Source organism: Bacterioplanoides sp. SCSIO 12839 (assembly GCF_024397975.1).
GTDB lineage: Bacteria > Pseudomonadota > Gammaproteobacteria > Pseudomonadales > Oceanobacteraceae > Bacterioplanoides.
The window spans coordinates 1,005,514-1,063,184 of sequence record NZ_CP073745.1 but is presented as its reverse complement, the minus strand read 5'-3'; the positions used below and the strand labels follow the sequence as shown (position 1 = coordinate 1,063,184).

At 48.0% G+C, this 57,671-nt stretch carries 56 protein-coding genes, 1 tRNA gene and 1 other RNA gene (2 of these 58 only partly in view); 23 read left to right on the top strand and 35 right to left on the bottom strand.

The window, feature by feature from the left end; all coding sequences use genetic code 11:
• A protein-coding gene (locus KFF03_RS04945) for an NADH:flavin oxidoreductase (protein WP_255859324.1) crosses the window boundary here: on the top strand, positions 1 to 934 show its 3' portion. It extends 182 nt beyond the left edge of the window; the window shows 934 of its 1,116 coding nt (coding positions 183-1,116); its start codon lies beyond the left edge, outside the window; the stop codon is at positions 932 to 934.
• Between the two features lie 90 nt (positions 935 to 1,024).
• Here KFF03_RS04945 and KFF03_RS04940 read toward each other — a convergent pair whose 3' ends face one another.
• Together KFF03_RS04940 and KFF03_RS04935 are read right to left on the bottom strand one after the other, a co-directional pair.
• Positions 1,025 to 1,615, bottom strand: coding sequence for a glutathione S-transferase family protein (locus KFF03_RS04940; protein ID WP_255859322.1), 591 nt, complete (start codon positions 1,613 to 1,615; stop codon positions 1,025 to 1,027).
• 25 nt (positions 1,616 to 1,640) lie between these two features.
• Positions 1,641 to 2,876, bottom strand: a complete 1,236-nt coding sequence (locus tag KFF03_RS04935) for a YbfB/YjiJ family MFS transporter (protein WP_255859320.1) — start codon at positions 2,874 to 2,876, stop codon at positions 1,641 to 1,643.
• Between the two features lie 127 nt (positions 2,877 to 3,003).
• Here KFF03_RS04935 and KFF03_RS04930 point away from each other — a divergent pair, with 127 nt between their 5' ends.
• Complete coding sequence (locus KFF03_RS04930; protein WP_255859318.1) at positions 3,004 to 4,506, top strand: FMN-binding glutamate synthase family protein; 1,503 nt, start codon at positions 3,004 to 3,006, stop codon at positions 4,504 to 4,506.
• Between the two features lie 48 nt (positions 4,507 to 4,554).
• On the opposite strand, the gene KFF03_RS04925 is transcribed toward KFF03_RS04930, so the two are convergent.
• The 9 genes from KFF03_RS04925 to KFF03_RS04885 all read right to left on the bottom strand — a co-directional run bounded on the left by KFF03_RS04925 (position 4,555) and on the right by KFF03_RS04885 (position 12,906).
• Positions 4,555 to 4,974, bottom strand: a complete 420-nt coding sequence (locus KFF03_RS04925) for a secondary thiamine-phosphate synthase enzyme YjbQ (protein WP_255859316.1) — start codon at positions 4,972 to 4,974, stop codon at positions 4,555 to 4,557.
• A 120-nt stretch (positions 4,975 to 5,094) separates the two neighbouring features.
• Complete coding sequence (locus tag KFF03_RS04920; RefSeq protein ID WP_255859314.1) at positions 5,095 to 5,520, bottom strand: globin family protein; 426 nt, start codon at positions 5,518 to 5,520, stop codon at positions 5,095 to 5,097.
• A 66-nt stretch (positions 5,521 to 5,586) separates the two neighbouring features.
• Positions 5,587 to 5,889: a cytochrome c5 family protein gene (locus tag KFF03_RS04915; protein ID WP_255859312.1), complete on the bottom strand. Its 303-nt coding sequence runs from the start codon at positions 5,887 to 5,889 to the stop codon at positions 5,587 to 5,589.
• 24 nt (positions 5,890 to 5,913) lie between these two features.
• A complete protein-coding gene (locus tag KFF03_RS04910) occupies positions 5,914 to 6,501 on the bottom strand; it encodes a DUF3365 domain-containing protein (protein ID WP_255859310.1) in 588 nt (195 codons plus the stop codon).
• Between the two features lie 21 nt (positions 6,502 to 6,522).
• Entirely contained in the window at positions 6,523 to 7,860 is a 1,338-nt protein-coding gene (locus KFF03_RS04905; RefSeq protein ID WP_255859308.1) for a cytochrome c3 family protein, read from the bottom strand.
• 18 nt (positions 7,861 to 7,878) lie between these two features.
• Positions 7,879 to 9,981, bottom strand: coding sequence for an FAD-dependent oxidoreductase (locus KFF03_RS04900; RefSeq protein WP_255859306.1), 2,103 nt, complete (start codon positions 9,979 to 9,981; stop codon positions 7,879 to 7,881).
• Positions 9,982 to 10,308: 327 nt separating this feature from the next.
• Complete coding sequence (locus KFF03_RS04895; protein ID WP_255859304.1) at positions 10,309 to 11,397, bottom strand: rhomboid family intramembrane serine protease; 1,089 nt, start codon at positions 11,395 to 11,397, stop codon at positions 10,309 to 10,311.
• Positions 11,394 to 11,990 carry a hypothetical protein gene (locus KFF03_RS04890; RefSeq protein WP_255859302.1) on the bottom strand — a complete coding sequence of 199 codons (597 nt, stop codon included), beginning with the start codon at positions 11,988 to 11,990 and terminating at the stop codon, positions 11,394 to 11,396. Before KFF03_RS04890 ends, KFF03_RS04895 begins: the two co-directional genes overlap by 4 nt.
• Before the next feature lie 100 nt (positions 11,991 to 12,090).
• Entirely contained in the window at positions 12,091 to 12,906 is an 816-nt protein-coding gene (locus KFF03_RS04885; protein ID WP_255859300.1) for a crotonase/enoyl-CoA hydratase family protein, read from the bottom strand.
• Between the two features lie 234 nt (positions 12,907 to 13,140).
• On the opposite strand from KFF03_RS04885, the gene KFF03_RS04880 reads away from it, so the two are divergent.
• Positions 13,141 to 13,590 (top strand): acyl-CoA thioesterase, encoded by a 450-nt coding sequence (locus tag KFF03_RS04880; RefSeq protein ID WP_255859298.1) that lies wholly within the window; start codon positions 13,141 to 13,143, stop codon positions 13,588 to 13,590.
• Between the two features lie 54 nt (positions 13,591 to 13,644).
• On the opposite strand, the gene hemH is transcribed toward KFF03_RS04880, so the two are convergent.
• From hemH to rsmI, 4 genes are all read right to left on the bottom strand, one after another.
• Positions 13,645 to 14,640 (bottom strand): ferrochelatase, encoded by a 996-nt coding sequence (gene hemH / locus KFF03_RS04875; RefSeq protein ID WP_255859296.1) that lies wholly within the window; start codon positions 14,638 to 14,640, stop codon positions 13,645 to 13,647.
• A gap of 122 nt (positions 14,641 to 14,762) precedes the next feature.
• Positions 14,763 to 15,209: a hypothetical protein gene (locus tag KFF03_RS04870; protein ID WP_255859294.1), complete on the bottom strand. Its 447-nt coding sequence runs from the start codon at positions 15,207 to 15,209 to the stop codon at positions 14,763 to 14,765.
• 129 nt (positions 15,210 to 15,338) lie between these two features.
• Positions 15,339 to 15,717, bottom strand: an RNA gene (gene rnpB / locus KFF03_RS04865) — RNase P RNA component class A.
• Between the two features lie 60 nt (positions 15,718 to 15,777).
• Entirely contained in the window at positions 15,778 to 16,638 is an 861-nt protein-coding gene (rsmI, locus tag KFF03_RS04860; RefSeq protein WP_255859292.1) for a 16S rRNA (cytidine(1402)-2'-O)-methyltransferase, read from the bottom strand.
• On the opposite strand from rsmI, the gene KFF03_RS04855 reads away from it, so the two are divergent.
• From KFF03_RS04855 to KFF03_RS04845, 3 genes are all read left to right on the top strand, one after another.
• On the top strand, positions 16,637 to 18,448 hold the full coding sequence (locus KFF03_RS04855) for a penicillin-binding protein activator (protein ID WP_255859290.1): 1,812 nt from the start codon (positions 16,637 to 16,639) through the stop codon (positions 18,446 to 18,448). The two genes, rsmI and KFF03_RS04855, sit on opposite strands and share 2 nt — an antisense overlap.
• A gap of 40 nt (positions 18,449 to 18,488) precedes the next feature.
• Positions 18,489 to 18,896 carry a YraN family protein gene (locus tag KFF03_RS04850; protein ID WP_255859289.1) on the top strand — a complete coding sequence of 136 codons (408 nt, stop codon included), beginning with the start codon at positions 18,489 to 18,491 and terminating at the stop codon, positions 18,894 to 18,896.
• A gap of 105 nt (positions 18,897 to 19,001) precedes the next feature.
• Positions 19,002 to 19,586: a phosphoheptose isomerase gene (locus tag KFF03_RS04845; protein WP_255859287.1), complete on the top strand. Its 585-nt coding sequence runs from the start codon at positions 19,002 to 19,004 to the stop codon at positions 19,584 to 19,586.
• Positions 19,587 to 19,613: 27 nt separating this feature from the next.
• Here the strand turns inward: KFF03_RS04845 and KFF03_RS04840 are convergent, their stop codons facing one another.
• From KFF03_RS04840 to hemA, 4 genes are all read right to left on the bottom strand, one after another.
• Positions 19,614 to 20,378 carry a molybdopterin-synthase adenylyltransferase MoeB gene (locus KFF03_RS04840; protein ID WP_255859285.1) on the bottom strand — a complete coding sequence of 255 codons (765 nt, stop codon included), beginning with the start codon at positions 20,376 to 20,378 and terminating at the stop codon, positions 19,614 to 19,616.
• A gap of 11 nt (positions 20,379 to 20,389) precedes the next feature.
• Positions 20,390 to 21,274 carry a peptide chain release factor N(5)-glutamine methyltransferase gene (prmC, locus tag KFF03_RS04835; protein ID WP_255859283.1) on the bottom strand — a complete coding sequence of 295 codons (885 nt, stop codon included), beginning with the start codon at positions 21,272 to 21,274 and terminating at the stop codon, positions 20,390 to 20,392.
• Between the two features lie 13 nt (positions 21,275 to 21,287).
• Positions 21,288 to 22,373: a peptide chain release factor 1 gene (gene prfA / locus KFF03_RS04830; RefSeq protein ID WP_255859281.1), complete on the bottom strand. Its 1,086-nt coding sequence runs from the start codon at positions 22,371 to 22,373 to the stop codon at positions 21,288 to 21,290.
• Between the two features lie 94 nt (positions 22,374 to 22,467).
• Complete coding sequence (hemA, locus tag KFF03_RS04825; RefSeq protein WP_255859279.1) at positions 22,468 to 23,778, bottom strand: glutamyl-tRNA reductase; 1,311 nt, start codon at positions 23,776 to 23,778, stop codon at positions 22,468 to 22,470.
• A gap of 185 nt (positions 23,779 to 23,963) precedes the next feature.
• On the opposite strand from hemA, the gene KFF03_RS04820 reads away from it, so the two are divergent.
• The 10 genes from KFF03_RS04820 (at position 23,964) to KFF03_RS04775 (ending at position 31,930) form a co-directional block, all read left to right on the top strand.
• Positions 23,964 to 25,757, top strand: coding sequence for a tetratricopeptide repeat protein (locus KFF03_RS04820; RefSeq protein ID WP_255859277.1), 1,794 nt, complete (start codon positions 23,964 to 23,966; stop codon positions 25,755 to 25,757).
• Entirely contained in the window at positions 25,757 to 26,335 is a 579-nt protein-coding gene (gene lolB, locus KFF03_RS04815; protein ID WP_255859275.1) for a lipoprotein insertase outer membrane protein LolB, read from the top strand. The genes KFF03_RS04820 and lolB overlap by 1 nt, the downstream gene beginning before the upstream one ends.
• Positions 26,328 to 27,194, top strand: a complete 867-nt coding sequence (gene ispE / locus KFF03_RS04810; protein ID WP_255859273.1) for a 4-(cytidine 5'-diphospho)-2-C-methyl-D-erythritol kinase — start codon at positions 26,328 to 26,330, stop codon at positions 27,192 to 27,194. Before lolB ends, ispE begins: the two co-directional genes overlap by 8 nt.
• A gap of 4 nt (positions 27,195 to 27,198) precedes the next feature.
• Positions 27,199 to 27,273: transfer RNA gene (locus KFF03_RS04805), tRNA-Gln, on the top strand.
• Positions 27,274 to 27,328: 55 nt separating this feature from the next.
• Positions 27,329 to 28,270 (top strand): ribose-phosphate pyrophosphokinase, encoded by a 942-nt coding sequence (locus KFF03_RS04800; RefSeq protein ID WP_255859271.1) that lies wholly within the window; start codon positions 27,329 to 27,331, stop codon positions 28,268 to 28,270.
• A gap of 107 nt (positions 28,271 to 28,377) precedes the next feature.
• Entirely contained in the window at positions 28,378 to 29,013 is a 636-nt protein-coding gene (locus tag KFF03_RS04795; RefSeq protein WP_255859269.1) for a 50S ribosomal protein L25/general stress protein Ctc, read from the top strand.
• A 109-nt stretch (positions 29,014 to 29,122) separates the two neighbouring features.
• Complete coding sequence (gene pth, locus KFF03_RS04790; protein WP_370647473.1) at positions 29,123 to 29,707, top strand: aminoacyl-tRNA hydrolase; 585 nt, start codon at positions 29,123 to 29,125, stop codon at positions 29,705 to 29,707.
• A gap of 53 nt (positions 29,708 to 29,760) precedes the next feature.
• Complete coding sequence (gene ychF / locus KFF03_RS04785; protein ID WP_255859265.1) at positions 29,761 to 30,855, top strand: redox-regulated ATPase YchF; 1,095 nt, start codon at positions 29,761 to 29,763, stop codon at positions 30,853 to 30,855.
• 119 nt (positions 30,856 to 30,974) lie between these two features.
• On the top strand, positions 30,975 to 31,607 hold the full coding sequence (locus KFF03_RS04780) for a TetR/AcrR family transcriptional regulator (RefSeq protein ID WP_255859263.1): 633 nt from the start codon (positions 30,975 to 30,977) through the stop codon (positions 31,605 to 31,607).
• Positions 31,608 to 31,783: 176 nt separating this feature from the next.
• Entirely contained in the window at positions 31,784 to 31,930 is a 147-nt protein-coding gene (locus KFF03_RS04775; RefSeq protein ID WP_255859261.1) for a hypothetical protein, read from the top strand.
• A 71-nt stretch (positions 31,931 to 32,001) separates the two neighbouring features.
• On the opposite strand, the gene KFF03_RS04770 is transcribed toward KFF03_RS04775, so the two are convergent.
• Positions 32,002 to 32,583: a hypothetical protein gene (locus KFF03_RS04770; RefSeq protein WP_255859259.1), complete on the bottom strand. Its 582-nt coding sequence runs from the start codon at positions 32,581 to 32,583 to the stop codon at positions 32,002 to 32,004.
• A gap of 262 nt (positions 32,584 to 32,845) precedes the next feature.
• Here KFF03_RS04770 and KFF03_RS04765 point away from each other — a divergent pair, with 262 nt between their 5' ends.
• The 6 genes from KFF03_RS04765 to lnt all read left to right on the top strand — a co-directional run bounded on the left by KFF03_RS04765 (position 32,846) and on the right by lnt (position 39,446).
• On the top strand, positions 32,846 to 33,787 hold the full coding sequence (locus KFF03_RS04765) for a hypothetical protein (protein WP_255859257.1): 942 nt from the start codon (positions 32,846 to 32,848) through the stop codon (positions 33,785 to 33,787).
• A gap of 199 nt (positions 33,788 to 33,986) precedes the next feature.
• Positions 33,987 to 35,336: a tRNA (N6-isopentenyl adenosine(37)-C2)-methylthiotransferase MiaB gene (miaB, locus tag KFF03_RS04760; RefSeq protein ID WP_255859255.1), complete on the top strand. Its 1,350-nt coding sequence runs from the start codon at positions 33,987 to 33,989 to the stop codon at positions 35,334 to 35,336.
• The gene (locus tag KFF03_RS04755) at positions 35,336 to 36,406 is read left to right on the top strand and encodes a PhoH family protein (protein ID WP_255859253.1); all 1,071 of its coding nucleotides are present in this window, start codon (positions 35,336 to 35,338) and stop codon (positions 36,404 to 36,406) included. Before miaB ends, KFF03_RS04755 begins: the two co-directional genes overlap by 1 nt.
• 22 nt (positions 36,407 to 36,428) lie before the next feature.
• Positions 36,429 to 36,902, top strand: a complete 474-nt coding sequence (ybeY, locus tag KFF03_RS04750; RefSeq protein ID WP_255860840.1) for an rRNA maturation RNase YbeY — start codon at positions 36,429 to 36,431, stop codon at positions 36,900 to 36,902.
• A gap of 27 nt (positions 36,903 to 36,929) precedes the next feature.
• Entirely contained in the window at positions 36,930 to 37,775 is an 846-nt protein-coding gene (locus tag KFF03_RS04745) for an HlyC/CorC family transporter (RefSeq protein ID WP_255859251.1), read from the top strand.
• A gap of 96 nt (positions 37,776 to 37,871) precedes the next feature.
• Entirely contained in the window at positions 37,872 to 39,446 is a 1,575-nt protein-coding gene (lnt, locus tag KFF03_RS04740; RefSeq protein WP_255859249.1) for an apolipoprotein N-acyltransferase, read from the top strand.
• On the opposite strand, the gene KFF03_RS04735 is transcribed toward lnt, so the two are convergent.
• A complete protein-coding gene (locus KFF03_RS04735) occupies positions 39,370 to 40,230 on the bottom strand; it encodes a FadR/GntR family transcriptional regulator (protein WP_255859247.1) in 861 nt (286 codons plus the stop codon). The two genes, lnt and KFF03_RS04735, sit on opposite strands and share 77 nt — an antisense overlap.
• A 143-nt stretch (positions 40,231 to 40,373) precedes the next feature.
• Here KFF03_RS04735 and KFF03_RS04730 point away from each other — a divergent pair, with 143 nt between their 5' ends.
• On the top strand, positions 40,374 to 40,739 hold the full coding sequence (locus KFF03_RS04730; protein ID WP_255859245.1) for a DUF6164 family protein: 366 nt from the start codon (positions 40,374 to 40,376) through the stop codon (positions 40,737 to 40,739).
• A gap of 22 nt (positions 40,740 to 40,761) precedes the next feature.
• On the opposite strand, the gene mutT is transcribed toward KFF03_RS04730, so the two are convergent.
• From mutT to mraY, 14 genes are all read right to left on the bottom strand, one after another.
• Positions 40,762 to 41,172 (bottom strand): 8-oxo-dGTP diphosphatase MutT, encoded by a 411-nt coding sequence (gene mutT / locus KFF03_RS04725; protein WP_255859243.1) that lies wholly within the window; start codon positions 41,170 to 41,172, stop codon positions 40,762 to 40,764.
• Between the two features lie 317 nt (positions 41,173 to 41,489).
• A complete protein-coding gene (argJ, locus tag KFF03_RS04720) occupies positions 41,490 to 42,707 on the bottom strand; it encodes a bifunctional glutamate N-acetyltransferase/amino-acid acetyltransferase ArgJ (protein ID WP_255859241.1) in 1,218 nt (405 codons plus the stop codon).
• Between the two features lie 240 nt (positions 42,708 to 42,947).
• Positions 42,948 to 45,689, bottom strand: a complete 2,742-nt coding sequence (secA, locus tag KFF03_RS04715) for a preprotein translocase subunit SecA (RefSeq protein WP_255859239.1) — start codon at positions 45,687 to 45,689, stop codon at positions 42,948 to 42,950.
• A 115-nt stretch (positions 45,690 to 45,804) separates the two neighbouring features.
• Positions 45,805 to 46,755: a M23 family metallopeptidase gene (locus KFF03_RS04710; protein ID WP_255859237.1), complete on the bottom strand. Its 951-nt coding sequence runs from the start codon at positions 46,753 to 46,755 to the stop codon at positions 45,805 to 45,807.
• A gap of 138 nt (positions 46,756 to 46,893) precedes the next feature.
• The gene (lpxC, locus tag KFF03_RS04705; protein WP_255859235.1) at positions 46,894 to 47,802 is read right to left on the bottom strand and encodes a UDP-3-O-acyl-N-acetylglucosamine deacetylase; all 909 of its coding nucleotides are present in this window, start codon (positions 47,800 to 47,802) and stop codon (positions 46,894 to 46,896) included.
• Between the two features lie 112 nt (positions 47,803 to 47,914).
• Positions 47,915 to 49,066, bottom strand: a complete 1,152-nt coding sequence (ftsZ, locus tag KFF03_RS04700; RefSeq protein WP_255859233.1) for a cell division protein FtsZ — start codon at positions 49,064 to 49,066, stop codon at positions 47,915 to 47,917.
• Positions 49,067 to 49,127: 61 nt separating this feature from the next.
• Positions 49,128 to 50,363 (bottom strand): cell division protein FtsA, encoded by a 1,236-nt coding sequence (gene ftsA, locus KFF03_RS04695; RefSeq protein WP_255859231.1) that lies wholly within the window; start codon positions 50,361 to 50,363, stop codon positions 49,128 to 49,130.
• On the bottom strand, positions 50,360 to 51,115 hold the full coding sequence (locus tag KFF03_RS04690; protein ID WP_255859229.1) for a cell division protein FtsQ/DivIB: 756 nt from the start codon (positions 51,113 to 51,115) through the stop codon (positions 50,360 to 50,362). Before KFF03_RS04690 ends, ftsA begins: the two co-directional genes overlap by 4 nt.
• Positions 51,115 to 52,047 (bottom strand): D-alanine--D-alanine ligase, encoded by a 933-nt coding sequence (locus KFF03_RS04685; RefSeq protein WP_255859227.1) that lies wholly within the window; start codon positions 52,045 to 52,047, stop codon positions 51,115 to 51,117. Before KFF03_RS04685 ends, KFF03_RS04690 begins: the two co-directional genes overlap by 1 nt.
• A complete protein-coding gene (gene murC / locus KFF03_RS04680; RefSeq protein ID WP_255860833.1) occupies positions 52,047 to 53,459 on the bottom strand; it encodes a UDP-N-acetylmuramate--L-alanine ligase in 1,413 nt (470 codons plus the stop codon). Before murC ends, KFF03_RS04685 begins: the two co-directional genes overlap by 1 nt.
• Positions 53,460 to 53,504: 45 nt before the next feature.
• On the bottom strand, positions 53,505 to 54,566 hold the full coding sequence (murG, locus tag KFF03_RS04675; RefSeq protein ID WP_255859225.1) for an undecaprenyldiphospho-muramoylpentapeptide beta-N-acetylglucosaminyltransferase: 1,062 nt from the start codon (positions 54,564 to 54,566) through the stop codon (positions 53,505 to 53,507).
• Positions 54,559 to 55,821, bottom strand: a complete 1,263-nt coding sequence (gene ftsW, locus KFF03_RS04670) for a putative lipid II flippase FtsW (protein ID WP_255859223.1) — start codon at positions 55,819 to 55,821, stop codon at positions 54,559 to 54,561. The genes murG and ftsW overlap by 8 nt, the downstream gene beginning before the upstream one ends.
• Positions 55,814 to 57,229: a UDP-N-acetylmuramoyl-L-alanine--D-glutamate ligase gene (murD, locus tag KFF03_RS04665; RefSeq protein WP_255859221.1), complete on the bottom strand. Its 1,416-nt coding sequence runs from the start codon at positions 57,227 to 57,229 to the stop codon at positions 55,814 to 55,816. The genes ftsW and murD overlap by 8 nt, the downstream gene beginning before the upstream one ends.
• Before the next feature lie 20 nt (positions 57,230 to 57,249).
• A protein-coding gene (gene mraY, locus KFF03_RS04660; protein ID WP_255859219.1) for a phospho-N-acetylmuramoyl-pentapeptide-transferase crosses the window boundary here: on the bottom strand, positions 57,250 to 57,671 show its end. 661 nt of this gene lie beyond the right edge of the window; only the last 422 of its 1,083 coding nucleotides appear in the window; its start codon lies beyond the right edge, outside the window — the gene reads right to left on this strand; the stop codon is at positions 57,250 to 57,252.

Sequence of the window (57,671 nt, the reverse complement as noted above, 5' to 3'; positions counted from 1 at the left end):
TTGCGTTGGCCATAAAGCAGCAAACGGTTACCCTAGAGTACCGTTTATTTATGGTGAAGAAGCCCTGGCCGGCTGGAAAAAAGTGGTTGATGCCGTGCATGCCAAAGGCGGCAAAATTGCTCCTCAACTGTGGCACGTTGGCGCTATTCGAAAAGAAGGGGTTGAGCCGGATGTATCCGTTCCGGGTTACAGTCCATCAGGCTTAGTAAAACCTGGCAAAGAAAATGGCATTGCCATGAGCCAGGAAGACATTAATGACGTCATCGAGGCCTTCGCTCAGGCAGCGGAAGATTCCAAAAACATCGGCTTCGATGCCGTTGAAGTACACGGTGCCCACGGTTATTTAATCGATCAGTTCTTCTGGGAAGGAACCAACCAGCGTGAAGATCAATACGGTGGTGATCTGGTGGCACGTACTCGTTTTGCCTGTGAAATTGTTGCCGCCATTCGTGAACGTGTGGGTGAGGACTATCCGATTATTTTCCGTTTCTCCCAATGGAAGCAGCAAGACTATGATGCTCGCTTAGCAGAAACGCCGGAAGAATTAGAAGCCTTCCTGAAACCTTTGGTTGAGGCTGGTGTGGATATTTTCCATTGTTCGACTCGCCGCTTCTGGGAAAAAGAATTCGAAGGCTCCGATATGAACCTGGCTGGATGGACCAAAAAACTCACCGGCAAACCAGCGATTACCGTTGGCAGCGTTGGCTTAAATGCATCCTTTATTGACGAAGAAAAACGCGACATGATTGATGCATCGGGTGTGCAAACTGCCTCCTTTGAGGAGTTAAATCAACGCGTGGATGATAACGAATTTGAGTTGGTTGCCGTTGGCCGGGCGTTATTACAAGACCCTGAATGGGTATTAAAAATTAAAGACGGTCGTTATGACGAGCTGGAAGATTATTCCAAACAATCACTGATGCAGCTGGTGTAATCCAATTTAAACCGTTAGACCTGTGGAGACTGCCGATGAATCAGTCTCCCTTTGCCCTGCTCTCTGAGCAGGGCTTTTTTATTCTTTAAATCAGGCAAATGCCGTCGCTATAAAACTCTGCCGCGATTCAGTCCATTGACGCCACTGTGCTAATTGTTCAAAACGATCATTAACCGCCAATTCAGGCAAGCGAAAATCCAGATAGTCTAGCGCCACTGCAATGGCAATGTCTGCCAGGCTCAGTACTTCCACTGGTTGTGTCAGATTCTCATTAAACACCGCTAATGTCTGCTTGATAGCCGCCCAACGACGTTTCCCTAAGGCACTTTCGCGCACATCAGTGCCATCAAACTTTTCATGAATTACGGTATTAAAAGAACGATCCATCAGTCCAATCGCTAATCCAAACAGTTGCCAGTCAACATCTGTAGCGACAGATAAATCGGGGGTTGCTGTCAGTTGATTCAGATATTGTGCAATCAGAATGGATTCTGAAATGGCGACACCACTGTCGGTGATTAATGCCGGAACACGCCCCACAGGGTTCGCAGACAACAGCTCTGGATCATCATTCCAGACATCCACCAGCTGCTCCTCAACGCGTGATGCCAAACCTTTCTCCCGGCAAACAATACGAACCAGACGCGCATAAGGTGACGTTGAGGTGAACAATAGTTTCATACGTATATTCCCTTTCGATGAATTGTCACACTATAGACTGCAAACTCCGACGAAAATTCCCGGCAATCCATATCAGAATAAAACCAACGGCCATGATAATAGCCGCCGCAAAAAATAGCGGGTAATAGCTGCCCAATGAAACATACATTGCCGACATCACGTAACCCGAAATTGCCTGGCACAATGCAAACACAGCCGTTGCCATTCCCCAGAGAGCTTTGTGCCGTGCGGCACCCAGCCAGTGTGCTAACAATGCCGATGTCAGACCAACAACACCCGGAACCATCGCACCAACTAAAAAGGAGGATAAAGAACGACTGAAGACCTCTGTTGAAAATAACATCACCGCAATACCCAGCGCTTTGGCCAGATAGGCAATGGCAAGTGCATTTTTTATCCCCAGTCGCTGGGATAACCAGGCAGTCATGATAGGCCCACAGCAGGCTCCCACACCAAAAATTAACCACTGAGTTGATGCGATATTGACGCCAAGCTCCTGCTCCCGGGCAAGGTAATCGACCCAGAATAAGGAGTGAGGAACATAAGCAATGGCATCCAGGCCATACGCAAAAATCACCAGAATAACGGCGGCGCCAATGGCTTTAATTCCATTTGGTGGTGTTTGAGACTGGCTTGTTACAGAAGGAGTCGTTATAGAAGAAGTGGTTACAGAAGCAGAAGCGACAAAACCACCTTGCTGAATAATCTTTTGTAAACCTGCATGTCCAACCCAGGCAACCAGCAAACTCGCCAACGCCAGCACAGCCCAGGTGAATGATAAATCCTGATTAATTAACAAGGGTACTGCTAACGAAGAAATAACAGCACCAAGACCAATACCAGTAAAAACTAACGCCCCAACATTGCCGCGTCGTTCAACCGGAGCCAATGACAATGCCGCCGAGGGGGCAAGTACCATCAGCCAGGCGCCGGTAGCACCGGCGACAAAACGCCAGAGAAAAAACCAGCTGAACCAGCCGGGTAAAATACATAAGGCAAAGCTCAGCACGACCCCAGCAAAGCTCAATCGTAATAATACCGGACTACCAAATCGCTGAGACAATGGATGTGCAGAGACTGCACCCAGTAAATATCCTAATAAATTAGCCGCTCCCAGGTACACCGCCTGACTATCATTAAACCAGCCCTGCACCACCAGCTCAGGTAACAACGGAGTGTAAGCAAAACGGGCAATACCAACACCTAACAAGGTGGCAGCAATACCTAACTGAATAATAGCCAGATCGGCCCGGTGAATCATAAAACACTCCCATTTCTTCTGCGGCGAATCTTAAATGCCCGGGGTTACAGGATAAAGCCAACTAACAGGAACCTTTTGTTGCATTACAGATCCTAAAAACCATAACAAACAAGAGAAAAGCATCATCATGAGTCACGTTACCGATACCTGGTTGTTTACGCTACTGGAAATCATGTCTGTTGTGCTGATCACCCTGATCGGATTTTCATTGCTGGCAGTGATTGTGATGTATATCCGTGATGTGACTCAAACGGAACAAACCATTCGTCGTAACTACCCGGTGGTTGGTCGTTTTCGGTATGCTTTCGAACATATGGGCGAGTTTTTCCGCCAATACTTTTTTGCCATGGATCGGGAAGAACTGCCTTTTAATCGGGCGGAACGTTCCTGGGTATATCGTGCCGCCAAAAATGTCGACAGTACTATCGCCTTTGGTTCAACACGTGACCTGCGCCCGGCCGGGTCAGTATATTTTGTCAATTGCCCGTACCCAACACTGGGCCAGGATGCGGTTGCCACATCAACCGTGACGATTGGTGAATATTGTCGCACTCCCTATCAAACCAACTCACTGATTAATATCTCTGGCATGAGCTACGGCGCTCTTTCTATACCGGCAGTAAGAGCGTTATCAAAAGGCGCAAAAGCCTCTGGCTGTTGGATGAATACCGGCGAAGGTGGGTTATCGCCCTATCACCTGGAAGGTGGTGCCGATATCGTCTTTCAGATTGGCACGGCTAAATTTGGCGTTCGTGACAATGACGGTCATCTCAGCGATGACAAACTGAAAGAAGTTGCCGCGCATGAGCAGGTCAGAATGTTTGAGATTAAACTCAGCCAGGGAGCCAAACCCGGGAAAGGCGGTATTTTACCCGGTGCCAAAGTCACCGAAGAAATTGCCCGTATTCGGGCCATCAATGTTGGCGAAGATGCCATCAGCCCAAACCGCCACCCGGATATTAACAACAGCGGCGAATTACTCGATATGATTGCCCGTGTGCGTGAAGTAACCGGCAAGCCGGTTGGTTTTAAAGCCGTGATTGGCGCTTATGGCTGGCTCGATACCTTATTTGAAGCCATCAAAGAGCGTGGTATTGAATCAGCGCCGGATTTTATCACCATCGACGGCGCTGATGGCGGCACCGGTGCAGCGCCACAAAGCCTGATGGACTATCTCGGTATGCCGCTACAGGAAAGCCTGCCGATGGTGATTGATATGCTCAACCGTCATGGTCTGAAACAACGCATTAAAGTCGTTGCCTCTGGCAAGTTAATTACTCCTTCGGGTGTCGCCTGGGCCTTAGCGGTAGGTGCGGATTTTGTCACCAGTGCCCGCGGTTTTATGTTTTCATTGGGCTGCATTCAGGCACTCCAGTGTAATAAAAATACCTGCCCAACAGGCATCACCACACACAATAAAAAATTACAGCGTGGCTTAAACCCGCAGGATAAGTCCGTGCGGGTTGCCAATTATGTGAATAATATGAAATACGAAGTAGGCATCATTGCGCACTCTTGTGGCGTTAAAGAACCACGCCAGCTGAAGCGTTACCACGCTCGGGTCAGGCAGGATAATGGCAAAAGCATTCCGCTGGATGAACTGTATCCGGATCAATCGCCATCCACCTGATGTTTCTGTCGTTGTTAATTCTGCGGTTGATGCTGACGGTGCTGTTGTTTATTCGCCCTGAATAGTGACGACCAGATGACGCGAGGTCGCATGATTGCGGTGCTCTCCCAAATAAATACCCTGCCAGGTTCCGAGATTCAGGCGACCATTGGTAATTGGAATGGTCAACGTATTACCTAAAATACTCGCTTTTAAATGGGCAGGCAGGTCATCCGCACCTTCGTAAATGTGGGTGTAATAAGGCTCGTTTTCCGGCACATGATGACTGAAGAAGGATTCAAAATCATCACGAACAGAAGGATCTGCATTTTCGTTAATCGTCAATGACGCAGACGTATGCTGAATAAATATATTGATCAGACCAATACTGATTTCCTTCAATTCAGGCAACTGAAACAACAGTTCATCGGTAATTAAATGAAATCCCCGCAAGTGTGGTTTGAGCGTTATTTCTTTCTGAATCCACATCGGCCATATTCTCCATACAACATAACGTATGAAGAATATGATACGCCGCTCGTAGCATGGATGCACGACATCGGTAGCAAGTTTGAGAGCTAACCGACCGGCTCCTTAGCCAAAACAGGTTTAAGCCATTTCCGCTTCGGCTTCTTTTTGTGCGGCAATCATGACATCAGCCAGCAAAGTATAAACTTCTGTCCATGCGCCTTTTACTTCGTCGGTAAACGCATCACCTAAGCCTTGCTCTAACGTCCATAACAGCGCCGAGCCAACCGTAGCATAATGTGCTTCTTTAACTCCGTAACCCACATGGCGGGCACCAAGGTTTTTAACCGCCGGAACAATACTGTCGAGATCGGTTAAACCTCGTACCGCAATACCAATCATTTTCATCAGTTTGGCACCCTGCTCAGTCATATCCCCTTTAAATAAAGGTTTTAATGCCGGATCCAGTTCAAACAAACGGCCATAAAATAATTCTGCGGCTTTATCTGCAATGGGTTCAACCATGGCAAAGGTATCCTGAACCGCGGTAATTTTGCTTGCTTCCATCGTCTTATCCTCTCATCAGTATGATGTGGTTTTTTGTTACTGCACTTTTATTAACTGCGCTGTCGTTTATTTGACCTTAGAAACCATATAGTCGACAGCCAGGCGTACTTCATCGTCACTTAATGCAGGGTTTCCGCCACGGGCCGGCATATCACCCCAGCCTTCCAGTGCGTGTTGATATAAGCTGTCTTTGCCACGTACCAACCGTTTATTCCAGGCCGCCTGATTACCAATCACAGGTGCCCCGGCCAACCCGGTTGAGTGGCAGACTTTACAGGTATCTTCCCAAATAGCCTGACCAGGATGTGGTGCCTGAGAACAGGCACTACATGCGAGAATCAAAGGCAACATAAACCGATGTTTTGTCATTGTGATTCTCCTGATTAATCTGGCTTACAGTGGTACACGCACCACAACGCCACCCATCACCTCACCAATTTTGAAATCCGTTTTCGGCGAATCTTTGTGTTCGTTATGGCATTTAGTACACGCCGGAGATACGGCAACATCGGCATACACCGCAGTGAAATATTTTTTATCACCTAATTCTTCCGTACCGTAGAAGTTTTGTCCCGGATTTGCGGCAACGTATTCCAAACCTTCTTTTTCCATCGGTGTTTTTGGCGCATTTTGTTTGTTGATCGGCCATACCGATTGCAGCGAATAGGTGAAATCATTGGTCATATCGGCCACACCTTCAGCCCCTAAACGGAACATCTGCGCGGGTAATGGAGCACCATCGTCCATATCTTCCCAATGTTCATTTGGCTTAATAAAGTCACCTTTATTGGGCCCTAAACGCTGAATAATCAGTTTGGTGTAGTTGGTTCGATCCGATTTCATTACGGCAAATAAAGAGTCAGTAAAAATTTTCGGGTCAATACCAACCGCTTTTTCTTCTTCTCCACAACCTGTCAGCAACATAGCTGAAGTCAGCGCAGTTAACGCGGTGGCGGCAATACGTTTTTTAAAATTCATCATGCTTTCTCTCCATCGGTTTATTTAATGATCGCGCTGGGTGGCCATCTCAATGCCGGGCACGTGATGTGTTGGCAGGCCATTAAAATTATTATTAATGAGATCTGGGTCGGCTAAGGCATCAATGCTGAATTCCAATGAATGACATTGCATGCAGGTTGGACGAATCATTTTTTCATTCGGCCGTAATGTGGCGTTTTGATTATGCTGAGTCAGCCATTGTTCACTGCCAAAAATCTCTTGTTCCATAACTGGCATATGACAGGTAGCACAGCTAACCCCTTGTTCGCTGGCAATCACACCGTCACGGACCTGTTGCCATAACTGACCGTGTGGGCTTTGCTCAAATGCCTGGCTGTGATCATCGGCGTGGCAGGTTAAACAAGCTTCCGCCGCAGCATATTGGGTATTGTCGGTATGAGCGGCATGACAGCTGTTACAGCCTAATTCGACATGGCTGTTTTCTGGCTTCATCGGCAAGCGTGCCTGGCCCGGTGTCATCGGGCTCAGCCCAGCTTTTAAGCGCATGCCATGTTTACCACTCAGGAAGCCAGCCACCTGAGGTTCATGACAGGCTGAACATTGTTGATGGCCCGGTTTTTCGATCCAGTTCTGTTGTGCATCGACATGACAGCTGTTACAGCCAACAGCAGCGTTACCATGAGCACTGTGCTGCCAGTCGAGTAAAATATCCGCTTTAATATGAGCAGCGCTTATTTCATTCTCAAACACACTTGCAGCTGATTCCGGTTGCCATTGAGCACCGATCGTTTGCAGATAATTGCTCAGTGTTGCTGGTAAGGTTTTATGAGCAATCTCACCGGGTGTTTGATGTTTTAATAAGAAGTCTTCGTAGAGCGCACGATTATCATGATAATTATGGCAGCCAGCGCTGGCGCAGGTTTCAAACCCCATGCCTTCATGGCTGGGACGCTCCTGGGCAATATTTTCATGGCATTGCACACAAAAATCATCCGGCAACGTCACTCCCATCGGGTGCATAATGTCTTCGTTATGTTCACTGTGGCAGCTGACACAATTACGAGCATCCAGTATCGCAACTAAATCGGCATTACGCGGGTCGGTAAATTTTTTCTTAGGATGTGAATCCAGCGCTGTTTTTAATTCGTCTTCATGGCAAGTTAAACAAGCATTCTGAAGAATTTCTTCACCACCCAGTTCACTGGTATGGCAGGCATCACATTGCAACTCGATCTGATAATGACCGTGACTGGTTTCACCAATTAAGAAGTCTGGCTTCTGTTCTTCCAGTACCAGCTGGTTGCCTAAATACCCAGCCAGCGCTAACGATGAAATCAACCAGCTTAGCCATACTATTTTTTTGATTGTTGAATTATTCATTATTAATACCGCCGCCGATTAAAACCAATACACAGACAAAATATGAAATGACAACAAAATAGGCAGCGGCCAGATCGCCAGAATATGGGTGAATAACGACCAGCGCTTAAAACGCTTAACAGCAACAGAAGGTCTGGCATGTTCCAATGCCGTTAGCCAGGTTAATAAACAACCCAATATCGAAGCGCTGAAAAAGCTGTAGAACAACCAGGCATTAATGCCCTGAATAGAGGAATTACCGGTATGTGCCAGCAAAATAATCAGACATAGACTGGTTAATAGCAAATGTAGCCAGCGCCAATCAGAAAAAGACCCTAAGGTCATTTTCTTCAGTCGTTTTCGGGCTGATAACAGCAATCCAAATGCCGTTAAGCCAAGCATGGTAAAGCCACTGATCTGGCGGTAATCCGAGTCACTCCACCATTGGCTGACCGACTGAAAAGCGTATTCCTGAGCAATGGGTAATGCCGGCATAAACAGATGTAATGCCGTAATAATAAGTGCCAGTATTCCCATAATTACTAACCCCAGCCAGGAGTCAGATCGGGTATCTTCATTCGCCGCTTGTTGCAGTGCCGGCTCGGCCAGGCTGAGATTAAATGACTCTTTAGGTATAACCTGAGTAAATAATGGCTGGCAACTGCCACATACGGTACCGGCCCCGGTACTGCTCAAAGGTAACTTCTGCTGGGCACAGGCGCGCAACTGACCTGCACTGACCTGGCGGCAATTACAAATAATGTGATGATCAGCAATGGCATCGGAGTCTGACCATAAACGCCCGGTCAGACGGAAGCGCAAACTGCGCCACCAGGGCAAAGATTCATTATTTAATAATAATTCCTGCAAACGCTCCTGATCCGGCCAGAAGCCAACCGCAGCCGCGCCTTTTAGCTGGCCTCTTTCAAAGTGTAATACCCGATGAGTCCCCTCACGATCATGCTCCAGATAACGGCTTTCCGGGCCTTCGTGTAATAAGCCAATTTCTCCTAAGCTGGTAACCGGTTGATCCAGTACTTTTAATCGCGTCGCCAGGCTTTTCTGCTGATAAGGCGAGCTATCCTGGCCAGCAAAACGGCGAGCTAATAAGCTCGCTTGCTCCAACCCCGGAGCAACCAGGCCATACACCTCGCCATTAAATTCAACACATTCTCCCACAGCATAAATAGACGAATCTGAAGTCGTTAAGGCATCATCAACAATAATTCCGTAATGTGTTTTCAGGCCTGCTTCTTGCGCTAACTGAATATTCGGACGGATACCCGTTGCCAGAATTAAGGTGTCGCATTCCAGGTAGCTGCCATCGCGTAAAATAATTCCGTCCATTTTACGTGAGCCGTCCACGGCCTGAATACCGGAAGCCGTGAGTACATTAATCCCTTCCTGTTCTAATGTTGCCTGTAATTTTGCCGCTGAATTTTCGGTCAGCTGTCGATTCATCAACCAGGCGGAATGATGAATTAACGTCACTTGAGTTGATAACCGACGCATGGCCCGAGCGGCTTCGATACCTAATAAACCACCGCCTAAAATCACAGTATGACGACTACTGACGCGGCGGGAAATTAATGCCTGGACATCGGTCATATTGCGGAAGCAATAAACTCCCGTCATATGTACACCCGGCAAGTTGGGGATATGAGCACTGGAGCCCGTTGCCAGGACCAGTTTGTCATAACAAAAGGTTTCACCTTTATCGGTCATAACAGACTGCTGAGCAGGATCAACAGCGATGATCCGGGTATGCCAATGAGTATGTATATTGCTGTTATTCGGTATGTTGAGGTCGAGATCTTCCAGCGATTTTTCACCGTACAAGAGTTGTGACAGTGCAACGCGGTTATAGGGCTGCCAGGGTTCATCACCAAAAATATCGATTTGGAAATCCACAGCAGAGTCTGCAACACAGGCCATTAACTCGTTACACAAATGCATGCCGACCGGGCCATTGCCAACAATCACAATGCGTTTGCTGCCATCCATAACCGCAACCGTATTGTCGGTATGGGTTTCAGATTCTTTTAGCGGAACATCACAATCCATATTTTTCCCATAAAAAAAGCCCGGTCCACACCCCGGGTGCAGAACCATGGGTGCAGACTGAGCTTCTTTGCTGATCATCGGTTATTTTGTCTTTTTTCATCGCTGCCGACGTTGGCTTAATAAACGATGAAATCATTGTTCTCACACTCTATTGGTGGATTATTAATTAAGAACAACGAACGAAATCTTATTTCTCTCGGGAGGGATAACAGCAGAACCTGTGCCATTTTTATTTTTTATAGATTTTTCATTTACTTAGAAAAATTGTCAGCAATGACGATAGCGGCGAATGCCTGCAGATGGTGCGGAATAAATTGATAGAGAATCAATAATGCCTAATTTTAGGGCCTGGTTACAGGGTTTGGTTTTAGGGCCTGTCAGAGAATACGGCCAGGCCCTGAAAAGTCAGCGTTGAATTCGAACACTTTCTTCGGATAATAAGCGGACAATGGGGTTTTCCCGGTATACTTTTTGTTTCAGAATGGCACCAATGCCTAAGCCGATGACAAAGCCGCCGATATGGGCCGCAAAGCCAATTCCCTGGACTCCCTGAATAATCCCAACAATATTGCTGAACACCAACCAGATGGCAAAATACCAGACAGGTGATATTTTTTTCTGATAGACCCAGAACATATAGCTCAGACTGGCATAACGAAACCACATCAGATACATACCAAACAGTGCCGAAATAGCGCCACTGGCACCCAGGTTAGGAATATCCGACCCCAGATTAAAAACGACACTGATCAAGCTGGCGCCCACGCCGCTGACTAAATAAATCAATAAATACCGGGTTTTTCCTAATACATCTTCCAGGTTGTCGCCAATGATATACAGGAAGTACATATTACCCACTAGGTGCATTAGGCTACCGTGCAGAAATACCGAAGTGATCAACGCCCAGAGTTCTTCACCTCGGGTGATTTCCGCCGGTGTATAAGCGAAGTGGCTATACATCCAGTTTTCCAGCTCCAGGTTACCGCTGTAACTGAAAAAAATAACCGTATTAAGAATAACCAATAGCCAGGTAATCAGTGGCTTTTTATGCGGCTTAATGTTGTATTCAACCGGCATTTTGGCCAAGAATTGAAATAACCAACTTTTTACCGTGATCTTTTTATTCAGCTCGTCAAGAGATTGCCGGATACGTGGTGAATGTTCGACTTTCTCAAGTTGATCATGCTCGACCCAAACACCATCACACTCCATACAAATATCCACCTGCACATCATAATCTTTCAATAACTGGAAGTTATGCAAATGTGATGGGCAGCTTGGACACTGTCCTTCGGTGCGCTTATTTCTATCGCCTAATAATGTTTCGTATTGAGAGTTATCTTCTCCATTATCAATTGCCGATAACAAGCTGTTTAATTCACCGTGCTCAAACCAGACACCACCACACTTTCGGCAGACATCTAACTCTTCACCGTGATAATGCGTAATATCCAATGCGTCTTTGCGGCAGTGTGGGCAATATTTCACATTCATAACGTTGCCTTACCGTCGACACCTTTGATGTCATCAACATAGACGTCAAACGCCTCAAGATAAGTCGCCAGGTATTGAGTGTTCGCCTTTAACTTTGGCAGTACATTATTTTCCATATTCTCCAGCTGTGCCTGCATCAGCTTGCTGGCATGCTGCGGCCCATAAGTAAACGATTCACGCTTGGCAATAATATCATTCACCTGAGCATAAAAGCGGCGGGTTTCTCCCAGAAAGTAGCTTGGAGTCTCTAATGTGGTTTGTGAATACTTCATGGTTTCCCAAACATAACGACTGATTTTTGGGGAGTTTGCCTTGATTTGATTGGCTGAAATACCGCGGCTGAGATAGCTCTGGTCATATTCTTTAAGAATCGCAACATTATCCTGCAGCTCTTCGTATAACGACTGACGCAAAAAGTAGTTATTCTGACGGGCAATGACATCATCAAATAATATCGCCTGCTGAAGTCCGGCCTGAGCAGCAAGGTACACACCGGCAATCGTGGCAATAATCATGAGAATATGGCCAACCCAAAAACCTGAGCTGGTCAATTCGGAGTGATTCATTTTCTTTTTAGGCAGAGAAGTTCGCATAACAATCCGTTCCTTATTATCAGATCGGACATGCTAACAAAGTGCTGTATCAGGAAGAAGTGCCAGGGCCTGCTAACCAGCCCCGGCTTATTCATAACGCTTAGCGGAAGGACTTACGATCCACAAACGGCTTTGGCTCTTTTCCTTTCGCCAGGCCATTTTTAATCGCAATCATATTATTTTTGCGACCTAACAGGCGTGCCTGAACCCAGCGCTCCCAGCGCAATGCCTTCCAGGTATCCGCTTTCCAGGTTTTCTTAAACAGATATTTGGTCGCAGCAATCGCATCCGGTGATTTTGAGGCAATGGTTTTTGCCAACGCTTCGGCATCAGCCATCGGATCTTCAGAAAGCTTCGAAATTAAACCGTATTCATGCCCTTCTGTAGCGCTGAATTCACGGCCAGTCATGGTCAGTTCCTGGGCAATATCGATGCGAGTGAGTTGTGATAAGGTCACCATGCCACTCATATCAGGAATCAGGCCCCATTTCATTTCCATGATCGACAGGTTGGCATCGGGTTTAGCAATACGATAATCCGTGGCCAGAATAATCTGCATACCACCGCCAAAGCAGTTGCCATGTACCACTGAAATCACCGGAATCGGTAGATCCCGCCAGCAATGTGCAATTTCCTGAGCGACATTCTGCTTGGTCCACGGAAACTTCAGGAACACTTTTGCCACCATACTGGGTTCTTTATTCAAAGCACCAAAGTCCAGACCGGCACAAAATGAAGGTCCATTCGCCGACAGAATCACACAACGAATACTGCGATCTTTACGGATTTTTTTCGCCGTTGCGATCATCTGCCGAAACATCGGCATATCCAGGCCGTTCAGTTTCTCTTCGCGATTCAGAGTCACGTAAGCAATTCGGTCTTTTACTTCAAGCAATACACGGGGTTTATCAGTCATGAGCGTCTCATTCAAATGAGTAATCAATTTACTTTTGGGACCATAATTCCATAGCAAAGAAAGGCTTTCCATGATCATTCAGAACATTTCAATGTCTGATCCTGAAGTTTCAATCATCACATATGAGTAAAAGTTACGGATTCCACCATAACGCGCATTAGTTTTGATGATATTTTTATAATCTCGTAGAATCCCACACCAAGACTAAAGTCGTAACACGGTATTGAGATCACTATGAGTCCGCAACAATTGCGCCTGCGCGATGAACTAATTGCCAAACGTATTGCTGCCGCTAAAACCAGCGTTGTTAAAGCAGTTTTCCCATTTACCACCAATCATCACGAAACGCTGTTTGGTGGCCAGGCATTAAGCTGGATGGATGAAACGGCCTTTATTGCCGCAACCCGTTTCAGCCGCAAGCGATTGGTCACGGTGTCGTCAGATAAAGTGGACTTCACACATCCGATTCCAGAAGGATCAATGGTGGAGCTGGTTGCCGACATTATTCATGTGGGCAGAACGTCACTGAAAGTTGAAGTGAATATTTTTGTTGAAGACATGTACCGCGACGGCGTGAAAAAAGCCATTACCGGTGTGTTTAGCTTTGTTGCCATTGATGAACACAAAAAGCCTGTTCCTGTGCTTGATGGCTTTGATCAGGAAACCGGATTAAGCGCTGCCTGATCTGCGCTTTTTAGATTATGGCTCATGCTTAGGCAGGAGCCATGGTAAAGGCGATCACCAGCCTTGAGTGTGCTGTTGCACCAGATCAACCATCATCTGAATATGATCATCACGATCATTTAAGCAAGGAATATAGTGGTATTCTTTACCACCTGCTTCGATAAAGTTCTCGCGGTTTTCTTCTTCAAGTTCTTCTAAGGTTTCCAGGCAATCGGCGGCAAAAGCCGGGCTGATCACATCAACACGTCCAATGCCCTGCTCTCCCCATTCTTTCAAGGTGAAGTCGGTATAAGGTTTCACCCATTCTTCACGACCGAAACGTGATTGAAACGCACAGAACCACTGATCATCCTGCAGGTTCAACGCATCCGCCAGCGCTTTGGCTGTTGCACGACACTGTGATGGATAAGGATCACCCCGATCTTCATAACGCTGCGGAATACCATGGAACGACATTAACAATTTATCGCCCTGGCCATGCTCGGCCCAATATTCTTTCACCGAATTGGCCAGCGCCTGAATATACAGCGGGTGTTGGTGGTATTCATTAACCCAGCGTGTTTCCGGCAAGTGCGGGCAGCCCTTTAAACCGGATGCCAGACGATCATAAACCGCCGCCGTAGTTGATGAGGAAAACTGAGGGTACAGTGGCAAGACCAGCATTTTGTCTACGCCTGCCTGGCGTAACTCGCGACCCGCCTGCTCCATCGTAGGCTGACCATACGTCATCGCCAGAGCAACCGGGATGTCCTGACCAAATGTCTCGGAGAGCTGTTGTTTTAAGGCTCGCTGTTGCTGTTTAGAAATTGCCATTAAGGGCGAACCTTCATCCGTCCAGATACTGGCGTACCCTTTAGCCACCATACGCGGTCGAAAGCGCAGAATAATGCCGTTAAGAATCAGCCACCAAATCGGGCGTGGCACATCGACAACTCGCTTATCCCATAAAAACTCAGCCAGATATTCACGCACGGCCTTCGCCGTCGGCGCTTCAGGGGTACCCAGATTTACTAATAACACACCAAATGGAGGACGAGATTCAGAACTCACGCGAAAACCTTGCTAACTGTCGGAAAAATTAATCAACGTATAAATTTTGCATAAGTTTATAGCAACTCTGATCCCGTGTTAACGGTACAGATCATGGAAATAACAGTCCGATGGCAATAACGCTATTCCAAAGACGCCAGTAGCTCCAAAGTAGCCTGGCGAACCGCTTCGGTTGAACGAAGAATCGCGTCAGCGCTTTGCTGGCTGCTACCCATCGTTTCCCAATGAGTTTGCCAGGTTTGCAATAATTCGGCGGACGTTGCCGCCATATTTTCAGCCAGAGGTGGTTTCATTAATGACGACAAATCCCGTATCAGCAGTACATGACTCCACCCCGTGCGTGGATTACCCAGATTCGTGTGGTCCATGTCATAGCGATGGTGGAACACCACATTCTGTAAGTCGCCCAACTTGAATAAAATCTCAAAAGCAGCCATGCGCTGGTTCTGATTATCTTCTGTTTGTTCATAACGCCAGGAGTTGTAGCTCAGACTACTCACCGCGACGAACAAACTGATGATGGCTACAGCATTCTGGCGTAACTGTTGGAAAATACTGAATGATGTCATAACAGGCCTTGGGGGTGATGCATCTCTTTTAACTATAGACATAACCCAGTGTTTGCAGTTCCTGGCAAAGTACAATCGATGAAGCATAAAAAAACCGCTGAAGCTTTCGCACCAGCGGTTTTTTGGAATGATTCGAGATGCCCGATAAGCCGGGTTCTGTCTCCTTTACCAAAGTAAAGGTGGCAATCATTCGTCTAGGCCTGCAATCGCTCACAGGCTCAAGCGACCTACCCGTTCCCAGCGCGGGCCACGCCTGTAGGGAACCTATTTGGTCTTGCTCCGGGTGGAGTTTACCTTGCAACCAACTGTTACCAGTGGCCCGGTGCGCTCTTACCGCACCCTTTCACCCTTACCAGCTCCCGAAGAAACTGGCGGTCTCCTCTCTGCTGCACTTGTCGTCGGCTCACGCCGCCCAGCCGTTAGCTGGCACCCTGCCCATTGGAGCCCGGACTTTCCTCCCCCTACTTCAACAAAAGCCAAAGTAAGCGACGATTGCCTGGGCATCTCGGCGGCGGATTCTAACAGAGCACCCTGGCAGATGCAGCCAAAAAGTGAGGTGGGGACCGTTTTAAACCTTGCCCTGAATCTCCAACGCCTTCTGATACAGTTCCTTTTTATTTTCACCACTAACCTCGGCAACGATGGCAGCGGCTTTTTTCGGCGGCAACTCTGCCAGCAACAAGCGGAAGAGTTTGTCGATATTAATCGCCGAGTTTGATTGTGGGTTTTTATTACCCGCAACCATTACCACAAATTCGCCTTTTTGCTGGTCAGCATCGACTTGCAGCTGCTCCAGGATGTCAGGCAGTGTGCCGTGATAAAAACTCTCAAAGGTTTTGGTTAATTCACGCGCCACACACGCTTCACGCTCTTCTCCGAAAACCTCGGCCATCACGCTCAGAGTATCCAGAATGCGGTGTTTAGATTCATAAAAAACCAACGTTGCCGACTCTTGAGCCACGTTTTCAAGCCGCTCTTTTTTGGCGCCGCTTTTGTGCGGTAAAAAGCCCTCAAATGCAAAACGATCGGTTGGCAGCCCAGCAGCAGATAACGCGGTAATAAGTGCACTCACGCCGGGAATTGGTGTAACCGTTAGTTGCTTTTGACGCAGCCCCTGTACCAGCGGATAACCCGGGTCGGAAATCAAAGGCGTTCCGGCATCGGATACCAGTGCCATGGTACGGCCATTGGTCAGGTGCTCAGCCACCTGTTCGATGCGATCTCTTTCATTGTGATCGTGTACCGATAATAACGGCTTTTTCAGCCCTAGGTGCTGAAGTAATTTTTGGGTATGTCTGGTATCCTCGCAGGCAATCAGATCAACCGCCGCCAGCACCTGACGCGCCCGTTCGCTTAAATCTGCGAGATTACCAATCGGGGTAGCAACCACATATAAGGTGCCGGGCTGCAACAGTGGAACAGATGTCATGCGGGGAAACTCTTTACAGTACGGTTCTAAGGCCGGTTTATTAAAAACAGGTGGCTTATTGCTGTTGAGCGCGTGTTTGGGGTTGGCAGGTTGTTCCAGCACTCCGAAACAAGCTGATTCGTTAACCACCGAACAAGCCGTTAACCTGACGGATCAGGAACAATTGAAGCAGGCAGCCACCAGCATCAAAGACGGCGAGTTTCGCAATGCTGCGCTGCAATTGCAACTACTGGGTGAACGATCACTCAGCAACCATGATCAAGTGGAATACTGGTTGCTTCAGGCTGAACTGAACCTGGCTACTGCTAACGTCGACAATGCCGGACAGGCGTTGCAACAGGTACAAAACATTCAGCAATTTGCCACACCACAGCAAGAACGCCACTACAGCCTGCTACGGGCACAATTGCTGGAAGCACAACAGCAATATCTGGCGGCCGCACGGGAACGTGATTTCTTAGCGGGTATCCTGACTGAAGACGAATGGCCACAGAATCATGAGCAAATCTGGCATAACCTGATGCAACTGCCCGAGCTGGAGCTATTGGCTTGGGCTGAAAAATCCCCGGACACTCAGTTTGGTGACTGGTTACAGTTGGCCGCAATTGGTAAAAACGCCCGCCTGACTCTGGATGAACATCTGGCCGAAGTCGAACGCTGGCGCCAGCAAAACCCAGCTCACCCGGCAGCCATTCATTTGCCCGGCAGTCTGGCCATTCTGGCGGATATTGCAGCATCCCGCCCCAAACAAGTGGCTCTGTTATTGCCATTATCCGGACCACTAGCCAAAACCGGGCAAGCCGTGCGTGATGGATTTATGGCCGCGTATTTTGCTTCACTGAATAAAGGTTCTGAAACACCACAAGTGACCGTATACGACACACAAACCTTTGACTCGATTGATTCTGCCTACCGTGCCGCACAGTTTGAAGGCAATGAATGGGTGATTGGCCCATTTAATAAAAAAACCGTGCAATCCTTACAACAGCGTGAGCAATTACCGCTGCCAACGCTGGCGTTAAATTATGGCGAACGCGACAACATGCAACCTGCCAACAACCTGTATCAGTTTGGTTTGGCCGCCGAAGATGAGGCGGTGCAAATCGCCAATCAGGCCTGGCAGGATGGCCATCGTCGTGCTCTGGTGATGATGCCCAAAGGCAATTGGGGGCAGCGGGTTTACGCCGCTTTTGAACAACGCTGGACTGAACTCGGCGGCGAAGTTGGTGAGCAGCGCTATTACAGCAATCGCAAAGATTACAACCCGGAAATCAAAGCCCTGCTGAATGTTGATGACAGCCAACAACGGTTTAACACCATGCGTAAAATTTTGCGTGAAAGTACCGAATTTGAACCTCGCCGTCGTCAGGACGTAGATTGGGTGTTTATGGTCGCCTTGCCAAAACAGGCGCGCCAGATCAAGCCAACACTGGAGTTTAACTTTGCCGGAGATCTGCCGATTTATGCCACCTCGCATATTTATTCCGGGGTAGTGAATCAACGCAAAGACCGCGACCTGAACGGCATCCGTTTTTGTGATGCTCCTTGGCTGCTGGAGAAAAGTGACCTGCACCAAACCATTGAATCGACATTAGAAAATGGTCAGGGTGGTTATACCCGCTTGTATGCCATGGGCGTTGACGCCTTTCGGTTATTGCCACGGCTAAAACAGCTAGAAGCCTTTCCGAACAGCCAGGTATTTGGCAGTACCGGAGCCTTATCGTTAGATCAACAACGTCGTATACACCGCCAGACACAGTGCACGCGCTTCCGCAGTGGTAAGCCTGCACAACTGGCTGCCAGCGACTGATTCATTTGTAATGCCCAATAACTCAACACAAGGACGTGTTATGTGGTTTAAATCCTCTTCCGATTCATCGGCCAACCCAAGCCTGGATGCTCGCAACCCACAACAAAAACGTCACTACGGCGAAGATATTGAACAACTGGCTCAACAGTGGCTGATTCAACAAGGATTACAGCCACTGGAAAGCAATTACGGCATCAAAGCCGGAGAGATTGACCTGATCATGCAGCACGATCAGGTGCTGGTGTTTATTGAAGTGCGTTACCGCGCTGATAATCAGCACGGTTCGGGAGCCGAAACCATCACCTATCAAAAACAACGCAAACTGCGCAAAACCGCCGAGCACTACCTGCAGAAAAACTTTGGCAACACCCCACCCGACTGCCGCTTTGATGTGATTTCTGCCACGGGAAAGCCAGTGGTGTTTGAATGGATACAGAACGCTTTTTAAATTGCTCTGTTAACCCTGCCTGCTCCTGATAAGAATGACTCTTAAACGCTATCCAGACGGGCGCTTTTTCATTATGATTGCCGTTCGCTTTTTCGGAGTTCCGCTGTGTTAGAACGTATCATCGGCCACTTTGGCGCCAGTATCGAAACCAAAATGTTATCGGCCGAAGAACTGCCGCCTTATATTGAGCAGGCAGGCCATGTGATGGTTCAGTCTTTGCTGACTGGCGGTAAAATCCTGACCTGTGGTAATGGCGGTTCTGCGGGTGACGCGCAACACTTTTCTTCTGAATTGCTGAACCGCTTTGAGCGTGAGCGCCCAAGCTTACCAGCCATTGCTCTGACCACAGATTCATCCACCGTTACCTCAATCGCTAACGATTATAGCTACAACGAAGTGTTCTCGAAGCAGATTCGGGCTTTAGGCAATCCGGGCGATGTATTATTGGCCGTATCGACAAGTGGTAACTCCGCCAATGTGATTCAGGCGATTCAAGCCGCTCACGAACGCGAAATGACCGTTGTGGCTCTGAGCGGTAAAGATGGTGGCGGCATGGCTTCACTGTTAACCGCAGAAGATGTGGAAATCCGCGTGCCAAGCGATGTTACCGCCCGCATTCAGGAAGTCCATTTGGTTGCGATTCACTGCCTGTGTGACTTTATTGATTGCTCCCTGTTCGGTGAGGAATGAGCTGGCGAAGAGTAAATAAGCAAGCTTTTATAGCTTACCGCAGTCTCCACAATCGGGTGACTGCGGCAACTTCCAACTGCGCCATTCGGCACTTATCGCATCAAACGTCATCAGCTTACCCACAGCAGGCTCCCCAATTCCGGCAATGAGTTTCAGTGCTTCCAGCGCCTGCATACTGCCAATCACGCCCACTAACGGCGATAACACACCGTTTTCAGAACAGGTTAGCTGCTGATCGTCGAGGTTGGGATAGAGGCAGCGATAACAAGGAGCGTTTTCCTGGCGTGGGTCAAACACCGTGACCTGCCCGTTTAAGCCGACCGCCGCACCCGATACCCAAGGCGTTTTTGTTTCCAGGCACACCTTATTTAAGAGATAACGAATGGTTGCGTTATCAGTGCAGTCAATCACTAACGTGACCGGGTTTTGGCTGAAAAAAGATCGTAGCCATTGCTCATCCGCTCGTTGCTGAATCGCCTGAACGTTCACATCCGGGTTTAAACGCAATACATCGGCTTTGGCAGATTCCACTTTTGTCATGCCCACATCCGCGGTGCCATGTGCGGTCTGACGCTGTAGATTGGATAACTCCACCACATCATCATCGACCAGTGTCAGCTGACCGGCTCCAGCGCCAACGCCGGACGCAGCAAGATACTGAATCACCGGACACCCCAAACCACCAGCACCCACCACCAGTACATGAACATCCAGCAGCGCTTGCTGTCCTTCAATATCCATTTGAGGCAGTAAAATATGGCGGCTATAACGAAGGAGTTGTTGATCATTCATCTATGAAATACTCACGGTAATGGTTCAGCGACCCAGCAGCCACCCGATATCCGTGGATTGCCGCCTAGGTCTTTGCGGTTTTCTATCTGAACAAAACCACGTTGTTTCAGCAACTCACAAACAGCGTCGGCTTGCTGGAAGCCATGTTCCAGCAACAGCCAGCCGCCTTCATTCAGGTAATCAGGTGCCTGTTCAATAATATGCTGTAAATCGGCCAGGCCCTTGTCAGCGGCAACCAATGCAGAGGAAGGCTCAAAGCGCACATCGCCTTGTTCCAGGTGTGGATCTGCTTCGTCGATATAAGGAGGGTTAGAGACGATTAAGTCAAAGTATTCATCCGCTAAAGCAGAGAACCAGTCACTCTGACGAATAACTGCATTCTTCATTTTCAGCGCTTGTTGATTGTGTTGGGCAAGCTCAACGGCTTCCGCCTGAAAATCCACACCCGTGATGTTCCAGTTCGGAAATTCAGAGGCAATTGCCAGTGCAATCGCCCCCGTTCCAGTGCCTAAGTCTACGGCTTTGGCCGTATCAGGCAGTTGTTGATTAGCGGCTAAATCCAACGCCCACTCCACCAGTGTTTCGGTATCGGCGCGGGGAATTAAGGTCGATGGTGCCACTTTAAACGGCAATGACCAGAACTCACGCTCACCGAGAATATACGCCAGCGGTTCACCGTTCAGGCGTTTCTCTAACAAGGTATTTACCTGAGAGCGCTGCTCATCCGTCAGCGCTTTATCACCCCAGGTATAGAGATAGGTACGGTTTTGCCCGAGCACATCCATCAGCAATAACTGCGCATCCAGCAACGCCGACTCACGACCATGATTGTCGTGAGCTGCGCTTTCCAGCTGTTGTTTAGCCTGTTGCAGCCACTGCTCAATGCTAACGGTCATAGCAACATCAACATTAGTTACCGGCCATCTCAGCCAGCAGGTTCGCCTGATGTTCCTGAATCAGCGGTTCAATCACCGGTGACAAATCGCCCTGAACAATTTCATCCAGCTTGTATAAGGTCAGGTTAATGCGGTGGTCGGTAACCCGGCCTTGTGGATAGTTGTAGGTACGAATGCGCTCTGAGCGGTCACCCGAGCCCACCAGACTTTTACGGGTAGCTGCCTGCTCAGCATGAGCGGCCTGCATCTGGGCATCACGCAAACGAGTTGCCAGTAATGCCATCGCTTTGGCTTTGTTCTTGTGCTGGGAACGTTCGTCCTGACACTCCACCACCACACCGGTTGGTAAGTGAGTCAGACGAATCGCAGAATCGGTTTTGTTAACGTGCTGACCACCGGCACCGGAAGCGCGAAAGGTATCAATACGCAGGTCGTTCTTGTTGATGTCGACCTCTTCTTCGCTTTCCACTTCCGGCATGATCGCCACCGTACAAGCTGAGGTATGAATACGGCCCTGACTTTCAGTTTCAGGGACACGTTGCACCCGATGAGCACCGGATTCAAACTTCAGACGCGAGTACACATCGACACCAGAAATACGGGTAATCACTTCTTTAAAGCCGCCGTGCTCACCTTCATTCGCGCTCATCAGCTCAGCACGCCAGCCCTGAGTCTCAGCAAAACGGGTATACATACGATATAAGTCACCGGCAAAAATGGCGGCTTCATCACCACCGGTACCGGCACGGATTTCGACAATGACGTTACGGCCATCATCCGGGTCTTTAGGTAACAGCAGGATTTCGATCTTGCCAGCCAGTTCCTCGATTTCCGCCTTGGCGTTAACCAGCTCTTCTTCACCCATGGCTTTCATATCCGGGTCAGAGTCCTGAGCCAGAATTTCCGCTTCTGCGAGGTTTTCCTGAGCCTGCTGATAATCCGAGAAGGTTTGTGCCACTTCTTCTAACTCAGCGTACTCTTTGGATAACTTACGGAACTTATCCTGATCACCAATCACGTCAGGATCGGATAACAGATGACCCACTTCTTCGTAGCGGTCGCGCAGTTGTTCGAGTTTAAACAGTATCGATTCTTTCATGATGTTTTTAAATTGGCGTTAAATAATGGGTTTTGAATAATCAGAGGATGGCAGTGGTCACCGCACTGCGGGTAAAGCGTTAGATAGAGAGACGCTAATGACCAGACTCGGGCTTTTCTGACGAGGAGTTCAGCTGGAACAATTCACGGGTCCAGTCGAGTGCTTCCAGGCGGCCTTCGGCACCGGCTTTACGCAAAGATTTAGTAGGCGCATGCAGCAGCTTGTTAGAAAACGTATGAGCAAACTGACGCAGCACTTTCTCGGCATCGGCGCCGTTTTGTAATTGTTTCAGCGCTTTCTCAAGTTGGTCTTCTTTCACCAGATCCACATGCGTTCGCAGATCCGTCAGTGTGTTTACCGCATCCAGCGTTTTTAACTCACGCATGTAATGCTCAACACCGGACAAGATTAGCTCTTCAGCCTGACGGGCGGCATCTTCACGGGAGCGTACGTTCTCTTCAATGATGTCACGCAGGTCATCCACGGTATAAAGGTAAACGTCTGATAACTCGGCCACCTCTTCTTCGATATCACGCGGAACAGCAATATCCACCATAAACATCGGCTTATGGCGACGCTTTTTCAGCGCTTTTTCCACCGCACCTTTACCCAGAATTGGCAACGGGCTTGCGGTAGAAGAAATAATAATATCGGCATCGGCCAGCACGGTTGGGATATCTTCTAACAACACCGCGTCAGCATGAAATTCCTGCGCCAGATTCTGTGCACGCGCCAGGGTTCGGTTCGCCAGCGTCATCTTTTTCACACCAGCCTGATGTAAATGGCGCGCCACCAGCTCAATGGTTTCACCTGCACCAATTAACAAAGCACGGCTGTGGCTTAAGTCGGCAAAGATATGTTGCGCCATCCGCACCGCGGCAAACGCAACGGAGACCGGGTTTTCACCAATGGCGGTATCGGTACGCACCCGCTTGGCAATGGAAAACGTCTGGCGGAATAAGCGACCCAGCTCAGTGCTGACAGTACCGGCTTCCTGAGCCACCGCATAAGCCGACTTCATCTGGCCCAGAATCTGAGGCTCGCCCAATACTAATGAATCCAAGCCGGACGCCACTCGCATGGTATGTTGCACGGCTTTATCTTCGCCTAAACAATAGAGGGAACCATTAAGTTCTTGTGGGTCTATATTGTGGTGCTGTGCCATCCAGTCCGCTAACACGGCTTTTTGTTGTGCCGCCTGAATATCAATATCCTGATTATCAAGAGGAGAAGAACAGTAAATTTCAGTGCGGTTACAGGTCGAAAGGATCACCACTTCAGAAACCGGGTCTAATGACTGCACCTGATTAAGCACCTCAGGCATACTGGCCGGGTCGAACGCCACGCGCTCGCGAACCGAAACCGGTGCCGTTTTGTGATTAATACCAAGTGCCCAGATACCCATACTGCTGCAGGAACCTTCTGTCTGAAGTGAAAGCGATAAAAAGCGCCGATTATAAACACCTATTTGTCGCTTTGCTGCTGAAATCTTTGACTTAACTCGTTATCTGACCCTAAATATGGGCAAAGACAGACATTACTGACGGCAATATGCCGTGATACATAAGGATTTTTCCATTGAGGCCGTTTGTGACACTACGCCTGTTACCTGTTTTCACCCGGTTGCGCCTGTTAACCGCAACACTCAGCTTGCCATTACTGATCAGTGGTTGTGCTGCTCTTCAATCAGAATCAACACCGCCTTCTGAGCCACAAACCCTGGCTGTGGCTAATCAATCGGAAGCGACAGGGCTGGAAGAGCAGTACCGTCCTATCCCGGCCGATACGCTGTATTCGCTGTTGGTTGCTGAAGTAGCGGGTCAACGTCAACGCTATGATATCTCGTTGTATCACTACATGACTCAAGCGAGAAAAACTCAGGATGCGGACATTTCGGAGCGCGCCGCCCGAATTGCTCAATACGTTGGCAGCGGCGAATTAGCCGGAGAAGCGCTGGCCATCTGGTTGCAGCAGAAACCGGATGACCCCGCGGCTCATCAGGCCGCAGCTCAGCTGGCCATGGACGCCGGTGATTATTCGCGTGCTCTGATCCATATCGAACAACTTTATATTCTGGCAGGAATCAGTCAATTTGATTACCTGGCGGCTAACGCAACACGAGTTCCTAACCCTCAAAAGCAGCAATTGCTGGATGAGTTAACCAGTCTAAATAGCCGTTACTCGGACAATGCCAACCTGTTTCAAGCCAGGGCTATTCTTGAACAGCAACTTGGGCTGTTCGATGCTGCACTGGAACATAATAAGCAAGCGTTGTCATTAGAGCCTGAATTTCTCGCCGCCAAGGTTCAGCGCGCCCGTTTACTGACACAAATGGGCCGCACTGAGGATGCCATCGACTGGCTTACAGACCTCCAGCAGGACTACCCTGATCATAAAGGTGTTGCTGTTTTACGTGCACGCCTGTTACTTCAACAACGTCGCATGAATGATGCGCTGACTGCTTTTGATCAGCTGCATCAGAACTTTCCGCGTGATATGGCCATTTTATTATCGCTCTCCTTATTGGAAGAAGAGATTGGCGACCCACAACGAGCAAAACAACATCTGCAAACATTATTAAACAGCGGCTCTCATACCAATGAAGCCAATTATTATCTGGGCAAAATCGCCGAAGAAAATAACCAGTCAGAAGAAGCCATAAGCTATTACCGCCGGGTTGAGTCCGGACGTGAATTCCTGCCGGCTCATTTACATGCCGCAGAGTTACTCACAGACACCCAGGGACTGCAGGTTGCCCGTGACTACCTGAACGACCTGCGTGGTGCGTACCCCAAACAAACCAGCCCACTGACACGAATTGAAGTCGAGATACTCAGTAATGCGGATCAAAAAGAAGAAGCCATGTTATTACTGACACAAGCACTCAGCATCAGTCCAGATGATCATGACCTTTTGTACACCAGAGCAATGCTGGCTGAGCAGCTCGATGATCTGCAACAATTGGAACAGGATCTGCGCCACCTGATCAGCCTGGACCCAAACAATGCCGAAGCTCTGAATGCCCTGGGTTATACCCTGGCCGACCGTACCGGCCGCTGGCAGGAAGCACTGCCTCTGGTCGAAAAAGCCCTGAGCTTATCCCCGGATAATCCGGCCATCATTGATAGCCTTGGTTGGATATATTTCCGCGCGGGTGATCTGGAAAAAGCCCGTCCGCTGCTAAAAAAAGCGTTTGAGATGATGACAGATCATGAAATTGCGGCGCATTACGGCGAACTATTGTGGATATCCGGTAATAAAGAAGAAGCACGTCAGGTATGGCAGCAAGGCCTGAACAGCCATCCGGAAAGTAATTTGATTCAGGAAACCCTGCAGCGTCTGAATGTGGATAACCCACCGTCTGCAGAGCAGGTAGAACAATAATGTTACGACTCCTCTGCTTGATGCTGGCGATCAGTCTCAGTGGCTGCGCTTCTTTATTTCCCCAAGGTGGACAAGAGACGCTACAGCAGCAACTGTCTGGCATTGAACACTGGAAAGTGCGGGGCAAGCTATCCGTCGTTACGCCGCAGGACAGCGTTACCGGATATCTCACTTGGGACCAACAAGAAACCGACTACCGTTTATTCATCACCGGTCCGTTTGGCCAGGGGTCATCACAACTAAGCGGCTCAGCTAAACATGCGGAACTGTTATTACCCGGTTGGGATCAACCACAAACCGCTGACAGCCCAGAGCAGTTGATGATGCTGTATATGGGCTGGAAATTTCCGGTAAGTGATATTCGCCATTGGGTTAAAGGACAACCGGCACCCGGCAATGATGCAAGGGTACAGTTTAATGAAGCCGGATTATTAAACGAACTGCAACAACATGGCTGGCAGGTAAAATATTCCCGTTACAGCCGCCAACAAGGCTTCTGGTTGCCCGGTCTGATCAAAGTCTCTGGCCATAACTTTCGTTTTGTTTTTTCTATTAAAGAGTGGACCATTAATGGTTAACGATTCTGTGTCAGAGTGGCTGACAGTCCCTGCCCCCGCCAAACTGAATCTGATGTTACATATCACTAGCCAACGCGAAGACGGTTATCACAACCTGCAAACCCTGTTTCAGTTTATTGATATCTGCGATGAACTGGATTTCAGAGTACGTCAGGATAATCAGCTGACGCTTGATCCTGCCATTGACGGTGTGGCGTTTGAAGACAATCTGATTATCAAAGCCGCCCGAGCACTGCAGGCCAGAAGTAATCGCTCCTTAGGAGCCGACATTCGCCTCAATAAAACATTACCGATGGGTGGCGGCTTGGGCGGAGGCAGTTCTGATGCCGCAACCACATTGCTGGCACTCAATCATTTATGGCAATTGCAGTTATCGTTTGATGAACTTGCCGAAATTGGTTTAACACTCGGTGCCGATGTGCCGGTGTTTGTCCGTGGTCAAGCGGCCTTTGCTGAGGGTGTTGGTGAAATACTCACTCCAACACCGGAACTGGACGAACCCTGGTATCTGGTAGTAGCTCCGCAAGTCCATGTTAATACAGGGAAAATTTTTTCAAATAAATGTTTGACACGTGATACTGACCCCATTAGTATACGCACCGCGCTGAGGCGAGAGGGAAACAACGACTGCCAAGCAGTTGTTTCAACGCTTTACCCTGAAGTTGGTAAAGCATTGAATTTGCTAAATAATTTCTCTCCTGCTAAGCTGACGGGCACTGGAGCTTGCATATTTTCAAGCTTCGGTTCTGAGGCAGAAGCTATCAGAGTTTCTGACCAGTTACCGGCTGAATATGTGTCGTTTGTAGCAAAAGGGGTTAACACCTCACCTGCTCACAAGATATTATTCAGACCGTCTTAAAAGTTGGGGTGTCGCCAAGTGGTAAGGCAACGGGTTTTGATCCCGTCATCCGCAGGTTCGAGTCCTGCCACCCCAGCCATCTTATTCTACTCTTATCTGTTACTGATTAACTGCATAAATCAAAGGGGACGAATGTGTCTAAGTTGATGGTGTTTACTGGCAATGCCAATCCTGAACTGGCCAAGCTGGTCGTTGAGCGTCTTGACATCCCTCTCGGTGAAGCCACCGTTGGCAAGTTCAGTGACGGAGAGATCACCGTAGAACTGCATGAAAATGTTCGCGGTAAAGACGTCTTTATTCTGCAGCCAACCTGCTCTCCAACCAATGACAACCTGATGGAAGTGTTATTGCTGGCTGACGGCCTGCGTCGCGCTTCCGCCAGCCGTATCACAGCGGTTGTGCCTTATTTTGGCTATGCTCGCCAGGATCGTCGTCCTCGCTCAGCCCGTGTACCCATTTCTGCACGCGCTGTCGCTGATATGATGTCAGGCGCTGGCATTGACCGCGTATTAACGGTTGATTTGCACGCTGACCAGATTCAGGGCTTCTTTGATATCCCGGTAGACAATGTCTATGGCTCTCCAATTCTGATCGATGATATCGAACGTCAGAACTATGAGAACCTAGTCGTTGTATCTCCGGACATCGGTGGTGTGGTTCGTGCACGTGCCGTTGCTAAACAACTGGGTGCAGACCTGGCGATCATTGATAAGCGCCGACCAAAAGCGAACGTTTCTGAAGTCATGCACATCATTGGTGAAGTTCAGGATCGTACCTGTATTCTGGTTGATGACATGGTCGATACCGCAGGCACGTTGTGCCAGGCGGCCAAAGCCTTAAAAGAGTTCGGTGCAAATAAGGTTGTCGCTTATTGTACCCATCCTGTATTATCCGGCCCCGCTGTTGAGCGCCTGTCGTCGGCTGAACTGGATGAGCTGGTTGTTACCGACACCATCCCGCTGACAGAAGCAGCAAAAAGCACAGGTTGTATTCGTCAATTAACCATTGCTGGTCTGCTGGCTGAATCGATTCGTCGTGTAAATAACGAAGAATCCATTAGCGCTATGTTCCGTTAAAACAACGGACTAAAGAAAATTTTTTATACCGCTTGAACTGGTCGCAAGTTCAGGCGGTTTTCCGTACTGAAAAGTACATTTTTATAACCTTATCAAAGGAAAACATCATGTCAGAATTTAATCTGAATGCAGTAGTTCGCGAAGATTCAGGGAAAGGTGCGAGCCGCCGCCTGCGTCGCGAAAACGGCGTACCTGCCATCGTATATGGCGGTAAAGCTGGCGGTAACGACCGTAAGCCAACCGCAATCACTCTGGCGGCTAATGAGCTGAACAAAGCACTGGAAAGCGAAGCTTTCTACAGCTCTATTATTACCCTGACTATCGGCGACAAAGCTGAGCAGGTAATCCTGAAAGATCTGCAACGTCACCCAGCTAAGCAGCTGATCTGGCACGCTGACTTCCAGCGCGTAAGCAAGAGCACCAAGATCAAAGCACACGTTCCACTGCACTTCCTGAACGAAGAGAGCTGTGTTGGTGTTAAACTGGGCGGTGGTAAAATTTCTCACCAGCTGACCAGCCTGGACATCATCTGTGCTGCAGGCGACCTGCCAGAGTTCATCGAAATCGATCTGGCTGATGCCGAAGCAGGCACCGTTATTCACCTGTCTGATCTGAAACTGCCTAAAGGCGTTGAGTCTCTGGCTCTGTCTCACGGCCCAGAGCATGACACTTCTGTTGTTACCGTTGCAGCTCCAAAAGGCGGTGCGGCTGACGAAGAAGAAGGCGAAGAAGCAGCTGAATAATTTCAGAGCTGCAGACCTTGTCTGAAAAAAGCGGAGCTGGTCTCCGCTTTTTTATTGCCTGAAAACTACCGAATGGAATAATGCTGAACAAATTGAGTGGAATAACATGATGAGTGATATTCAGTTAATTGTTGGCCTGGGCAATCCCGGCAGCGAATACGAAAACACCCGCCATAATGCTGGTGCCTGGCTGGTTGAACGCCTGGCCGAGACGTATCGTATTCCTCTATCCGCCGATAAAAAGTTTTTTGGCAAGTCTGGCAAAGGCACTATCGATGGCAAAACCGTTTGGTTATTACTGCCCACCACCTTTATGAACGCCAGCGGTAAATCCGTTCAGGCACTGGCTAATTTTTATAAATTATCACCAGAGCAGATTTTAGTAGCTCACGATGAGCTGGATATGCCAACCGGCGTTGCCAAATTTAAGCAAGGCGGCGGCCATGGTGGGCAAAACGGATTGCGCGATATCATCGCTAAGCTAGGCAATAACAAAAACTTCCATCGTTTGCGTATTGGCATTGACCACCCGGGTGATAAAAACAAAGTCACCGGCCACGTGCTGGGTAAAGCCAGTAAAAGTGAACAGCAGTCTATCGATAATGCAATCGATGAAGCGATTCGCGTTATTCCTTATGCTCTGGCAGGCGATATCGCCAAAGCGATGAATCGACTTCATTCGTATAAAGGGTAAAATACCCAGCAATTTTCATCCGAATTTAAACATTTTATTAGCAGGAACCTGATATGGGCTTCAAATGCGGCATCGTTGGTCTTCCCAACGTCGGTAAATCCACTCTGTTTAACGCGTTAACCAAGTCCGGCATTGGCGCAGAAAACTTCCCTTTCTGCACCATTGAGCCAAACAGCGGTATCGTACCTATGCCAGATCCTCGCCTGGATACATTGGCTTCCATCGTTGATCCGGAAAAAGTCATTCCAACGACCATGGAATTTGTTGATATCGCGGGCCTGGTAAAAGGCGCTTCCAAAGGTGAAGGCCTGGGCAACCAGTTTCTGGCCAACATTCGTGAAACCGATGCCATTGCTCACGTCGTACGCTGCTTCGAAGACCCGAATGTGATCCACGTTGAAAACACCATCAACCCGGCGGATGACATTGACGTAATCAACCTGGAGCTGATCCTGGCGGACCTCGACAGTGCACAAAAGCAGCTGCAACGTGTTACCCGTACCGCGAAAAGCGGTAACAAAGACGCTGTTGCCGACAAAGCCTTACTGGAACGCATCGTCGAGCATTTAGAAGCTGATCAACCCGTGCGTACGATGGAACTGAACGACGACGAACAGAACCGTATTCGCATGTTCCACATGATCACCATCAAACCAACCATGTACATTGCCAACGTCGCAGAAGATGGTTTCGAAAATAATCCTCACCTGGATGTGGTTCGTGGCATTGCCGAAAACGAAAATGCCGTGGTTGTACCCGTGTGCAACAAGATTGAACAGGAAATCTCCGAACTGGAAGATGCTGAAGACGTTGAAATGTTCCTCGAAGAAATGGGACAAAGTGAGCCGGGTCTGAACCGCGTTATTCGTGGTGGTTATGAACTACTGGGTCTGCAAACCTACTTCACGGCAGGCAAAAAAGAAGTACGTGCCTGGACCGTAAAACAAGGAGCCACCGCACCGCAGGCGGCTGGTGTCATTCATACCGACTTCGAGCGCGGCTTTATTCGTGCAGAAACCATGTCGTATGACGACTTCATCGAACATAACGGCGAATCAGGCTGTAAAGCGGCAGGCAAACTGCGCGTAGAAGGTAAAGAGTACATCGTAAAAGACGGCGATGTGATGCACTTCTTATTTAACGTTTAAGCCAGCCCTTTCTGTTTTGATGGCAATACCGCCAACCCGGCGGTATTGCCCATCCACCTCCTCTCCTTTCTTGCTGAAATTGCTTTGTTGCAGATTTAAAACAATCTGATCCAGGCGGAATGATTGTTCACTCCCTGATTTTGTCGCAGAATGAACATTCAGTCACAATCACTCATACAGCAGTCATGATCGAAAAGCGCGAACAAATCCTCGATGCCACAGCCAATCTGATTGCGGAGTGTGGTCTTGAAGCAAGCCCAATGTCTAAAGTGGCAAAAAGCGCTTGTTGTGGTGCCGGTACTATCTACCGCTATTTTGAGACAAAGGATGAGTTGGTTCAGGAGCTTTATTTACAGATCGTTCAAAAAATGACGGCAGAATGCCTGAATAATTATGACGATAGTGCCTGTATCAAGATTCGTTTTTATACTTTCTGGGGTAATTTTTACCGTTATATGCAAGCGAACCCCAGGGACTGTGCACTCATGGAGCAACTGTCGTCATCTCCGGCCATTTGTGGAAACTTTAAAGACCGGGCGACACAAACTCTGCATGATGAACTGGATCGGTTAATGAACGATGGTAAACAGCAGCACTTATTCAAAGATTTACCCAACGAAGTACTGACCATGTTCACTTACGGCAGTGTTCTGACGATTGCCAAAACTCAAAACACCATGCCGGAAAAATTAGGTGATAAGTTGAACACCGAAGATTTATTAAACCTGTGCTGGGATGCCGTTAAGGCCTGATTCAGGAAAACAAACCATAATAGCATTCACACTAGCAGCACCCTTAAAACAACGCCTGTAAAAGCGATGCCCACAATGACTGCGTCATAACGACTAAATCATTACAACGCAACGACGGTATTGTACGACAAACACTGAATGAACATTCACTCTCAACCCGTAAAAGGAGAGAATCGATGAATAACGCGACCACAAGCAGCGAAGCACAAACAAAGACACCCGTGATGCAAACGGCCAGCAAACCACAATTAAACACAGGCTACTATGACCTGCTGGCACAGATTGCACTCACACATAAACGCCGCAATTCACGTCAGGCCTGAAACCAGCCTGACGTGGCGTTGGTTATGCAAAGGGCTAAATGAAAGCGTTGATCGACGCTGAGCCAGCTTTACTAATGAATTGTGGCGCCATCACCTAGGTCACCCTCAGCAAAGGCCGCCGGTAACACGGACAAACGATTAACCATCAACACCGAGTGCATGGGTGCAATCAGCTGCTGTTCGTCGCGGAGTTCTTCCAGCAAAATGCAGGTCGCATCAATGGAATCCAAATCAACAATGATCGCCATAGGGGTCCCCGCTGACGTATTCAGCGACACCAGATCACCAATCTCAAGCTCTTCACGCTCAGTAATCACATCGTCAGCCAACCACTCATCCAGCGGCTTCGGTGTCTGAAAGCGCCTCAAAGCCACGAGTTGCACAATGCCCTGCACGACATCATCAGTCAGATCCAGTTCAACGTCAGACTCAGAACTCAGATCGATCACGCGATCAACCAGATCAAGAAACAACTCACTGTCTTCATCGGACCAGCGAAGATCACGCGAAGCAAGTTCAACAGTATTGGATGGGAAGCTGACATCGGTTGGAAACTCGGTTTCCTCTCCGTTATCGGAGGTCGGCATCAACAAACTGACAACATGAATTCCTTGTTGTTCGGCTCGGCTGATTCGCCAAAATAAAGGTTGCATCTCTGCATTCATCTGAATCACTCCTCTGAGCTTAGGCTCTGTCTGATAACATCAATCAGTGGGTGGAACCGATTACCTCCTTTCCTTTTCCTCTGGCGTTTTTATCGAAGCAGGCTGTTTTTACCAGCCCATAAGATCTGTATATCAGCCCTAACTGATGGAAACAAGCCCGCTGATACCTCAAAGTCATTTGTGGCGAAAAGCACAAATGGTAAGATCCGACAAAGTTTACTAATGCAAAGGAATAAAAACAGGAAGCCTTATGACACCTTTCGCTAAGATAACAACCACACTTGGGATCGCTTTGCTGGCTGGCTGTTCAGGAAAAGTCGCCAATTATGAAAACATCAGTCTTAATGCCAAGCGCGATGCTGCGATTGCGGATGAATCGGCTGCACGCACGATTCAACATGCGCAATCGAAACTGGAACTTGGCCACACAGAAAAGCTGAAGTTTTATGCCCCCAGGCATCTTGAACTGGCCACGGAACAGCTGATCGAAGCTCAGGAAATGCATACCAGTGGCGACCCGGATGGTAAGGTGAAAACGGTTGCGATGACCTCCATTAAGACGCTTGAGGCAGGCCTGGAAACCAAACAAAATATTCTGAAGCTACTGAAGCCCACACTGGATCATCGTAATGTATTGCTAGACATTCGTGCCGATGAGTTTTTCCCAACCGATTTTGCCGGTCTGGAACAATCCCTGCGCGAACTGATTGATCTGATGGAAGACAACCAGACGGTTGAAGTCACCAAAAAACAAAAGCTGCTGTTAGCAAGAATGCACCAGGTTGAAGTCAACACCATTGAATATATTCAGCTTCAGCCAGTCAAAGATCACTTGCAACGCGTCGATAATAAAGGTGGATCAGATGTCGCTCCGATCAGCTGGGAAACCGCTCAAAAAGCTCTGAAACAAGCGCAAGCACTGATCGATAAAACACCTCGTGCTAAAGGTGCCATCGCCAAAGCAACAGTAGCAGCCACACGCGCAGCTCAGCACGCCGAGGTTATTACCGACCTGAGTAATGAAATTCTGAATGCCAGCTCAGATGAAGCTGAAGGTATCGCGTTAAGAATGGAACGCTGGCTCTATCGCATCAGCGTGGCACTCAAGCATGACGACATTCGTCATCAGCCTTTAGCCGATCAGGCGGCTGAATACGCTGGCGCCGTGGAAGCCGTGATGCGCAAACAATAACATTGAGCGGGGAGCATCACTCCAGCTGCTCCCTTTTCTTTCGCACTCCAAGCAGTCAACCATCACCACTCACGACTGGTCAAAAAGTAGCATTCCCTCGACCATAGGCCGTATAATACGGCGCTTTTTTCAGCACCATTCAATATTGTAAGACAGCTGAAAGCAGCACGACCGACATTAGCAAATCATGAGCACACGAATGACAGAAAAAGCAAAAAAGCTGTTTATCAAAACCCACGGTTGCCAGATGAATGAATACGACTCTGCGCGTATGGCCGATATGCTGGGTGAAAGCCACAAAATGGAACTGACGGATAACCCGGAAGAAGCCGATGTGATTCTGTTAAACACCTGCTCAATTCGTGAAAAGGCCCAGGAAAAAGTATTCCATGAATTAGGTCGCTGGCGCCCGCTGAAAAACGCCAAACCCGATCTGAAGATTGGCGTGGGTGGCTGCGTTGCCTCTCAGGAAGGTGACGCCATCATGAAGCGTGCACCCTTTGTCGATATGGTGTTTGGCCCACAAACCCTGCACCGTGTGCCTGAGATGGTCGATAAGGCCAGCAATGCAATCAAAATTGTTGATGTCACCTTCCCGGAAATTGAGAAATTTGATCATCTGCCACAACCAAAAGTGGAAGGCTGCTCTGCGTTTGTATCCATCATGGAAGGCTGCTCAAAATATTGCACCTTCTGCGTTGTTCCTTATACCCGTGGCGAAGAAGTCAGCCGCCCGCTGGCCGATGTACTGGTTGAAGTGCAATCTCTGGCCGACCAAGGCGTACGTGAAGTGAACCTGTTGGGTCAGAATGTCAATGCCTACCGTGGTGATACCGCAGACGGTGATATTGCCGACCTGGCTGAACTGATCACTCAGGTAGCGGATATTGACGGCATCGACCGCATTCGTTTCACCACCTCGCACCCACTGGAATTCAGCGACAGTCTGATTGATGTGTACGCCGAAGTCCCCGAGCTGGTCAGCCATATCCACCTACCGGTACAAAGTGGCTCAAACCGCATTCTGGCTGCCATGAAACGCGGCCATGAAATTGATATCTACATCGACAAAATCCAGCGTTTACGTGCTCTGCGCCCGGATATTTCGATTTCTTCGGACTTTATTGTTGGCTTCCCAGGCGAAACACTGGAAGACTTCGAAGACACCATGAAACTGATTGAACAGATTGGTTTCGATACCTCATTCAGTTTTGTCTACAGCGCCCGCCCAGGAACCCCAGCTTCAGACCTGGAAGATGACACACCAGAATCGCTGAAAAAAGAACGCCTGCGTATTCTGCAAGCGCGCATTGTTCAGCATGCCCAACAAATCAGCCGTCGTATGGTCGGCAAAGAAGAAACCATTCTGGTTACCGGTGTATCGAAAAAAGACCCGGGCGAGCTGCAGGGTCGTACTGAAAATAACCGGGTAGTGAATTTCCGTCATCACGATCACGACTTGATTGGTAAGTTTGTGAAAGTCAGCATCGAAGATGCTTACCCGAATAGCTTGCGTGGCATTGTGATTAACCCGGAGCTGGCATATTAATGGCGACCGAAACTCACGACCCAGCCAATGACAACGTCGAAGCAACTAAAAATGTGCACAGCACCCGGTTTACTCTGGAGCCAGATGACGCACAGCGATTAGCCAATTTGTGTGGCAATCTGGACAGCCATATTCGTCAAATTGCCGATCACTTCCAGCTGACTATCTACAATCGTGGTGCTCAGTTTAAACTGGAAGGCAGCCCCAAAGCCTCCAAACGTGCGGCGCACTTAATTCAGCGTCTGTATAAAGAGACTCACAACGGCACTGATATCACACCAGATTTGATCCATTTATTCCTGCAGGAAGACGCCGCTGAAGCGGCCTACGCTCAGGTAAAAAAAGGACAGCAATCTGGTGTGATTAAAACGCCACAAGCCTTGATCAAACCACGCGGTCCTCACCAGCTGGAATATCTGGAACGAGTTCGCCAGTACGACATCAACTTTGGTATCGGCCCGGCCGGTACCGGTAAAACCTTCCTGGCGGTTGCTGCCGCGGTTGAGTCATTAATGCGTGACGAAGTGAAGCGTATCCTGCTGGTACGCCCAGCGGTAGAAGCCGGTGAAAAACTGGGCTTTTTACCCGGTGATCTGGCCCAGAAGATTGACCCATATTTGCGCCCGCTTTACGACGCCCTGTATGAAATGCTCGGCTTTGAGCAGGTCAGTAAACTGATGGAACGCAACGTGATTGAAGTGGCTCCTCTGGCCTATATGCGTGGCCGTACTCTGAGCCATTCGTTTGTGATTCTGGATGAAAGCCAAAACACCACCAAAGAACAGATGAAGATGTTTCTGACGCGGGTGGGCTTTGGCTCCAAAGCGGTGATCACTGGTGACGTGACTCAGGTGGATTTGCCGCGCGGCGTTTATTCTGGCTTAAAGCACGGCCTAAGCGTGCTTGATGGCGTCGATGGCATTGGCGTGACCCGATTTAACAATCAGGACGTGGTGCGTCACCCATTGGTTCAGAAAATTGTCGATGCTTACGACAAGCATGACGAACTGGAAAAGCAGGAAGAACGTGAACGTCGTCAACAACGCAGAAACGAGCAGGCCGATGACTGATTCCAGCACGCCTGAGAGCGAAATGGATCTGTTTTTGGATGTACAGATTGCTGATGAAGTGATCGATCATCCTGCCCTGCCGGATGAAGCATCCCTGACTCAATGGGCTAACGCAGCACTGTTGGGCCGCTGCCGCTTTGACGAACCGGAACTGACCATTCGCCTGGTCGACAACCCGGAAAGCCAGCAGCTCAATCATGAATATCGCGGTAAAAACAAACCGACCAATGTGTTGTCGTTTCCGTTTGAAGCGCCACCAGAAGTCCCGATTCCTCTGCTAGGCGACCTGATCATTGCTGTCCCGGTGGTTGAACAAGAAGCGTCCGAGCAAGGCAAAACCAGCCAGGCCCATTGGGCACACATGGTGGTTCATGGCTGCTTGCATTTATTAGGTTACGACCATATAAAGGATGACGAAGCTGAAATTATGGAAAATCTGGAGCGTCAGATTCTCGCTGAGTTGGAATTCGACGACCCATATTCTGAGGACCACTGAGTCTCTAACACCGAGTCATATACATCTATGAGCGAAGACCGACCGAGTAGCCAGCAGAAAAGCTGGCTTGAAAAACTCACCGATTTATTCTCTGACGACCCTCAAAGCCGTCAGGACATTAAAGATATTGTTCGTGAAGCCGCCCAACGCAGCATCGTCGACAATGAAACATTAGCGATTCTGGAAGGCGCCCTGCAGGTTTCTGAAATGCAGGTACGTGACATTATGATTCCACGCTCGCAGATGATATCGATCAATCTGAACGACTCCCTGAAAGACTACCTGCCACAGATTATTGACTCCGCTCACTCGCGCTTCCCGGTCATGGGAGACGACCAGGACGAAGTTCTGGGAATTTTGCTTGCTAAAGACCTGCTGCCATTAATCCTTAACGAAAACCGTGAAGAATTCCGTCTGAAAGAAGTCTTACGCCCGACCACGTTTGTGCCAGAAAGCAAACGTCTGAACGTTTTACTGCAGGAATTTCGCGCCACACGGAATCACATGGCAATTGTTGTTGATGAATTTGGTGGTGTTGCCGGTTTAGTCACCATTGAAGACGTGCTGGAACAAATTGTTGGTGAAATCGAAGACGAACACGACTTCGATGAAGACGACAGCATGATTAAAGAAGTCGAAGAAGGGATCACCATGGTCAAAGCCCTGACTTCCATCGACGACTTTAACGAACACTTCAACACACGTTTTGGTGATCAGGATTTCGATACCATCGGCGGTATTGTCGTGCACCACTTTGGCCGTGTGCCAGAGTGTGATGAGAATATTTTGATCGATCAATGGAACTTTAAAGTTGTGAATGGCACCAGCCGCCAGATCAACCTGCTGGAAGTGACACCCGTTCCGGAATCCTGAGCGGGCTACTGAATCGTCAACTCGACGAAATAATAAACGAAGGCTGTGCTACATAGCCTTCAGACTCTCATCTTCTAACTCAGGGTTGCGGTGATTATGTCGCAGTTACTCACCAGCTTTTCCGCTACACAACTTTCTTCAGGCCACAGTCAGCACCGATGGTTGCTGCCGTTGATTTTGTTCAGTGCAGGGGCGCTTTTTCCTGCAGCACTGGCTCCTTTGTTATGGTGGCCTGTTGGCCTGATCAGCCTCATCGTATTTGTTTATGTCATCTGGAATAGCACAACAGTTAAACAAGCATTCGCACGTACCTGGTGGTTCAGCTTTGGTAAGTTTTCAACCGGCGTTTCCTGGATCTATGTCAGTATGCATGACCATGGCGGCACCCCGGCTCCCTTAGCCGTATTATTGATCGGGTTGTTTGCCGGATTCCTGGCAACCTTCCCGGCCTTCTGGTTTGCCTTGCGACAGAAATATTTTGCCCACCATCTGGCCTGGCTCAGCATTCCGGTATTCTGGTTTTTACATGAATGGTTCCGTAGCTGGTTTATGACCGGTTTCCCCTGGTTATTCGCAGGCGATGCGCATCTGTTCAGCTGGCTGTCGGGTTGGGCACCGGTCATCGGCAGCTATGGCATCTCAGTATTATTACTGCTGAGTATCACAGCGCTATATCAAAGCTGGCAGACACGCCAGCCTGTTTATTGTTTCATGCTCCTGTTGTGGCCTGTTGGGCTGTTATTACAGAACGTTGAATGGACGGAAAAATCCGGTGAATTAAAGGTAGCCGCCGTACAGGGGAATGTTGCACAAGACAAAAAATGGCTACGAGAAATGGTCAACCCAACAATCAATAGCTATTACAATCAAACCCGACAGCACTGGGATGCCGACCTGGTGCTGTGGCCTGAAACCGCTGTCACCATCTTCCTGGACCAGTTTCAGCCATATCTGGATTCATTCTCACGAGAAGCACAACAGCACAAGACAACCTTGATTACCGGTATTCCCTATCGTCACCCTCAAGGCACACCATTGGCCGGAGAATTTCACAACAGTCTTATTGCGCGTGGTTATGGTGATGGCATTTACCACAAACAACAACTGGTTCCCTTTGGTGAGTTTGTACCACTACAGGAAATGATTCGTGGCCTGATTCCATTTTTTGATCTGGAAATGTCGAGTTTCCTGCACGGCCAGTCAGACCAGTCATTATTAAAAGTGGGTAAATATTCAGGCAACGAAGAGCAACTCTTTTTAATCGCGCCTTATATTTGTTATGAAATTGCCTACCCACAGTTGGTCAGAGAAATGGCAAAACAAGCTGATATGCTGGTTACGGTCAGCAATGATGCCTGGTTTGGCGACTCTTTAGGTCCTAAACAACATATGGCATTAGCGCAGATGCGTTCGTTGGAAACCCAACGATATTTGTTGCGTTCAACCAATACCGGCATCACGGCCTTGGTGAATCACAAAGGTGAAATTATCAATAAACTGCCGGTTAACCAGAAAGCAACACTAACCGGTGTGGCTGAGATGCGTCAGGGCCAAACCCCTTATATGCGTTTTGGCCTGTGGCCACTGTTTGTTTTCAGCGGATTGGTTTTACTAGCGGTACGCGCTCTGGCGGTGCGTCAGGACCAGCCAGAACCTGCTGCCAACTTCTGATATTGCGATCATTCTTTAACGGCGAACTGGATAATCTCGGGTTCGCCGAAATGCTGCGCAGATGCTCGTATAACGGTTGTGTCAGCTGCTCAATATAGGCCAGATATTCAGCGATCAGAACATCAATGTTCTCTTCCATCTTACGCGCTTTCATCAACATCCCCACCTGAAATGACAGATGTTTTTTCACTGTGATCAACTCAAACAGTTTTTCTGTGAGCAGTAAACGGATACGTCGGGAACTGTTCGCCGAAGCCTGCAGAACTTGATTGCCAGTAGCAGCCATCAAAGTATCAATATAAGCAACATCCATTTTTGCCAGCGTTTTCAGATCTTCTCCCTGCTCCAGAGCCTGGTACATATCCTGAATCATGGTTAACAGACGGTTGTCATTCTCAATCGTGGTCTCACCGGATCTGGCGGCAGCCAAACGCTTCTCCAGCGCCAGTTTAATCGCTGTTGGAATAGCCCGATTAAATAACTCAAGGCCGGATAATAAGAAATCCCCACCTAATTCCAGCTCCGGAATCCGGTACAAATTATCCATAAAGTCCAGCCCCATATCACGATTCATATCACACACGCGGATACCAGACCCCTGGACACTGTGGACAGCATTCATACGGCCAAGCGTTCTCAAAGCCATTCTCAATGAAGTGCGATCGACCGATAAGAGTTCTGCCAGCTGCCTTTCAGGTGGGAGCTTGTCGCCAGGTTTCAGTTCGCCCGTAAAAATCAGAGCAATAAACAGATCAGCAATCTGATCCGGCAGGGTTTTTGCCATTGTCGTTATTCTTTTTTATGCTTTTTGGTGAGTACAGGAAGTCTCGCCAAATTCCCCCCTTAAAGCAAGCAGCTGTTACAATTAGGTTATTCACTGCTTGCAACTAATAACTGTCGAAACCAATAACTCTCAATCGATGCGATATGGCTAAATTATTATTTCGTTTAAACGGTGTTTCAGAGGAAGAAGCCGACCAGATTCGTGAACTTCTGGAACAGCATGATGTGGATTTTTATGAAACTCACGCAGGCCGCTGGGGTATTTCGTTAGCGGCCATCTGGTTAAGAAATAACGAAGAATTTGACGAGGTTCGCAAGCTTATTCTGGAGAGTCAGCAACAGCGGCAGATTACATTACGCGCAGAATTTGAAGAAAAACTGCGCAACGGTGATATTCAGCCCTGGCCACAACGATTACTACAAAGACCTACCGACTTTATCGCGGTTGCCTTAGGTATCGGATTTATTATTGCCCTGATGCTATGGCCATTTCTGACGATGTTTGAATAATCAGCGCGATAAACCAAAAGGCTCAACTCAGACGCTGTATAATGGCATCGAGGATTGGTTGATTGGCGGCCGGAAACTGAAAATCAGCCAACTGATGGGCTTTCACCCAACGTACTTCCTGCCCCTCTGCGCCGTGGGCTAACAAGGCATCGTTCACACCCACTTCAACCCAGTACACATCCAGAAAAACTTTTTTATCCGGATATTCAAACGGAATCTGCATCAGCTCCGTCATATTACTTTCTGCGGTTGATAACGCAACTTCTTCATCGAGTTCCCGTACCAACGCTGCGGTAACCGTTTCACCAAATTCTACTTTGCCACCCGGAAACTCCCACAAGCCACCCTGATGTTTATCATCTGGGCGTTTGGCAATTAATACTTCGGCTTCATTAACAACAGCCACCGCGACTGCAACATGGACTTCTTTCATAATCCGATTATTCAATTACAGAGCATTAAAACACAGTTATTTTTAGCCGCCGGATCGGACAGCACATCCATGTGCTGACGATCCTACCGAAACATCCTGTTTCTGCTTTTAAAAATAACTCTGTTTCAATACTTAGTTAACTTCGATCCGACACTATTACTATCGGCATGTATCTAAATAAAGGTAATCAGCGGGTAAATTGGGATACTTTTCTGAAACAGCAACAGGATGTTGCGTGCCCATCACCAGAGCTATGGATGGCGATTGTGATGGGTGTGGAAGAAAAGCTATCCCGATTTACCCGGAAATATCATTAATTAAGAACGATAATCCGCATTAATAGAGACATATTCATGTGACAAATCCGTTGTCCACAAAGTTTCCTGAATATCGCCACGTCCTAACTGAATACGGATCGCAAATTCACTTTGTGCAAAAACAGCCGCGCCCGCTTCTTCTGTGTAAGAAGCACAACGGCCACCATTTTCAACAATTTGTACATCATCCAGATAAATCTGTACTTTTTCGAGGTCAAAGTTTTCAACGCCACTACGACCAACCGCCGCCAGAATACGGCCCCAATTTGCATCTGAAGCAAACAGCGCGGTTTTTACCAGTGGAGAATGTGCAACGGTATAGGCTACATCCAATGCTTCTTTCTGGCTCGCCGCGGATGACACATCCACGGTGACAAATTTCGTTGCCCCTTCACCATCTCGAACAATCGCCTGCGCCAGTTTTTGGAACGCATCTTTTAATACAACAAATAACTGCTTCCCGGCTTCGCTACCAGCATCAGTAATTTCAAGCTCGGATTGGCCCGTCGCGATTAATAAACAGGAGTCGTTCGTGGAGGTATCGCCGTCAATCGTAATGCGGTTAAACGAAGCGTCTGCTAACTGTTTACACCAGCTCTGCAAAACTGACTTTTCAACCGCAGCATCAGTAGCAATAAAGCCCAGCATGGTCGCCATATTCGGCATAATCATACCCGCACCTTTAGAGATACCCGTCACGGTTGTATTAATACCTTCAATCTCAGCCTGGGTGCTGAAACCTTTAGGCAGCGTATCAGTCGTCATAATACCGGACGCAGCACGCGCCCAGTTATCCTGATTTAAATCTGCAAATGCAGCCGGTACACCACGTTCGAGAGCCGTCATATCCAGCGGCTCACCAATCACACCCGTTGAGAACGGTAAAACTTCGGCTGCATCACAACCTGTGGTTTCGGAGACCAGCTCACAGCTGCTCACTGCATTCTGATAACCTTCCGGACCGGTACCGGCATTGGCATTGCCGGTATTAATTAATAAATAACGCGGCTCGGTTAATTCAAGATGCTTTTTACAAATTGTGACGGGAGCTGCACAAAAAGCATTCTGAGTAAAAACACCTGCGGTACGACTGCCTTCCGCTAATTCAAACAACACCATATCGTCACGGTTTGGGTAACGAACACCTGCCTGAGTGATGCCCATTTTAATGCCATCAACGGCACAGAAATCTTTAAATACTTCGAAATTAACAGCCATTTTTATCTCTTCTTTTCGATGCGTTTTTTCGTTAACGCAAAGAATAGCGGTATTGATGTTTTTCGCAGCAGCAACATGGATGTTGCGTTAGCTCAGCAGCGACAGGGATGTCGCTTCTGAGCGGCGAGAGAAAAATATCAATAGCGATATTCTGTCTATATTAAAAACAAATATGCAGCCAATCGGCTGCATATTTTCAAACACTGTTTGCATTAAAGTCTATTAACAGACTCAGGAACCTTAATTCAGCTTGCCGCAACAATGTTTGTATTTTTTACCAGAGCCACATGGACATGGGTCATTACGGCCAACCTTTTGCCCATCACGCGTAAACGGTTGTGCCGTTTCCTCTTCAGCCTTTTCCTGAGGCTTTTCGCCGGTAATGGCTGAAGCTGCTTCGTCATGCTGATAATTCGCCTGTTGCGCTTGCGCTTCAGCCTGAGCACGACGTTGCTCTTCCATTTCACGAACCTCCTCTTCTTCACGCACTTTCACATGAGATAAAATACGGATGGTTTCGTGTTTAATATTTTTCAGCAGTTCCTGGAACAGAGTGAAAGATTCACGTTTATATTCCTGCTTAGGGTTTTTCTGACCATAGCCACGCAGGTGAATCCCCTGACGCAGATGATCCATAGTTGCCAGATGCTCTTTCCATAGGTTATCAAGAATCTGCAGCATCACCTGCTTCTCGAACATACGAATTGGGCCAGCACCCACCGCCGCTTCTTTATCTTCGTACGCTTTCTGGATGCTTTCCAGAATACGTTCTCGTAGCGGCTCTTCATACAGTTTTTCTTCTGTATCCAGCCACTGCTGAACCGGCAGTTCAATATCAAACTCCGCTTTCAGGTGTGCCTCAAGACCAGCGATATCCCATTGCTCGGAGAGACTTTGAGGCGGAATATAGCTATCGATAGCATCTGCCACAACATCCTGACGGATATTAGCGATCACACCCGAAATATCTTCCATCGCCATCAGGTCATTACGTTGCTCGTAAACAACACGGCGCTGATCGTTTGCGACATCATCGTACTCCAGCAGCTGCTTACGAATATCGAAGTTACGGCCTTCCACTTTGCGCTGAGCTTTTTCGACGGCATTGGTGACCATCTTATGTTCGATCGACTCACCGTCCTTCATGCCCAGTGCCTGCATCATGCCGCGCATGCGCTCAGACATAAAGATACGCATCAGGCTGTCTTCCAGCGACAGGAAGAAACGCGTTGAACCGGCATCACCCTGACGACCAGAACGACCACGTAGCTGGTTATCAATACGACGCGATTCATGGCGTTCGGTACCAATGATATGCAAACCACCGGCTTCTAAAATACCATCATGACGAACCTGCCACTCCGAACGGATCTGATCGATCTGTTGTTGTGATGGCTCGTTCAGCTCAGCAACTTCAGCTTCCCAGTTACCACCCAACATAATATCGGTACCACGGCCTGCCATATTGGTCGCAATGGTCACCGCTCCCGGACGACCGGCCTGAGCAATGATCTCAGCTTCACGAGCATTTTCTTTCGCGTTTAATACATTGTGAGGCACTTTCGCTTTTTGCAGTACCTGAGAGATATATTCAGATGATTCAATCGACGCGGTACCCACCAAAACAGGACGTTGTTGTGCAATCACTTCACGAATTTCTTCCACAACCGCATCGTATTTTTCACGCTGAGTGGCATAAATAACATCGTTATAGTCGATACGCTGAATCGGCTTATTGGTTGGAATAACCACAACATCCAACGCATAGATTTGATGAAATTCAAAGGCTTCGGTATCAGCGGTACCCGTCATGCCGCCCAGTTTGTTATATAAGCGGAAGTAGTTCTGGAAAGTCGTCGAAGCCAGTGTTTGGCTCTCGGCCTGGATCTGAACACCTTCTTTAGCTTCAACCGCTTGGTGCAGACCTTCACTCCAGCGACGACCCGGCATGGTACGGCCGGTGTGTTCATCAACGATTACAATCTGACCTTGCTGAACAATATAGTCGACGTTCTTCTGATAAACCGCATGTGCTTTTAAGGCCGCGTGGACATGGTGCAACAAATTCAGATTGGTCGCCGCGTACAGGCTTTCACCTTCTTTCAAAATGCCCGCTTCGGTCAATAATTCTTCAACAAATTCATGGCCTTCTTCGGTCAGCTCAATCGAACGTTGCTTCTCATCAACAATAAAGTGGCCAGAAGCGACAGCTTCACTGCCCTCTTCAACTTCTTCACCTTTTTCCAGCTTCGGAACCAATTCATTAATGGCGCGATACATCTCAGAGCTGTCTTCAGCAGGCCCTGAAATAATCAACGGTGTACGTGCCTCATCAATCAGGATCGAGTCAACTTCGTCGACAATCGCAAAGTTCAGTTTGCGCTGAGCCTTGTCGGCAAGAGAAAACGCCATGTTGTCGCGCAGGTAATCGAAACCGAATTCATTATTCGTACCATATACAACATCGGCCTGATACTGCTCACGTTTTTCAATCGGGTTCTGGCCAGGCACAACGATGCCTACAGACATACCCAAAAATTCAAACAGAGGACGATTCCACTCGGCATCACGGCGAGCCAGGTAATCATTCACAGTAACGACATGAACACCTTCACCTGTCAGGGCATTCAAATAGCTGGGTAATGTTGCGACCAGAGTTTTACCTTCACCGGTACGCATTTCAGCAATGCGGCCTTCATGCAAGGTGATACCACCGATCATTTGCACATCAAAGTGGCGCATCTCCATCACACGCACACTGGCTTCACGACAAACCGCAAAGGCTTCCGGCAATAACTTATCCAGCGCTTCACCGGCTTCGATACGTTGCTTGAATTCTGCAGTTTTGGCTTTTAATTCATCATCTGAAAGTGCCTTCAGGCCTTCTTCCAGAGCATTGATCTGAGCAACAATTTTGCCCATACGTTTAAGTTCACGGCTGTTTTTACTGCCGAAGATCTTACGAAAAAGATTACCGATCATGGTTTTATGATTATCCGAAACTAAATAAAGCGGCGCTGGGCCTGGCGTTATAACACAATTGTGCTACAGGCTACTTATAACCCAGAATAATGACAAGCGTATTGAGCAGAAGAAATTATCGCGGCTTGCGATGAATATAAGCGGCAGGATCGACAGTGCGACCGTTTTTATACACTTCAAAGTGAACATGAGGTCCAGTGGAACGACCGCTGCTGCCCATTAATGCGATGGTATCGCCTTTGCGAACAACGTCACCCACGTTCACTTTTAACTCTTTACAGTGGGCATAGCGCGTCTTGTAGCCATTGCCATGATTGACTTCAACCAGCTTGCCATAGCCATAACGCGGGCCAGACCAGGTTACAACGCCCGAAGCGACCGAAACGATATCAGCGCCCATTTTACCCGCAAAGTCGACACCCGCATGCCAAGCCAAACGACCGGTAAATGGATCGGTACGCTTGCCATAACGAGAAGACATCCAGCCTTTAGTAATCGGACGGCCAGCGACAAAGGTATCTGAACTCAGCTTGTTTGCTGACATCAGATCATCTAAGACTTCCAGCTGCTGCTCACGGCTATCGATTCGTTCAGCCAGCTCATCAAGAACCTGACTGATTTCAGGAGAATGATAAGCTTCACCTAAGCCTGCCATGAGATTGGTATTGGTAATATCCGGGCCACCAACGGCAGGTAATGCGGAGAAGTCGAATTCTTCGGCGTGCAAATCGGAGACATCAACCAAACGCTCACCCAGAGCGTCCAGACGCAACAGCTTACCTTGTAATTCTGCCAGTTTAAGCGTCAGAGCTTCCAGCTCCTGATCGGTTTGCTTACGGATTTGCTGTAACTCCTGGCGCTGCATGTCCAGGTCTCGTTCCCATGCTTTAGCGGCATTTAAATCAAAAATACCTTCATCCGCTAAACGCTCGGCTAACCAATAGCCAGAAGCCCCCATCGCAAACGGCAACGCAAACAGAAAACCAACCATAACCGCCTTAGCAGTACTGCCAAGCGTATAGGTTTTGGACTCTCCGTGACGACGACCAACGATGATAATGTTCATAAATCTTAGGCTTCCCAACTACAGAAGTAGCAGCGTTAAAACAAAAAGCTCTGCTGCAAACACAACAAAGGCCATCTAAGTATGGCCCTTGTGTGCGGATTCTCCATGAAAATCCTGTATCAGTTAGTAAATCATATTTTAGCCGGCTGCGGCAGGACGCATATAAGAAATTGGAGCACCTTCTTCAGCAAACTCTACAAATTCCCAAGCATCTTCTTGCTGAAGCAGTTCGCGCAGCAATAAATTGTTCAGACCATGACCTGACTTATAGCCAACGTATTCACCAATCAGGCTGTGCCCCAGTAAATACAAATCGCCAACAGCATCAAGAATCTTGTGTTTCACGAATTCATCGTCGTAACGCAGACCATCTTCATTAACAACACGGTAGTCATCTACAACAATGGCGTTTTTAACGCTGCCACCCAGAGCCAGGTTCTTAGAACGCATATATTCGATATCTTTAGTAAAACCAAAGGTACGAGCACGGCTGACTTCTTTAACGTAAGATGTTGAAGAAAAGTCCAGGCTGGCTTTCTGAACGCTCTGCTTTAACACAGGATGATCGAAGTCGATTTCAAAGCTGACTTTAAAGCCTTCGTAAGGAATAAAGCTAGCCACTTTATCACCGTCACGAACTTCAACCTTGCGCTTGATACGGATAAAACGCTTTGGAGCGTCTTGTTCAGCAAGACCTGCTGATTGAATCAGAAATACAAACGGACCTGAACTGCCGTCCATGATCGGCACTTCCTGAGCACTCAATTCAACAATGGCATTATCAATGCCCAATCCGGCCATTGCGGATAACAGGTGTTCAACGGTATCAACCTTCGCATGGTCTTTTACCAGCGTGGTAGATAAGGTTGTTTCACCCACACTCAGAGCATTTGCCGGAATATCTACAACCGGATCCAGGTCAACACGACGAAATACAATACCGCTGTTAACCGGTGCAGGCTTCAGCTTCAGGTAGACTTTCTCTCCTGAATGCAAGCCTACGCCAGTCGCGCGGATTGTATTTTTAAGTGTACGTTGCTGAATCATAGAGACATTCCTGCCAATCTTGGGCGTTTTTTAACCAAATTTTAGATGCCGGGATTATAACAGCAAATTGCAAACCTGCCAGAGGTGGTTTGCAATTCGCTACATAATTGGCTCAATCGGCCTGACGGCGTAAGAAGGTAGGGATATCCATGATGCTGTCGTAATTCAGGTCACTGTTTGGGTCTGCCTTTGGAACAGCAGAGCCTTCAGCAGCAACACCGGCAACCGGGCGTTCCTGAACTTCAGCTTTCACCGTGTTATCAACCACAACTTTGGTTTCTGCAGGCACTGGAGCTTCTTCGGCCTGAGCCTGACCTAAACCCGTTGCAACAACAGTGACGCGTAACTCGTCCGACATTTCCGGATCCATTACCGTACCAACAACAACCGTGGCATTATCAGAAGCAAATTCTTCAATGACACCGCCAACTTCACTGAACTCACCCAGTGACAAGTCAAAGCCTGCGGTAACATTAACAAGAATGCCACGAGCACCCTGTAAATCGATATCTTCTAATAATGGGCTACCAATTGCTTTTTCAGCTGCTTCACGCGCACGGTTCTCACCGCTTGCAATGCCAGTACCCATCATTGCCTGACCCATCTCTGACATCACTGTACGAACGTCAGCGAAGTCAACATTGATCATACCCGGGCGAGTAATCAGATCAGCGATTCCCTGTACAGCACCCTGCAGTACATTGTTTGCTTCTTTAAAAGCATCCAGCAATGTCGTGCCACTTCCCATCACAGAAAGCAGTTTTTCATTCGGGATAGTAATCAGTGAATCTACGTTTTCAGCCAGTTGCTTCAGGCCCTGGTCTGCAATTGTCATGCGCTTGCGACCTTCAAACGGGAACGGCTTAGTAACAACCGCTACAGTAAGAATTCCCATTTCTTTGGCAACTTCAGCAACAACAGGTGCACCACCGGTTCCGGTGCCGCCACCCATGCCTGCAGTAATGAACACCATATCGGCGCCCTGCAGAGCTTCTGCAATTCGTTCACGATCTTCCAAAGCGGCCTGTCGGCCAACTTCCGGATTCGCACCAGCACCTAAACCTTTGGTCAGGCCATTACCTAATTGAATAATGGAACGTGAGCCAACATTACGCAGTGCCTGAGAATCTGTATTGGCACATATAAAATCGACACCATCAATGTGGCCATCAACCATATGCTGGACAGCGTTACCGCCACCACCACCAACACCGATCACTTTAATCACGGCATTTTGTTGTAAATCATCTGCTAGCTCGAACATATCCCCTTCTCTTTGTTGAGACATCGCTTTATCTCCTTCCGCGCGCGATTAATATTTAATCTTAAAAATTGCCTTTAATCCAATCTTTTATGCGGGAAAATGCCGATTTTTCATCATTTTTTCCCTGATGTCGTAAAGCCCGGTTTTCCTGCTGTTTTACCGCGTGTAATAACAACCCAACAGAGGTCGAATAAATCGGATTATTAATCACATCCGATAAGCCGGAAACACTGTGCGGACGTGCCAGACGAACCGGCATATGGAATATTTCTTCGGCCAATTCCACCACCCCTTCCATCTTGGCGGTACCGCCGGTCAGAACAATGCCCGCTGCAACCAAATCTTCATATCCGCTGCGGCGCAATTCCGATTGAATTAAAGTAAATAATTCGTCATATCTCGGCTCAACCACTTCAGCCAGCGCTTGTCGTGATAAATCACGCGGCGGCCTGTCACCAACACTCGGCACCTTGATGGTTTCGTCCGCTTTGGCAAGTTGTGTTAAAGCACACGCGTATTTAATTTTAATTTTTTCGGCATGTTGAGTTGGAGTTCGCAACGCCATCGCAATGTCATTGGTTACCTGATCACCGGCAATTGGAATTACCGCAGTGTGGCGAATGGCGCCTTCGGTAAAAATAGCAATATCCGTGGTACCACCACCAATATCCACCATACACACGCCTAATTCGCGTTCATCATCGGTTAATACCGAATAACTGGAGGCTAATTGTTCCAACACCAGATCATCGACTTCCAGCTCACAACGCTCTATACAGCGCTCAATATTCTGCGCCGCATTTACCGCACCGGTAACCAGATGAACTTTTGCCTCCAGGCGCACCCCTGACATGCCAACCGGCTCACGGATTCCTTCCTGAAAATCGACTACGTATTCTTGTGGCAAAACGTGCAAAATACGTTGGTCTTGCGGAATAGCGACGGCCTGAGCTGCATCAATTACGCGCTCAATATCCATATGAGTGACTTCGCGATCGCGCACCGCAACAATACCGTGGGAATTCATCGACTGAATATGACTGCCTGCAATACCGGCATGAACCGAATGAATACGGCACCCTGCCATCAGCTCTGCTTCTTCAACGGCGCGTTTAATCGATTGCACGGTAGAGTCAATATTAACGACGACCCCTTTTTTCAAACCATGGCTCGGACTGGTTCCTAAACCCACAACTTCAATTGCACCGTCTTCACTGACTTCACCAACAACAGCAACAATTTTTGATGTACCGATATCCAGGCCAACGACCATATTTTTCTGTTGTACCTGATTCATGAATCCATCTCCTTAACCGGGTGCCATTCTATTGCGGCCCCCTTGCCATAACGTAAATCAACAGCGACAACCTGCTCTTCAGGCAAGGTATTTAATAATCCATCCAGCCGCTTCATTCTTTCTTCAAAATAATGCCGTCCAAACTCGACCTTCCACGAGTTGGATAATAAAACTGAGATAGAACCCACCTCAGATACTTCTAATTCAACCACACTGACCTGACTTTTTTTTAACATTTGATGCAAGCGACGGTAATTTCTCATGGCTTCATGAGCATACTGAGAACTACCACGCATACGTGCCATTTTTTCGCCACGAACAAAAGCCGGACGCGGCAAAATATCGCCAGACACCGTCAATATTTCTTCACCATTCCAGATCGCCATTGGAATATCTTCATGTACATGAATCACAATGGTTCCTGGCCAGGCTTTTTTTACCCGCTTCACATCAATTAATGGCAAATCATCAACCTGCTGATAAACCTGCTGCAAATCGACTGAAAAAAAACTTTCACGCTTTAACCAGGTTAATTGCTGGGCAATTAAATCTGGCTCCCACAAGCTGAATTGCCCTTCCACTTCAATACTGTTTATTGGCCAACTCTGATACACCCAACGGCCACCCAGCCCCAACAATGTTATTAAAAGTGGAACCATGACCCAAGACACATTAATTTTGGGTAACTGCCACTGTCGTGGTTGTTTTTCCACAACCCGGGTTGCCCCTGTTAATGCACCTTTTTTCATCATTAAGCCTCAGTTGCCCGGGACTTAGCTTGTTGTAACAATTTAATAACCAAATCTGCAAAAGACAATCCGGTTGCCTTAGCTGCCATTGGTACCAGGCTATGGTCTGTCATACCCGGACTGGTATTGGCTTCCAATAACCAGAATTCTCCGGTTTCACCATTTTGCATCACATCGATGCGACCCCAGCCTTCACACCCTAAAAGATCAAATGCCTTTAATGCCAGTTGCTGTAATTCCGTTTCTTTTTCTTCGGTTAAACCACAGGGTAATAAATATTGGGTATCGTTAGCCTGATATTTTGCGTCATAGTCATAAAACTCATGACTGGTCTTTAATTGAATTGCAGGTAATGCGTTATCACCCACAATAGCAACCGTAAACTCAGCACCCGACACCCATTGTTCAGCCAAAACCATCGCATCGTATCGACTGGCAAATTCAAAGCTTTGTTTTAATTCTTCCGCCGTATGAACACGACGCATACCAATACTGGAACCTTCACGCGCCGGTTTAACAATTGCGTTGTGATTTAATAATTCAATAGTCGCCTGCCAATCACACTGGTCATTTAACAGAACAGCTTTCGGAGTTGGTAAATCGGCCGCCTGCCAGATTAATTTAGTTCGCCACTTATCCATCGCTAACGCAGATGCCATCACACCACTGCCGGTATAAGGTTTATCCAACCATTCCAGTACGCCCTGAATGGTACCGTCTTCACCGCCACGGCCATGCAGAGCAATAAAGGCAATATCAAATTCAGCATCCGTTAGCTGAGCAATGGCATGCCCTTGAATATCAATCGCAGTAACGTCCTGTCCGGCTTGTTTTAATGCCTGAAAAACCGCATTACCGCTGTTCAGTGATATCGGGCGCTCAGCGGAATTACCACCCATTAATACTGCAATTTTTCCTAATTCGGTTGCGCTCATCAGGCTTTCTCCTGCTCAGCTAACCACAGCGGCAACTCATTGGTTAATTGCACTGCCAGTGCACCAATATTACCGGCTCCCTGGGTCAGTAATAAATCACCCGGGCGCAATACATTACACAATGGTTGTTTCACCGACTCATCACGTTCAATAAAGACCGGATCAACCGCACCACGCTGGCGAACAGAACCACAAAGCGAGCGCCCGTCAGCACCGGCAATCGGTTTTTCTCCGGCCGGGTAAACATCCATTAATAACAACACATCCGCTTGTGATAACACCCGAACAAAATCTTCGTATAAATCACGGGTACGGCTGTAACGATGAGGCTGAAATAACATCACCAGACGGCGATCAGGAAAACCATTGCGGATCGCTTCTAACGTCACCTCTAATTCACGTGGATGATGGCCATAATCATCCACTAACATGACATTGCCTTCGTGCAGCGGGAATTCGCCACACACCTGAAAACGGCGCCCAACACCTTCAAATTTTTCCAGTGCTGTCTGAATCGCGTTGTCAGCAACGCCTTCATCATCGGCTACTGCAATCGCAGCCAACGCATTCAATACATTATGCTTGCCCGGCATCCGCACACGAATATCAAGATCCGCTTTATCACCAGGACGCTGCACGGTAAAACGGGTAAACATGCCATCCTGAGTTAAATCAACAGCACGATAATCAGCATCATCAGAAAAACCATAAGTAACAAACTGACGACTGACTTTAGGCAAAATGGAACGTACATTGTCATCATCAATACACAATACAGCGAGGCCATAAAATGGCAGATTGTGTAAAAATTCAACAAAGGTATTCTTTAACTTTTCAAAGTCACCGTCATAGGTCGACATATGATCAGCATCAATATTGGTAACGATCGATACCATGGGTTGTAAGTGTAGAAAACTGGCATCGCTTTCGTCCGCTTCCGCAACCAGATAACGGCTACCGCCCAAACGAGCATTGGTACCGGCACTGTTTAATTTTCCACCAATAACAAAGGTTGGATCAAAATTTCCTTCCGCCAGAATCGAAGTCACCAAACTGGTGGTGGTAGTTTTGCCGTGCGTGCCGGCAACGGCAATACCATGACGAAAGCGCATTAATTCAGCCAGCATTTCAGCACGACGAACAATCGGCACCCGGCGCTCTATCGCGGCTTTAATTTCCGGATTGTTTTCATCGATAGCGGTAGATACAACCAATACATCGGCCTGTTCAACATTTTCACTGTCATGACCGATAAATATTTTTGCCCCCATATCAGCCAGACGTTCAGTGGCAACACTGTCGCGCAAATCAGAGCCCGAAACCTGATAGCCCTGATTTAACAATACTTCCGCGATACCGCACATGCCAACACCACCAATACCCACAAAGTGAATACCGCGAATCCGGCGCATCTCCGGAATTAAATGGGTCAGTGTATTTGTTTTAAGACTCACGTTTTAATCTCTCAATATACTTTCAATACAGCCCGCTACCTGAGCAGTCGCATCGGGCTTGGCCAACTGGCGTGCTGTGTCAGCCATTTTCTGTAACACTGTTTTATCCGCCTGATATGCTAACCATTGTGCCGCCAACCACTGAGGTGTTAACTCTTTTTGTTGGCATAACACACCGGCACCACGCTCGGTTAAAAATCCAGCATTTGCGGTTTGATGATCGTCTACGGCAAATGGAAAAGGGACAAAAATTGCGGCTTTACCCGCTGCCGCAATTTCAGACACGGTTAATGCACCGGAACGACACACCACTAAATCAGCCCATTGATAAGCCGCTGCCATATCCTCAATAAAAGCCGTAACCTTTGCTTGGATTCCGGCTTGTTGATAATCCTGCTGCAACGCATCTATATTGCGTTTCCCTGCCTGATGCCATAATTCCGGGCGTTGATTTTCCGGTAGGCCCTGCATAGCTTCAAGCACAGTAGTATTCAACGCAACTGCCCCCAGGCTACCGCCAACAACCAGCACTTTTAACCGTTCAGAATCTGAAGAAATCTGATTACTGATCGCAAAAACATCGCCACGAACCGGGTTACCGGTAACCAAGGCATTGTCCAACGCCCCGGGGAAAGCTTGCAGGCTCTGGTCAGAAATCTTATGCAATAATTTATTGGTCATACCGGCATAGGCATTTTGCTCATGAATAAGCAGAGGAATACCCGCTAATTTTGCCGCTACTCCGCCAGGGCCAGTGGCATAACCACCCATACCCAATACTGCAACCGGTTTAGTTTTGTTAATAATTTTCCGTGCTTGCCAGATGGCTTTGGCGATTAACCATGGTGATTTGATTAATCCCAACTTGCCTTTGCCGCGCAAGCCGGCAATCGTAATGCAATGCAGTGGGTAACCCGCAGCAGGCACCAGATCTTTTTCAATACCATTGGCAGTTCCCAGCCACTGAACATCATAGCCACGTGCTTTCATTTCCTTCGCAACCGCTAATGCAGGAAAGACATGCCCACCGGTTCCACCCGCCATAAAAAGAACGGTTTTAGTCATGATTCCGCTCCTTTTTGCTTTTTTGAGAAGACTTTTCTTTATTACTACGCTTTTTACCAGCCACGGGCTTTTCTTCTTCAACAACTAACGATGGGTTATCAATTTCATGAGCAACACGCATCACAATACCGACCATGGCACAGCAAACCAAAAGACTACTGCCACCATAACTGTAAAACGGCAGTGTCAGCCCTTTTGTTGGCAACAACCCAATATTCACACCCAGATTAATAATGATCTGCAGCGCTAATAACGCGCCAATCCCAAGTGCCACATACGCACCATACAACTGACCTTGTTGTTGCGCCTTCCAGGCTGTATGCCAGATAAAACCAATCAGGCAAGCCAATAAAGCCAGAGCTAGCACACCACCAACCAAACCGGTTTCTTCAGCCCAAATAGCAAAAACAAAATCGGTGTGCGCCTCAGGCAGGTAAAACAATTTTTGTACACTTTCACCTAAACCAACGCCAAACCATTCACCACGACCAAACGCGATGAGTGACTGCGTCAACTGATAACCTGTGCCATAAACATGTTCTGGCGACCAGGGATTTAAGTACGCCATCAACCGTTCAACCCGATAACTTTCAGCCGTCAGCGCAACAGCACTGAGAATCAGGGTAATGGTTAACAACAGGAAAAATTGTCCGGCTTTTACACCACCCAGAAAAAGCTGAACCAATGCTGCTCCCATTAATACAACCACAGCACCAAAATCGGGTTCCATCAGCAATAAAAACACCATGGCACCCAGGATCAGAAACGGTTTAAGGAAACCACTCCAGCTTTGCTGGACTTCATCTTTACGGCGCACCAGGTATCCGGCAATAAAGAATACTGCACTCAGTTTGGCAATTTCTGATGCCTGAATTTTAATAAAACCTAAGTTTAACCAGCGCTGACTACCGTTTACCTCATGGCCAATACCGGGCACAAACACCAGAATGAGTCCCATAAATGCAATCAATAACAACAATGGTTCCACCTGACTCCACCAACGTAATGGAATCTGACTAACAACAAATAGTGCGCTAATGCCCAGCACCAGATACACCACATGACGAATGGCAAAATAATGTTCGTTACCGGTGTAATATTCAGCAATACCAGTAGAGGCCGATGCCACCATCAACCACCCCAGACACATCAGCGCCAACCATGGGAAAAAAAGTCGGCTTCGTGGCTGCCAGCTTAACCGGTCGGTAAATTGTTTGAATGATGTGGATTTTATGGATGCGATCAGCTCAGTCATGTTGCACCTCACTAGCAACATTTACATCCGCACTTGCATCCGTCACCAATTGACGGAAATATTCACCGCGAACAGCATAGTTAGTGAACTGATCGAAACTGGCACAGGCCGGAGACAATAAAATCAGATCTCCTGCTTTCGATTTCTCAAGTGCAACCGCAAAAGCCTGATCCATCGACTCAAAAATGCGGCTTTCACACAAGGCTTTGCCGTCCTGCATAAAGTCTTGCTGAATATTGTTGGCATCACGTCCGTATAACAATATTTCAGCCACATACTGCTGACAGGGCTGAACCAATTCATCAAACCGCTGGCCTTTATCGACACCACCGGCCAACAACCAGATTTTGCCTTTGGCACCCACACCCAAACCATTTACAGCAGCTAAGGTTGATCCCACATTAGTGCCTTTGGAATCGTTGTAACAATCGACACCGTTAAGGTTTCCAACCCACTGACAGCGATGAGCTAGACCCGGAAACTCACGGATAGCAGGTAATGTTTGCTCCAGCTGAATACCCAGTGTTTTACACACAGCATCAACCAGCGCCAGTGCCGCCAATACGTTGGCTAAATTATGTCGACCTTTGATTTTAATTTCATCCGCCGACAACAAACGTTGCTGGTCACAATATAAACAATCAACACCCTGGTGATTTTTCAGGTAAAAACGCGATGCGCCATTACTGCTTAGCGAAAAGGTGATATTGCGAGCTGAATGATCTGGAATTGTTGCCTGATCATCGCTATTAACAACAACATTCTTTGCACCCTGAAAGATACGTTGCTTCGCAGCCAGGTAGTCCTTCATTCCCTGATAACGATCCATATGATCTTCACTCAGGTTCAGAATGGTGGCTACCTCAGCATTCAGATTCGTGGTGGTTTCCAACTGGAAACTGGATAGCTCCAATACATAAATATCGGCTTCCTGTTCATTGGTTAAATCCAACGCTGGCAAACCGATATTACCGCCAACCAGCGCCTTAACACCGCAATGATTCAACATGTCGCCAACCAGTGATGTCACCGTGCTTTTGCCATTGGAACCGGTAATGGCAATAACAGGTTTATTCACATGTTCTTTGAACAACTGAATATCACCAGAAATCGCGACCCCCGCTTCAATTGCCTGCTGAATAGCAGGCTCAGCTAAGGCAACGCCAGGGCTGACAATCAATTCATCATAAGAGGCTAATAAGTCACCTTCTAAATCACCGCAATAAATACGGCTCTGAGGGAATTCCTGCTGAATATCTGCCAGACCCGGCGGCGTTTCACGGCTATCACATAAATCAAATGACCACCCCTGACGCTGCGCAAAGCGTGCACACGACAACCCGGACAAGCCCAGTCCGATAATCATGCGTTTGGTGTTTGCAGCGGTTGCCATTTCAGTGGTTGCCATTTAAATGTCTCAATAACCCATTAACGAATTTTTAATGTTGCCAGACCAATCAGCACCAGAATGATGGTTACAATCCAAAAGCGCACAATCACACGCGGCTCCGGCCAACCTTTTAATTCATAGTGATGATGCAGCGGTGCCATACGGAAGATACGTTTACCGGTTAATTTAAAGGAGGCTACCTGCAAAATAACCGACACAGTTTCAGCAACAAAAATGCCGCCCATAATAAACAGAATGATTTCCTGACGAATAATCACGGCAACAACACCCAACGCCGCACCTAATGCAAGGGAACCCACATCGCCCATAAACACCTGAGCCGGGTAAGTGTTAAACCACAAGAAGCCAATACCCGCTCCAACCATCGCTGCACAAAAAACCACTAACTCACCCGCTCCGGCGATGTATGGAATGTGCAGGTAATCAGCAAAATTTACGT

Coding starts and splice junctions, on each gene's coding strand:
- KFF03_RS04765 (WP_255859257.1), top strand. CDS start 32,846: ATGACACCTTTCGCTAAGATAACAACCACACTTGGGATCGCTTTGCTG.
- KFF03_RS04735 (WP_255859247.1), bottom strand. CDS start 40,230: ATGGCAAAAACCCTGCCGGATCAGATTGCTGATCTGTTTATTGCTCTG.
- KFF03_RS04745 (WP_255859251.1), top strand. CDS start 36,930: ATGAGCGAAGACCGACCGAGTAGCCAGCAGAAAAGCTGGCTTGAAAAA.
- ychF (WP_255859265.1), top strand. CDS start 29,761: ATGGGCTTCAAATGCGGCATCGTTGGTCTTCCCAACGTCGGTAAATCC.
- KFF03_RS04730 (WP_255859245.1), top strand. CDS start 40,374: ATGGCTAAATTATTATTTCGTTTAAACGGTGTTTCAGAGGAAGAAGCC.
- KFF03_RS04920 (WP_255859314.1), bottom strand. CDS start 5,520: ATGGAAGCAAGCAAAATTACCGCGGTTCAGGATACCTTTGCCATGGTT.
- KFF03_RS04850 (WP_255859289.1), top strand. CDS start 18,489: ATGTGGTTTAAATCCTCTTCCGATTCATCGGCCAACCCAAGCCTGGAT.
- KFF03_RS04870 (WP_255859294.1), bottom strand. CDS start 15,209: ATGACATCATTCAGTATTTTCCAACAGTTACGCCAGAATGCTGTAGCC.
- KFF03_RS04940 (WP_255859322.1), bottom strand. CDS start 1,615: ATGAAACTATTGTTCACCTCAACGTCACCTTATGCGCGTCTGGTTCGT.
- KFF03_RS04900 (WP_255859306.1), bottom strand. CDS start 9,981: ATGATCAGCAAAGAAGCTCAGTCTGCACCCATGGTTCTGCACCCGGGG.
- KFF03_RS04895 (WP_255859304.1), bottom strand. CDS start 11,397: ATGAATGTGAAATATTGCCCACACTGCCGCAAAGACGCATTGGATATT.
- argJ (WP_255859241.1), bottom strand. CDS start 42,707: ATGGCTGTTAATTTCGAAGTATTTAAAGATTTCTGTGCCGTTGATGGC.
- secA (WP_255859239.1), bottom strand. CDS start 45,689: ATGATCGGTAATCTTTTTCGTAAGATCTTCGGCAGTAAAAACAGCCGT.
- lnt (WP_255859249.1), top strand. CDS start 37,872: ATGTCGCAGTTACTCACCAGCTTTTCCGCTACACAACTTTCTTCAGGC.
- KFF03_RS04840 (WP_255859285.1), bottom strand. CDS start 20,378: ATGAATGATCAACAACTCCTTCGTTATAGCCGCCATATTTTACTGCCT.
- lolB (WP_255859275.1), top strand. CDS start 25,757: ATGTTACGACTCCTCTGCTTGATGCTGGCGATCAGTCTCAGTGGCTGC.
- ybeY (WP_255860840.1), top strand. CDS start 36,429: ATGGATCTGTTTTTGGATGTACAGATTGCTGATGAAGTGATCGATCAT.
- murD (WP_255859221.1), bottom strand. CDS start 57,229: ATGGCAACCACTGAAATGGCAACCGCTGCAAACACCAAACGCATGATT.
- KFF03_RS04780 (WP_255859263.1), top strand. CDS start 30,975: ATGATTGTTCACTCCCTGATTTTGTCGCAGAATGAACATTCAGTCACA.
- KFF03_RS04880 (WP_255859298.1), top strand. CDS start 13,141: ATGAGTCCGCAACAATTGCGCCTGCGCGATGAACTAATTGCCAAACGT.
- KFF03_RS04755 (WP_255859253.1), top strand. CDS start 35,336: ATGGCGACCGAAACTCACGACCCAGCCAATGACAACGTCGAAGCAACT.
- ftsW (WP_255859223.1), bottom strand. CDS start 55,821: ATGACTGAGCTGATCGCATCCATAAAATCCACATCATTCAAACAATTT.
- KFF03_RS04935 (WP_255859320.1), bottom strand. CDS start 2,876: ATGATTCACCGGGCCGATCTGGCTATTATTCAGTTAGGTATTGCTGCC.
- murG (WP_255859225.1), bottom strand. CDS start 54,566: ATGACTAAAACCGTTCTTTTTATGGCGGGTGGAACCGGTGGGCATGTC.
- KFF03_RS04885 (WP_255859300.1), bottom strand. CDS start 12,906: ATGACTGATAAACCCCGTGTATTGCTTGAAGTAAAAGACCGAATTGCT.
- KFF03_RS04775 (WP_255859261.1), top strand. CDS start 31,784: ATGAATAACGCGACCACAAGCAGCGAAGCACAAACAAAGACACCCGTG.
- murC (WP_255860833.1), bottom strand. CDS start 53,459: ATGCGCCGGATTCGCGGTATTCACTTTGTGGGTATTGGTGGTGTTGGC.
- KFF03_RS04795 (WP_255859269.1), top strand. CDS start 28,378: ATGTCAGAATTTAATCTGAATGCAGTAGTTCGCGAAGATTCAGGGAAA.
- mutT (WP_255859243.1), bottom strand. CDS start 41,172: ATGAAAGAAGTCCATGTTGCAGTCGCGGTGGCTGTTGTTAATGAAGCC.
- KFF03_RS04925 (WP_255859316.1), bottom strand. CDS start 4,974: ATGTGGATTCAGAAAGAAATAACGCTCAAACCACACTTGCGGGGATTT.
- miaB (WP_255859255.1), top strand. CDS start 33,987: ATGACAGAAAAAGCAAAAAAGCTGTTTATCAAAACCCACGGTTGCCAG.
- KFF03_RS04770 (WP_255859259.1), bottom strand. CDS start 32,583: ATGCAACCTTTATTTTGGCGAATCAGCCGAGCCGAACAACAAGGAATT.
- KFF03_RS04685 (WP_255859227.1), bottom strand. CDS start 52,047: ATGAGCGCAACCGAATTAGGAAAAATTGCAGTATTAATGGGTGGTAAT.
- KFF03_RS04690 (WP_255859229.1), bottom strand. CDS start 51,115: ATGATGAAAAAAGGTGCATTAACAGGGGCAACCCGGGTTGTGGAAAAA.
- hemA (WP_255859279.1), bottom strand. CDS start 23,778: ATGGGTATCTGGGCACTTGGTATTAATCACAAAACGGCACCGGTTTCG.
- KFF03_RS04855 (WP_255859290.1), top strand. CDS start 16,637: ATGCGGGGAAACTCTTTACAGTACGGTTCTAAGGCCGGTTTATTAAAA.
- KFF03_RS04930 (WP_255859318.1), top strand. CDS start 3,004: ATGAGTCACGTTACCGATACCTGGTTGTTTACGCTACTGGAAATCATG.
- KFF03_RS04910 (WP_255859310.1), bottom strand. CDS start 6,501: ATGATGAATTTTAAAAAACGTATTGCCGCCACCGCGTTAACTGCGCTG.
- prmC (WP_255859283.1), bottom strand. CDS start 21,274: ATGACCGTTAGCATTGAGCAGTGGCTGCAACAGGCTAAACAACAGCTG.
- KFF03_RS04710 (WP_255859237.1), bottom strand. CDS start 46,755: ATGAACATTATCATCGTTGGTCGTCGTCACGGAGAGTCCAAAACCTAT.
- prfA (WP_255859281.1), bottom strand. CDS start 22,373: ATGAAAGAATCGATACTGTTTAAACTCGAACAACTGCGCGACCGCTAC.
- ftsZ (WP_255859233.1), bottom strand. CDS start 49,066: ATGTTCGAGCTAGCAGATGATTTACAACAAAATGCCGTGATTAAAGTG.
- KFF03_RS04905 (WP_255859308.1), bottom strand. CDS start 7,860: ATGAATAATTCAACAATCAAAAAAATAGTATGGCTAAGCTGGTTGATT.
- pth (WP_370647473.1), top strand. CDS start 29,123: ATGAGTGATATTCAGTTAATTGTTGGCCTGGGCAATCCCGGCAGCGAA.
- ftsA (WP_255859231.1), bottom strand. CDS start 50,363: ATGAATCAGGTACAACAGAAAAATATGGTCGTTGGCCTGGATATCGGT.
- rsmI (WP_255859292.1), bottom strand. CDS start 16,638: ATGACATCTGTTCCACTGTTGCAGCCCGGCACCTTATATGTGGTTGCT.
- ispE (WP_255859273.1), top strand. CDS start 26,328: ATGGTTAACGATTCTGTGTCAGAGTGGCTGACAGTCCCTGCCCCCGCC.
- lpxC (WP_255859235.1), bottom strand. CDS start 47,802: ATGATTCAGCAACGTACACTTAAAAATACAATCCGCGCGACTGGCGTA.
- KFF03_RS04890 (WP_255859302.1), bottom strand. CDS start 11,990: ATGCGAACTTCTCTGCCTAAAAAGAAAATGAATCACTCCGAATTGACC.
- KFF03_RS04915 (WP_255859312.1), bottom strand. CDS start 5,889: ATGACAAAACATCGGTTTATGTTGCCTTTGATTCTCGCATGTAGTGCC.